This is a genomic window from Streptomyces sp. NPDC057697 (assembly GCF_042799335.1).
GTDB lineage: Bacteria > Actinomycetota > Actinomycetes > Streptomycetales > Streptomycetaceae > Streptomyces.
Genome location: NZ_JBHVJA010000015.1, coordinates 1 through 56,541, shown reverse-complemented (window position 1 = coordinate 56,541; position 56,541 = coordinate 1). Strand labels below are relative to the sequence as shown.

Here is a 56,541-nt window from a genome sequence, read left to right as displayed (position 1 = left end):
CCCGCCGAGGCGTCGCAGACGTCGGAGCTGGACGGACTCACCCCCAGGGAGCGGCAGATCCTCGATCTCATCGGCGAGGGCCTCACCAACCGCGAGATCGCGGAGCGCCTCTTCCTGGCCGAGAAGACCGTGAAGAACCGCATCTCCTCGATCCTCGCCAAACTGGGCGTGGGCCGCCGGATCCAGGCCGCGATGCTCGTCGGCCGGATCAAGGACCGTCAGGGGTGGCCCCCCGCCCCGCGCGGCTGACGGACGCGCGGGCGTCAGTCGTGGAGCGGCGCCCGCCAGACGATCCGGGTGCCGCCGTCCGCCGGCCGTTCGACGGCCAGGGTGCCGCCGCACAGCTCGGCCCGGGTCCGCATGTTGGCCAGCCCCCCGGGGCGACCGGCCACCGGGTCACCGGGATCGGCCGCCCCGTTCCCGGGCGCGGCACCGTCCGGGATCCCGATGCCGTTGTCGGTGACGGTCAGGGTCACCGCGTCGTCCGCCGACAGCACGATGCCGATCCGCGTGGCACGGGCATGGCGGGAGGCGTTGGAGACCGCCTCGGCGGCGACCGCCACCACGTGTTCGGCCAGCTCGTCCGGGACCGTGGTGTCCACCGGCCCGTCGATCCGCAGGGAGGGCCGGAAGCCCAGGGCGTGCGCCGCCGAGCGGGCGGTCTCCCCCATCCGCTGCCGCAGCCCGCCGCGGCCCGGGGCGTCCGCCGTCCGCAGATCGAAGATGGTGGACCGGATGATCCGGATCGTGGTGTCCAGATCGTCCACCGCCCGGCTGACCCGCTCGGCCGCGTCCGGCCGGTCCGCGATGGCCCGGGTGGTGCTCTGGAGCGTCATCCCGGTCGCGAAGAGACGCTGGATCGCCAGATCGTGCAGATCGCGGGCGATCCGGTCCCGGTCGTGCATCACGGCGAGCTCCTCGGACTCGGCCCGCCTGCGGGCCAGTTCCAGGGCGATGGCCGCCTGGTCGGCGAAGCCCGAGACGAGCGCGACCTCGGTGTCGTCGAACGGAGGACGGCCCACCGGCCGCCCCAGCCGCAGGGCGCCCCGGGTCTCCGCGTCGACCCGCAGCGGCACCGTCACCACCGGACCGAGTCCGTCCTCGGCACCGTCGCCGAACGGGTGGGCCCGGGGATCGGTACGCACATCGGCGCAGTGCACCGGGGTCCCCGTACGGGCGGCGAGCCCGGCCAGCGAGCCCCGCGCGGGCACGGACAGCCCGGTCACCCGCTCGGCGTCCCTGCCATGGGCGACGACGACCGTCAGACGCGCCTCGGCGGCGGGCGTCTCCGCGGCCCTGGAGACGGGCGCGGGAGGCGTGGGCAGCAGAATCGCGGCCCGGTCGGCGCCCGCCACCTCCATCGCCCGCTCGGCGATCAGATGCAGCACCTCGTCGGCGTCGGTCCCGGAGAGCAGCGTGCGGGTGATCTCGCCCAGCGCCTCCAGCCGACGCTCCCGGCGACGGCTCTCGTCGTACATACGGGCGTTGTCGATGGCGACCCCGGCCGCGATCGACAGGGTCGTCAGCACCGCCTCGTCGTCGGCGTCGAAGCTCGCCCCGCCCCGCTTCTCCGTGAGGTAGAGATTGCCGAACACCTCGTCCCGGACCCGCACCGGCACCCCCAGGAAGGTGCGCATCGGGGGATGGTGGGGCGGGAAGCCGAAGCTGCGCGGATGGCTGCTGAGATCGGTCAGCCGCAGCGGCTCCGGGTGGTGGATCAGCTCACCGAGGATGCCGCGCCCGCACGGCGTCCGCCCGATCACGGCGGCGAGCTGCTCCGATATGCCGACCGGAAGGAACTCCAGCAGCGTCTGCCCGTCCCCGACGATGCCGAGCGCTCCGTACTCCGCGTCGGTCAGGCTCACCGCGGCCTCCACGATCCCGCGCAGCACCTCGGGCAGTTCCAGACCCCGCCCCAGACTCATCACGGCGTCGAGCAGGCTGCGCATCCGGTCAGGCCCGCCGGGCTCGGGCCAGGCCACCGGGCCGGCGCAGGGGGAGCCGGGCAGGGCCCCGGGTGCTGTCTCTGTCATCGGGCGCCGCTCTCAGGGTCCGTGTGCCGTAGGCCGGGAAGTCGCTCACCGGATCACCGCAGGGCTGGGACCGGTCCACGGCCGGTCAGCCTACGGCAGCCTCCGGGCGGGCCGGGCCGTGCGTCCGCCGGTCCGAGGGGCCGGACGGCTCCCCGACGCCCCGGAGACAGGGCCGGTCGGCCCGGCGGAACGTACCCCGTCGGTCCCTGGAGGGCGGCCGCGGGCGCGGCCAGCATGGTGCGGCCGGGAAGGTCCGGTCCCGTCCCCTCGTGATCCACCGGACCTTTCCGACCGCTCCCCTCCGCCGCCCGTGCGGCCGGGGAGCGCTCGAAGAACCGCAAGAGCTGGAGGACACGGTCCGGTGGACGCAATGGAAACGCAGGGCAATCGAGCCGCCCCCGCACAGGGGCCCAGGCCCCCCGGCCCCGGAGCCGCCACCGCCGACCCGCGCCCCGCCGGGAAGGGCCGTCCGTCGCGCGGGCGGATCGTCGTCTCGTGGCTCACCACGACCGACCACAAGCAGATCGGAACGCTCTACCTCGTCACCGCGTTCGTCTTCTTCCTCATCGGCGGCGCGATGGCACTCGTCATGCGTGCCGAACTCGCCCGTCCCGGAACGCAGATCATCTCCAACGAGCAGTTCAACCAGGCATTCACCATGCACGGTTCGGTGATGCTGCTGCTCTTCGCGATGCCGCTGTTCACGGGGTTCGCCAACTGGCTCATGCCGCTTCAGATAGGCGCCCCCGACGTGGCGTTCCCCCGGCTGAACATGCTGGCGTACTGGCTGTTCCTCTTCGGCTCGCTCATCGCCGCCGCGGGATTCCTCACTCCGCAGGGCGCGGCCGACTTCGGATGGTTCGCCTATGCCCCGTTGTCCGACGCCACGCATTCACCGGGGATCGGCGCCGACATGTGGATCATGGGCGTGGCGCTCTCCGGATTCGGGTCCATTCTCGGAGCGGTGAACTTCATCACCACCATCATCTGCATGCGGGCCCCGGGAATGACCATGTTCCGGATGTCGATCTTCACCTGGAACGTCCTGCTGACCGCCGTACTCATCCTCCTGGTCTTCCCGGTCCTGGCCGCGGCGCTGCTCGCACTGGAAATGGACCGGAAGTTCGGCTCGCACATCTTCGATCCCGCCAACGGTGGCGCCCTGCTGTGGCAGCACCTCTTCTGGTTCTTCGGTCACCCCGAGGTCTACGTACTCGCCCTGCCGTTCTTCGGAATCGTCTCCGAGATCGTCCCGGTCTTCTCCCGCAAACCGATGTTCGGCTACATCGGTCTCGTCGCCGCCACGATCGCCATCGCCGGACTGTCCGTCACGGTCTGGGCCCACCACATGTATGTGACCGGCGGTGTCCTGCTGCCGTTCTTCTCCTTCATGACCTTCCTCATCGCCGTACCGACCGGGGTGAAGTTCTTCAACTGGATCGGCACGATGTGGAAGGGATCGCTGTCCTTCGAGACACCGATGCTGTGGACCACCGGATTCCTGGTCACCTTCGTCTTCGGTGGACTGACCGGCGTCATCCTGGCCTCACCGCCACTGGATTTCCACGTCTCCGACTCGTACTTCGTCGTCGCCCACTTCCACTACACGCTCTTCGGCACGGTCGTGTACGCGATGTTCGCCGGATTCCATTTCTGGTGGCCGAAATTCACCGGGAAGATGCTCGACGAACGCCTGGGGAAGATCACTTTCTGGGTACTGACGGTCGGTTTCCACCTCACGTTCCTCGTACAGCACTGGCTCGGGGCCCAGGGAATGCCGCGCCGGTACGCGGACTATCTCGCCGCCGACGGATTCACCGCCCTCAACACCCTGTCCACCATCGGTTCGTTCCTCCTCGGGCTGTCCTTCCTGCCCTTCTTCTACAACGTCTGGAAGACCAGCCAGTACGGCAGGAAGGTGACCGTCGACGACCCCTGGGGATACGGCCGTTCCCTGGAATGGGCCACGAGCTGCCCTCCGCCCCGGCACAACTTCGCTTCCCTGCCCCGGATCCGCAGCGAGTCCCCGGCCCTGGACCTGCACCACCCGGAGATCGCCGCACTGGAACTCGAACCCGCCGCACCGCACTGACCCTTCCGGCGATCCCCTTCCCCGCGACTCCCCGTCCCCGCAAGCCCCGTCCTCAGGAGAGTGCTGCAGATGTCCCACGGTGTTCTGGCGGTCGGTGCCGCGGCGTTCCTCGCCTCCGGCAACGTCTGGTACCTGCCCGCCTACGTCGATCTGCGGGCGGGCCAGGACCGCCCGGGTTCCCGGCGGCCCGCCGCGGCCGCCGTGCTGACCGCGTGGGCGACGGCGGCCCTCACGATGGTCCTGCTGCTCCTCCCGGTCGCACCGGTCGTGGCCGTGCCGCCGGCGCTCGCGGGCACCGCCGCCGTGGCGTCCCTGACCGTCCGGGCCCGGCTGCGCCGGGGCCAGGAGCGGCGCGAGGCGGAAGCACGCTGGTCCACCCTCTTCCCGGTACGGACCGGAGACCCGGCCGGGGCCGCCGACGACGAGCGATGAGGCGGGCCGCCCCCGCCGGCACCTGACCCGCGGGCGAGAGGTGTCGGCGGATGTGGAGGATCTTCGTCCGCCGGCACACGCATGCGGAGGTCCCGCGAGGGCCCGACCCCCTCTCCCGCCGGAAAATGTGCGATATGGGAGCGTGGGCGGGTGAGTGAGACGACTACTGAAACCCTGCAGTACCGCTTCGACGGGCCAAAGGACGCGCCGATCCTGGTCCTGGGCCCCTCCCTCGGCACGTCGTGGCACATGTGGGACCGGCAGATACCGGAGCTCACCCCGCACTGGCGGGTCTTCCGCTACGACCTCCCGGGCCACGGCGGCGCCCCCGCCCGCCCCGCCACCGCCATCGGCGATCTCGCCGACCGGCTGCTCGCCACCCTCGACGGGCTCGGCGTCCAGCGCTTCGGGTACGCGGGCTGCTCCATCGGCGGGGCGATCGGCGCCGACCTGGCGCTGCGCCACCCGCACCGGGTCGCCTCGCTGGCCCTGGTCGCCGCCTCGCCCCGGTTCGGCAGCGCAGACGAGTTCCGCCAGCGCGGGGTGGTCGTCCGCACCAACGGGCTGGAGCCGATGGCGCGCACCGCGCCCGAGCGCTGGTTCACCCCCGGGTTCGCCGCCGCCCAGCCGGCCATCGTCGACTGGGCCGTCCAGATGGTCCGCACCACCGACCCCGGCTGCTACATCGCCGCCTGCGAGGCGCTCGCCGCCTTCGACGTCCGCGGCGAACTCGGCCGCATCACCGCCCCGACCCTCGTCCTGGTCGGCGCCGAGGACCGGGTCACCGGTCCGGGCGACGCCCGCACCCTGGTCGCGGGCATACCGGACGCCCGGCTCGCCCTCGTACCCGGCGCCTCCCACCTCGCCCCGGTCGAGCAGCCGGGAGCCGTCACCGATCTGCTGCTCACCCACTTCTCCACGGCCTGGCAGGACACCCTCGCCGCCATCCCCGTCCCGCCGTCCACCCCGCAGCTCTCCGCGCCCGTGCTGCCCGTCGCGGAGATCACCGCCGCCACGCCCCAGCCCGAGGCCGGGACCACCGGACGCGCCGACCCGTACGGGCCCGGCCTGAAGATCCGCCGCGAGGTGCTGGGCGACGCCCATGTGGACGGGGCCCTCGCCGCCTCCGACGAGTTCACCGAGGACTTCCAGGAGCTGGTCACCCGGTACGCGTGGGGCGAGGTGTGGAGCCGGGAGGGCCTGGACCGCCGCACCCGCAGCTGTGTCACGCTCACCGCGCTGGTCGCCTCCGGCCACCTGGAGAGCCTGGCCGCCCACGTCAGGGCCGCGCTGCGCAACGGCCTCACCCCGGCGGAGATCAAGGAGGTGCTGATGCAGACGGCCGTGTACTGCGGGGTGCCCGCGGCCGGTGCCGCCTTCGCCGTGGCCCGGACCGTGATCCAGGAGGAAACGAGGCCCCGTCCGTAGCAGGATGGGACCCATGGACGCCGTGAACCCCGTACGCCTCACACTGACCAAGAAGACGCACTCCTGCATCCGGCTGGAGAAGGACGGGCGGGCGCTCGTCATCGACCCGGGCGGTTTCTCCGAGCAGGACGCGGCCCTCGGCGCACAAGCGCTGCTGGTGACGCACGAGCATCCCGACCACTTCGACGAGGGACGGCTGCGCGCGGCCATGGAGGCCGACCCGGCCGCCGAGATCTGGACCCTGCGCAGCGTCGCCGACCGGCTCTCCGCGGCCTTCCCCGGCCGTGTCCACACCGTCGGCCACGGCGACACCTTCACCGCAGCGGGCCTCGACGTACAGGTGCACGGAGAACTGCACGCCGTCATCCACCCGGACATCCCCAGAATCACCAACATCGGCTTCCTGGTGGACGGCTCGGTCTTCCACCCCGGCGACGCGCTCACCGTCCCCGACCGTCCGGTCGACACCCTGATGCTGCCGGTGATGGCCCCCTGGAACAAGATCTCCGAGGTCATCGACTACGTGCGCGAGGTCCGGCCGCGCCGCGCCATCGACATCCACGACGCGCTGCTCACCGACCTCGCCCGACCGATCTACGACGGCCAGATCGGAAGCCTCGGCGGAGCCGAACACGGACGGCTGGCCCCGGGGGACTCGACCGGGCTCTGACCGCCACCGGTCCGGCGGCTGTCAGTGCCAGCCGCTAGGTTTACGTCCATGCGCATCGCCACCTGGAACGTCAATTCGATCACCGCCCGGCTCCCGAGGCTGCTGGCCTGGCTGGAGAGCACCGGCACGGATGTGCTGTGCATCCAGGAGACCAAGTGCACCGCCGAACAGTTCCCGGCGGACGCGCTCCGCGAGCTGGGCTACGAGTCCGCGGTCAACGCCACCGGCCGGTGGAACGGCGTGGCGCTGGTCTCCCGGGCCGGTCTGTCGGACGTTGTCGAGGGCCTGCCGGACGGCCCGGACTACGACGGGGCGCAGGAGCCGCGGGCGATCTCCGCGACCTGCGGCCCGGTCCGGGTCTGGTCGGTCTACGTGCCCAACGGCCGCGAGATCGAGCACCCGCACTACGCGTACAAGCTGCGCTGGTTCGAGGCGCTGCGGAAGGCCGTCGCCGCGGATGCCGCGGGCCCCCGGCCGTTCGCGGTCCTGGGCGACTTCAACGTGGCCCCGACCGACGAGGACGTCTGGGACCCGGCACTGTTCGAGGGCGCCACCCATGTCACCCCCGCCGAGCGCGCCGCGCTGGCCGCGCTGCGCGAGGAGGGGCTGTCGGACGTCATGCCGCGCCCGCTGAAGTACGACCGCCCGTACACCTTCTGGGACTACCGGGAGCTGCGCTTCCCGAAGAACAAGGGCATGCGGATCGACCTGGTATACGGCAACGCGCCCTTCGTCGCGGCGGTCGGCGACAGCTATGTGGACCGCGAGGAGCGCAAGGGCAAGGGCGCGTCCGACCACGCCCCGGTGGTCGTGGACCTCGACGTCTGAGGTCCGTCGCCGGGCCGTCGGCGCGGCTCCCGGCCACGGCCCGCCGTGCGGCCGCCCCGGCCGGGGTCGCCCCGCCCGGCCGGGGCCGGCCGGGGTTTCCCGCGCCGCGGTCCGTCAGACCGCGGGGACGCCCTCCCGGCCGTGCCCGGTGGCGCGCCGCATCCCCAGCGAGGCCCCGGCGGAGCCCAGCGCGAGGACCATCAGCAGGGCGCTCACCCACAGCGGCGAGCGGAAGCCGAGGCCCGCGCCGATCGCCAGGCCGCCGAACCAGGGGCCGAGCGCGGCACCCACGTTGAACGCGGCCGTGGCGAAGGAGCCGGACAGGGTCGGTGCGTCGCCCGCCAGCCGGAACACCCAGGAGATCAGCGCCGTCCCGGTGCCGAACGCCAGCATCCCCTGGACGAGGACGAGCGTCACCATCGCGAACGGGCTGCCCGCGGTGAGCGCCAGCCCGGCCCATCCGGCCACCAGTGCCACCAGACCGGCCGCGGTGAGGGCGACGGGCCTGGCGTCGACGAGCCGGCCCGCGAGGGTGACACCGATGAACGAGCCCAGTCCGAAGAGCGCCAGCAGACCGGGCACCCAGACCGGGGCGAGCCCGGTGACGCGTGTGGCGAGCGGTTCCAGATAGGAGAACGCGCAGAACGTCGCCCCCTGGACCAGGGCGCTCGTCAGCAGGGTCAACAGCAGTCGCGGGCGGGCCAGCGCCCGCAGCTCCACACCGGCGGGAGCGGGAGCGGACTCCGGCCGCCCCGCCGGAACGGTCCTGGCGATCACCAGGACGGCCGGTACGGAGACCAGGGCCACGGCCCAGAACGCCGACCGCCACCCCCAGTGCCCGCCCAGCGCCGCACCGGCGGGCACCCCGGCCACGCAGGCGACGGTGACACCCCCGACCACCACGGACGTGGCGCGTGCCCGTGCCTCCGGCCCGGCCAGGGAGACCGCGGTCACCAGGGCCACCGCCCAGAAGCCCGCGTTGGCCAGCGCCCCGACGACCCGTGTCGCGAGGAGCAGCCCGTAGCCGGGCGTGAGCGCGCCGACGACATGGGCGGCGGCGAAGACGCAGAGGAAGAAGACGAGGGCGCGGCGGCGCGGCCAGTTCCGGCTGAAGAGCGCCGTCAACGGCGCCCCGACGATCATTCCCACCGCGAAGGCCGAGGTCAGCAGCCCAGCGGCGGGGATGGACACGTGCAGGTCGGCGGCGATGTCCGAGAGCAGACCGGACAGCATGAATTCGGAGGTGCCCTGGGCGAAGACGGCGAGCCCGAGCGCGTAGACGGCGAATGGCATGAAGAACCCCATGGACGGCTGATGGATGGACCGGGCAGGGGTGTGGGCCCGCACCCGCCCGTGGCGACGGGCGGCAACGCGGAAGACGTCCGGGGAGTTCATGGACGTGACACGGCGACGGAAGGCGCCGGAGCCGGAAAGCCCATGCACACGCGCACCGCGCGGTGCACGAGCACGGACAGGAGGAGCGCGGCCCACACGGAGGCGGTCCTGCGCGGCGGCGGCCGGTGGGAATCGGCTCCCGGCCGACGTACGGCGCGAGGGGAGCGATGCGACGGCGGATCAGCCACCGGCGGACCGGTGGCTAGCCTCTGTCGGACTCGGGGCTGGACATGATCGGCAAGGTACCAGCCCGGACCGCCCCGCCTCCACCCCCTTGCGTGGTCCCGCCCCGACACCCTTCCTCGCGGGGCGGGGGGTGCGCGGCGCGTGCGGCGGAGCACACGCGGGTGTACGCAGCGGGTCCAGCACTCGAACGACAGACCGCGCGCCCTGTGGTGCTGCGCACAGCGGGGATGCGACCCTGAGTGGTATGAACATCCCTTTCTTGGACAACTGGCGTAAGCGTCACGACGGAGTGCGGGGTGCGGGGCTCGCCGCCGCCGTCGCGGCCGACCCCGACGGCGTGGCCGAGCTCCTCGCCGAGTGCGAGCTGCTGCGTGTCCGAGTGGGACAGCGTGGGCTCGAACTCGACGACAGCCCGGCCTCGTTGGCCGCACTCGACCAGTTGCCGCCGCGCTGGCGCGACGACCCCGAGGAGCTGCCCTGGCTGGGCAACGACGCGGGGCTGTACCTCGGGACGGTCCTGGTGCGCAACGTCCCCGGCGCCGCCTGGAGCATCTGGCCCAGCGGGCGGCCCGTGGTGCGGCTCGCCTCCGGACGGGAGATCGACGTGGTCGAGGCAGGGCTGGACTGGGCGATGTCGGGCAGTCCCGAGCTCTCCCAGGTGTACTCGGAGTCGGCCGAGGGATAGTGATTGCACTACAACCGCATAAGAAGCCTTATGCACCATTTGTGCGTGTCGGGGACGAAGTCCCTTTTCGGGCTGGATAGTTTGCGCTGACCTCGGCACAGCGAACAGTGGGTAGGGCAGCGTATGGCAGTCGATCCGTTGATCGAGCTGCGGGACGTCAACAAGTACTACGGACAGTTGCACGTACTGCGGGACATCAATCTCACCGTCGGCCGCGGGGAGGTGGTGGTGATCATCGGCCCCTCCGGCTCCGGCAAATCGACCCTGTGCCGGACCATCAACCGGCTGGAGACGATCGAGTCCGGTCATATCTCGATCGACGGCAGACCCCTTCCGGAGGAGGGCAAGGGGCTGGCCCAGCTCCGGGCCGAAGTCGGCATGGTCTTCCAGTCGTTCAACCTGTTCGCGCACCGGACCGTGCTGGCCAATGTCTCGCTCGCCCAGCTCAAGGTCCGCAGACGGAAGAAGGACGAGGCGGACCGGCGCTCGCGTGAACTGCTGGAACGGGTCGGACTGGCCGCGCAGGCGGACAAGCTCCCCGCCCAGCTCTCCGGCGGCCAGCAGCAGCGCGTGGCCATCGCCCGCGCCCTGGCCATGGACCCCAAGGCGCTGCTCTTCGACGAGCCCACCTCGGCGCTCGACCCGGAGATGATCAACGAGGTGCTGGAGGTCATGCAGCAGCTCGCCCGGGACGGCATGACCATGGTGGTCGTCACCCACGAGATGGGCTTCGCCCGCTCCGCCGCCAACCGCGTGGTCTTCATGGCCGACGGCCGGATCGTCGAGGACCGCACCCCGGACGCCTTCTTCACCGCTCCGGAGAGCGACCGCGCCAAGGACTTCCTGTCCAAGATCCTCAAGCACTGACGGGGGGCTCCGCGTTGCGTACGAGAAGAGTTCTGACCGCCTGTGCCGGCCTCCTGCTGGCCGTGCTCGCCGCCGCCTGCGGCAGGGAGGGCAGCCCGCCGGTCAAGGGCCCGAAACCCGACCAGCTGCCGGTGTACGAGGTCGACACCGCCTTCCGGCTGCCCGCCTCGCCGACCTGGACGAAGGCGAGGAAGCGCGGCTACCTCCGGGTCGGCGCCAAGGAGGACCAGCCCTACCTGGGCGAGAAGGACCCGGCCACCGGCGTCTACTCCGGCTTCGACATCGAGATCGCCAAGATGATGTCCGCCTCGCTCGGCTTCGACCCGAAGACGATCCGGTTCAAGACCATCGCCTCCGCCAACCGCGAGACGGCGCTCCAGAACGGACAGATCGACTACTACGTCGGCACCTACACCATCAACGCCATGCGCAAGAAGCTCGTCGGATTCGCCGGCCCTTACTACATGGCCGGACAGGGCCTCCTCGTCCGCACCGACGAGCACGACATCCACGGGCCGCAGGACCTGGCCGGCAAGACGGTCTGCTCGGCCGCCGGGTCGACCCCGTACCAGCGCATCGCCACCGACTACCCGAAGGCGATCCTGGTCGCCTACGACACGTACTCGATCTGCGTCGACAACCTGCTGACCTACCAGGTCGACGCCGTCACCACCGACGACGCCATCCTGCTGGGCTTCGCGGCCAAGGCGCCCGAGGAGATGAAGGTCGTGGGCAAGCCGTTCTCCCAGGAGCCGTACGGCATCGGCGTCCCGCGCAGCGACAACGCCCTGCGGTTCGCGCTGAACGACGCCCTGGAGGCCAACGAGAAGAACGGCAACTGGAAGAAGGCGTTCGAGGCGACCCTCGGCCTCTCCGGGGTGCCCGCGCCGAAGCCCCCGCCCATCGACCGCTACCCGGCCACCTGAGAGGGCGGGCATCGACCATGGACGTACTCACCGACAATTTCTCGCTCTACGGCAAGGGCTTCCTGGGCACGGTCGAACTGACCGTCTACTCCTCGATCCTGGCCCTGCTCCTCGGCTTCCTCGTGGCCTCCTGCCGGGTGGCCCCCGTCGGCTCGCTGCGGGTGCTCGGCACGGTCTGGGTGACCGTGCTGCGCAACACCCCGCTGACCCTGCTCTTCTTCGCGGTCCTGCTCGGACTGCCCCGTTTCGGCCTGGTCCTTCCCTTCAAGGTCTTCGCGGTCCTGGCGCTCGGCTGCTACACCTCCGCGTTCATCTGCGAGGTGCTGCGCTCGGGCATCAACACCGTGCCGACGGGTCAGGGCGAGGCGGCCCGCAGCCTCGGCATGACGTTCGGCCAGACCCTGAACACCGTGGTGCTGCCCCAGGCGTTCCGGTCGGTCATCCCGCCGGTCGGCTCCACGCTCATCGCCCTCGCCAAGAACTCGGCGATCGCCGGGGCGTTCAGCGTCACGGAGCTGCTCGGCACCTACAAGACCCTCAACGAGCTGGGCTACAGCATCATCTGGACCTTCGTCTGGATCGCCGTCGGCTACCTGATCATCACCCTGTCCATCAGCGCGCTCTTCCATGTGCTGGAGAAGCGTTGGGGAGTCGCCCGATGACCACCCGCACCGCGGCCTCCGCCACCGCGCTCTACGACATCCCGGGCCCGGCGGCCCGCAGACGCCACCTCCTGTACGGGATCGTCTCGACGGTCCTGATCCTCGCCCTGCTCGGCTGGGTGGTCCATCTGCTCTTCGACACCGGCCAGTTCACCAGCGCCAAGTGGACCCCCTTCACCTACAAGGGCATCCAGGAACTGCTGCTGCGCGGACTGGGCAACACCCTCAAGGCGTTCGCGTACGCCGCGGTGCTCTCGCTCCTGCTCGGTGCCGTGCTCGCGGTCGGCCGGCTCTCCGACCACCGGGCCGTGCGCTGGACCGCGACCGTGCTGGTGGAGTTCTTCCGCGCCATGCCCGTACTGGTGATGATCTTCTTCGTCTTCGTGGCGCTGAAGGTGCAGCCGCTGCCCGCCCTGGTCACCGGACTGACCCTCTACAACGGCTCGGTGCTCGCCGAGGTGTTCCGCAGCGGGATCATCTCGGTGGAGCGCGGCCAGTCCGAGGCCGCGTACGCCCTGGGGCTGCGCAAGACGCAGGTCACCACCTTCGTGCTGGCGCCCCAGGCGGTGCGCGCCATGCTGCCCACGATCATCAGCCAGCTGGTCGTGGCGCTGAAGGACACCTCGCTCGGCTTTCTGATCACCTACGAGGAATTCCTGCACGCGGGCAAGCTCATCGCGTCCAACCTCGACTACGATCTTCCCTTCATCCCCGTGGTGATGGTGATCTCGCCGATCTACATCGGGATGTGCATGCTGCTCTCCTGGTTCGCGACCTGGGTGGCCAAGCGGGAACGGCGCAATCCGAAGATGAAGGCCGTGGAGATCGCACCGGCCGAACCAGGAACGCTGCTGCCGGGAGTGCAGTAGCCGGGGCCGCCGTGAGGCGTTCCCAGCGGAGCGGTGCCCGTCCGGCAGCAGCCGGTGATCACTCCTCGCGCAACGGCACGGACCCGCACGACGGGCCCGTGGCGGGTGAGGAGAAGGTCAGCTGCGAACCGGTCGGGTCGTGCTCGACGTACAACGGATCGACGGTGTCGATCACCAGGGTGAGGCGGTGGCCGGCCGGCACGTCGTAGGCGGTGGAGTACGACTCCGGGTCTGCGGGGAACGACCGACCGGCGTCCGCCCGTGAAGGTATAGGGGGCGTTGCTGATCAGCTTGCCCAGGCCGAGCGGCCCTTCGTCGTGGAGATGCGCGACGAAGGTGCCGCTCTTTCTCGTTCCCGGTGGCCGTGGCGCGGAGCCGCGCGGTGCCCGGACGGCAGCGGGCCGCGGCGTCCGGCGGGTGGGCGGTGCCGCCGTCGCCACCCGGGCCGATGTGCGCGGGGCTCCTTCGCGACGGGCCGTTACAGCGCGCTCTTCGCCTGCCAGTCGGACCACGACACGTTCCACGCCCCGTACCCGTTGCCCTCGGCCACCGTGCCCTTGGCGTCCGCGCCGGTGATCTCGAACGGGTCGCCCACCCGCACCTGCTCGTACAGGGAGGCGGCGTCGGAGTCGCTCATCCCGACACAGCCGGAGCTGTGGTTGGCCACCCCGAAGTAGGCCGCGTTCCACGGCGCCGCGTGGGCGTACATCCCCGACCAGGTCAGCCGCATCGAGGAGTCGACCATCTTGTCGTAGGCGTTGCCGAGGCCGACCGTCTCGGAGCGCATGTTGATCGTGCCCTCCTTGGCCATCAGCACGGCGGTGCCGCGCCAGGACGCCTTCTCGCCGCCGGGGGTACCGGCCGACATGGGCACGTCCATGACGGTCTTCCCGTCCCGCTTCAGCGCCAGCCGGTGGCGGTCGAGGTCGACCCCGACCCGCTGGTCGGCGCCGATGGTGAAGGCGGTCCGGTAGTCGCGTACGAACCAGCCGCCGGACGGGCCCGAGTCGATCCCGTCGAGATCGGCGTCGAGCGTGACCTTCGTACCGGACTTCCAGTACTCCTTGGGCCGCCAGTCGACGCGGTCCTTGCCGGAGTAGTCCCGCAGCCAGCCCCAGGAGCCCTCGGTGTGGTTCGAGGTGGAGACCTTCAGGGCCTTCTCGACCGCCGCCCTGTCCTTGACCGGGTTGTCGAAGACGATCGACAGCGGCTGGGCGACGCCGACCGTGGTGTTCTTGCCGGGGGCCAGCGTCAGCTTGTTGACCTTCTCGGCGGCGACGGTGGTGAAACCGGCCTTCGCGCTGCCGCCCTCGGTGTTCTTCGCCTCGACGCCGTACGTGGTGCCCGGCGCGGCCGGGCGGTCCGAGGTCCACGTCCTGCCGTCGGAGGATATCCGTCCGCCCAGCGCCCCGCCCCCCTTCGCGCTCACCGTGACCGACGCCAGCCTGCCGCTGTCGAGCGTCACCTCGACCGGCTTGCCCGCGGCGGCCCGTTCCCCCCTGAGGTTCACCGAGATCCGGGCGGCGGAGGCCGACGCGGCCGCGCCGCCCTTGCCCGCGTCCTTGCCGTCCGAGGCGGCGGCGCCGGAGCAGGCGGTGAGCAGGGAGCCGAGCACCGCGGTCCCGGCGATCAGGGTGAGCCGGACCGGGCGGCCGAGTGGAGCGGAGCGGCGTACGGACCGGCGTGCAGTGGTCAACGGAAAAACCTCCAAGGCATTGCTTCTCGTCGATGGAGAGGCGTTCATCCGACGATAGGTTCCACAAATCACCCGAAAACCGGGAAATGCCTTGTGTGACATGGACCGCAGCGCAACGGTCATCATTCGGTCATACAAACCGCTCGGATCTGTCGTGGAGCGCTGCGCGCATGCGCGCGGGGTATCCTCCGACCTCGACCCGACGACCGCCCTTCCGGGCGGCTCCACCGCAAGTCCGGAACCGGAGCCAGGTCGTCGGGAGACTCGGGGAGCGGGAGACATCGGTGGGCGAAGCCGCGGACATCGCGCCGCACCAGGAATCCGAGCCGTACCGGGTTCGCCCGTGACGGCCGCCGAAGCGGCCCCGACGACGGTCGCCGAGGACAAGCCCCGCTCCGTGCTGCGCAACGGCGCCGTCATGGCGGCCGGTTCGATCGTCTCCCGGGCGACCGGATTCCTGCGCTCGGCGGTCGTCGTCGCCGCACTCGGCACCGGGCTGCGGGCGGACGGGTACAACGTCGCCAACACCGTGCCCAACATCCTCTACATCCTGCTCATCGGAGGCGCGCTCAACGCCGTCTTCGTCCCCGAGCTGGTGCGGGCGGCGAAGAACCACGCCGACGGCGGAGCCGCGTACACCGACCGCCTCCTCACCGTCTGCGCCCTCGGCCTGCTCGCCCTCACCGGTGTCGCGGTCCTCGCCGCCCCCTGGATCGTCTCGGTCTACGCCCCCGGCTACGACGGGGCACAGGCGGAGATGACGGTGGCCCTGGCCCGCTACTGCCTGCCGCAGATCCTCTTCTACGGACTGTTCACCGTCCTCGGGCAAGTGCTGAACGCCCGGGGCCGGTTCGGCGCGATGATGTGGGCCCCGGTCCTCAACAACGTGGTGATCATCGCCGTGTTCGGGATCTACCTGGGCATCGCGGTGACCTCCGACGGCACCCTCACCCCGGCACAGGCCCAGTGGCTGGGCTGGGGCACGACGGCCGGGATCGTGGTCCAGACGCTTGCCCTGGCGCCCGCGCTGCGCGCCGCGGCGTTCCGCTGGCGGCCCCGCTTCGACTGGCGGGGCAGCGGCCTCACCCGGCCGCTGCGCGCCGCGGGCTGGCTGGTCGCCCTCGTGCTGACCAACCAGATCGCCTACTGGGTGGTGACCCGGCTCTCCACCACCATCGGCCAACGCGCCGAGGACCTGGGCTCGGCGGGCGGCGCGGGCTACACCGCGTACAGCTACGCCTATCAGCTGTGGGTGGTGCCGCACGGCATCGTGACCGTCTCGCTCGTCACCGCCCTGATGCCCCGGATGAGCCGGGCGGCGGCCGACGACGACCTGCCGGGCCTGCGGCGCGACGTCTCGTACGCCCTGCGCACCTCGGCCGCCGCCGTGGTGCCCGCGGTGGCCCTGCTGTTCGCGCTGGCCCCCTGGGTGATGGGAGCGGTGTACGGGTACGGACGCACCGACGACGCGGACATCGCCGTGATGGCGGGCATGACGATGGCCTTCGCGCCCGGACTCGTCGCCTACTCGGGACAGTACGTGCTGTCCCGGGCCTTCTACGCGATGGGCGACACCCGTACGCCGTTCCTCCTCAACCTGATGATCGCGGCGCTCAACGCCGGGCTCTCGGTCGCCGCGTACCTCCTGCTGCCGGTCCGCTGGGCCGTGACGGGGATGGCCGGCGCCTACACCGTCGCGTTGTTCGCCGGTTTCGTGGCCACCGGGCACGTGCTGCACCGCAGGCTGGGGCGCGGGGAGGCGGCCGGGACCGCCCGGACCCCGCTGCTGCGCTCGCGCGCGCTGTGGGCGCAGCTCCGGCTGATCGCGGCCGCCGTGCCCGCCGGGCTGTCGGCGTACCTGGCCGCCCGTGCCTGCGCCGGGTCCGGGGACTTCGCGGCGGTGGGCGCGGGCACCCTCGTGCTGCTGCTCGTCGTGGCGCTGCTGGCACGGCCGCTGGGGCTGCGGGAGATCGACGCCGCGATCGCGGCGTGCCGCGGACGGCTGCGGCGGGCATGACCCGCCGGGCACTTCCGCTTCGCCCACCGGTTCGAATCCGCGTCGTGCGCGCTGGGATACTGCTGCCATGCCTCGCGTGCTCCTGATCGAAGACGACCCCTCCGTGCGCCAGGGGGTCGAACTGGGGCTGCGCCGGCGCGGCCACGAACTGCGCGCCGTGGGGAGCGGCGAGGCGGGGCTGGCCGCGCTGGGGGAGTTCCGGCCCGATCTGGTCCTGCTCGACCTGATGCTCCCGGAGATGAACGGCGTCCAGGTGTGCCGCCGGATACGGGAGTCCAGCCAGCTGCCGATCATCATGCTCACGGCCCGCGGCGACGACTTCGACGTGGTCGTCGGGCTGGAGGCGGGCGCCGACGACTACATCGTCAAGCCGGCCCGTACCGAAGTGATCGAGGCCCGGATCCGGGCCGTACTGCGCAGGCTCTCCGGCCCCGCCGGGCGCGGCGGCACCGAAATCCACGGCGAACTGGCCGTCGACCGCGCCGGGCTCTCGGTCGCCAAGGCCGGGCGGCGCGTCCCGCTGGCCCCCTCCGAGCTGAAGCTCCTGCTCCACCTGTCGGCCGCGCCCGAGCAGGTCTTCAGCAGACAGCACCTCCTCGAACACGTCTGGGAGCACAGCTACCACGGGGACGCGCGGCTGGTCGACGCGTGCGTGCGGCGGCTGAGGCAGAAGATCGAGGACGTGGCGGGCAGCCCGCGGTACATCCAGACCGTGCGCGGCTTCGGATACCGCTTCGGACCGCTCGGATGAGAACCCCCGCCGTCCGCTTCGGACTGCGCACCCGCCTCGTCGGCGCCTTCCTCCTGGTCGCGGCGATCAGCGCCGCCACCACCGCTGCCCTCACCTACCGCGAGGCCCGCTCCGCCATCCTCAAGCAGGCCCAGGACACGGCCGTCGACCAGTTCCGCGACCGGATCGGCGCACAGGCCGTGACCCTGCCGATGGACGAGGAACAGCTGCGGCGCGTCTGCCGGGGCCTGGCCAGGGAGGGCAAACCGCACCCCTGGACCGTCTTCGCCGAGTACGGCACGGTCCGGGTCTCCTCCTCGGACCGGCCCGCCCCCGGGATCATCACCCCCGGACTGCGGGCCGCGGCCCGGGGCGGTGCCCACGGCGCCTTCCAGCGGGTCGTCGAGGACGGCACGCCCTGGCTGACCGTCGGCATGCCCGCCCATGTCGACCGGGGCGACGGGGGACAGCCCACCGGGCTCGTCCTCTACGCCGCGATGCCGCTCTCCACCGAGGAGGCCAATGTCGAGGCCATGGTGACCGCCGCCCGCGACGGCGCCCTGCCCGCCCTCCTGATCGCGCTGGTGCCCGCGCTGCTCGCGGCCCGCAGCGTCCTGCGCCCGGTGCGCGACCTCCGCCGGGCCGCCACGGGCATCGGCCGGGGCGAACTCGACACCAGGATCGAGGTCCGGGGCTCCGACGAACTCGCCGGACTCGCCCGGACGTTCAACGAGTCGTCGACCAAACTCCAGGAGTCCGTGGCGGAACTCAGACGCGCGGAGACCCGGGCCAGGCGCTTCGCCTCCGACGTCTCGCACGAACTGCGCACCCCGCTCGCCGGAATGCTCGCCGTCACCGAGGTGCTCGACGAGGACGCGGCCCGGCTGCCCGCCGACACCGCGGCCGCCGTCCGGCTGATCAGCACCGAGACGGACCGGCTCGCCGCGCTGGTCGAGGACCTGATGGAGATCTCCCGCTTCGACGCGAAGGCCGCGGACCTCCACCTCGACGAGGTCGACGTCGCCGAAGCCGTCCGCAAGACCCTGGAGAACCGGCACTGGCAGGACCGGATCCGTATGGAACTCACCGACGGCATAAGGGCGCTGCTCGATCCCCGCCGCTTCGACGTCATCGTCGCCAACCTCGTCGGAAACGCCCTGCGGCACGGCGCCGAGCCCGTCACGGTACGACTGCGCGCCGAGCGCGGGGGTACGGCGGACCGGCCGGTTGGCCGAGGTCGCGGACAGCGGTCCGGGCATCGACCCCGCCGTGCTGCCCCATGTCTTCGACCGGTTCTACAAGGCCGACGCGGCCCGCACCCGTTCGGCCGGCAGCGGACTCGGGCTGGCGATCACCCAGGAGAACGTACGGCTGCACGGCGGCACCGTGCGCGCCGCGAACGGCCCCGGGGGCGGCGCCCTCTTCACGGTGGAGATCCCACTGCTGCCGCCGTCGGGACCGGCGCGGGAACAGCCGTCGGCGGGGTCATGAGGGCCGGACGCGTCCTCGGCGCCCTGCTGCCCCTCGCGCTGCTGGCGACCGGGTGCGGGATCCGGGCCACGGACGTCGTCGAGGTCGGTGACCCGGCGTTCGTCGACGTGGCACCGGGACGCGAGCAGAGCACACTGCTCTACTTCGTCTCCTCGTCCTCCGCGAACCGGCTGATGCCCGTGGTACGGCCCAACGAGGTGCCGTGGGAGGGTGGTTCGCGACTGGCGCCACCGGAATCCGGCCAGGCGCTCGTCCTGCTCTTCGAGGGGCCGAACAAGAACGAGGTGGCGACCGGGCTGCGAACCGAACTCCCCTACGTCCGGGCGAAGGTGCACATCGAGCTGGGCCCGACCGGCGTCCGGGTCCGGGTGAACGCACCGGTCACCGGGCTCTCCGGAACCGCCCGTCGGCAGCTGATCTGCACCGCGGCCCAGGCCCGCACCGCGGACCGGGGCGAGGCGGTGACGGTGACCGGCACCGACGGTGTCATCGGGCCCGCCCGCTGCTCCGTGTGATCCGCGCGCAGACCGGGCCCGTCCCTCGGGCGGACCCGGGCCGGGGTGAGCCGGTCGGGCAGCGGGGTTCTCCCAGGGCCGGCGGAGGTCGGCGGCCGTCGTCCGGGCGAGCCGCAGCCGGGTGTGGGCGACGATCACCGGTCCTGGAGGACCATGGCCACACGGGCGGCGCATCCCGGTCCTTCGACGGGTGTTCCACCTTCCATCGCGTCAGCGTGCCCTCGACCAGGGGTAGTTCACCATCGTGGTCGAGCCGGAAGGATCGGGGGGTGAGCCTTGGACGGACCCGGCCCCACGCCCGGGTCTCGGCCTTGCCCTGGTCGGTGACCGTGGTGATCGCGGGCCCAGGCCAGGTCTCCGGCCTGGTGAACCGGAACTCTGGTCCGTCGGAACGCCTGTGCTTCGGGCTCCGACCCGGTCCTCAGGTACCGGCCCCGGATCCGGGCCTTGCGATAGGGGCCGTTCCCGTCGCTGTCGTACTGCGGAGTGTCGAAGGTGACCCAGTACAGCAGCTCGCCATCGAGCGCCTGGGCATGTTCGTCGGGTTCGGGTGCACCCATGGCATCGACCGTTCCGGCGAACTCGGCCTGCCAGGGACCATCCCAGTCCAGGGCACGAACAACCACGACCCGGCTACCCGGTCCCAGCGCACCCGTCGGCCATGTCTGGTTCAACGAACGACCGAGGATGTGCTCTACCGCCTGACGGTCGTCTACGTCCACAGGAACAGGGCCGGAACTGTCTCTCATACCGCCCACTCTGCCCGCACCACTTCAGGAGCGCCAGACGATAGAGAACAAGCCGAGGGCTGTTCCGACAACGCGGCGAGGTGCCGTAGCCGTCGTCGCGCGCCCGCCAGGAATCACGGAGAGCCCTCAGGCGCCCGGAGCCGGTACGGGGGTCTGCGCGGCGCGGGTCACATCGGCGACGAGCTCCACCACATCGGGCCCGTACGCCTGCGAGTTGACCACCTTCAGCAGCAGGCAGAAGGTGTCGTTGCCGTGCTTGCGGGCCAGTTTCTCGTGGTTGCGGGCCAGATAGCGGGAGGCCGCCTGATTGGTGATCGCCTGCTGCCCGCAGAACAGGAAGACCGGCCGGGCCTCCTGACCCGCCGTCACCCGGGCCAGTACCACGTACTCCGCGACGCCCTTCTCGACCCGGTAGCGCTCCGCACCGATCTGGAAGGCGTTGCGCTCCGGACCGGGTTCGGGGTCGGTGTTGATCCTCACCCCGGGCAGCAGCGATTGCAGATGGGCGGCCATCCGCCGATTGGAGACCGGCCCGCCCACACAGAACTCGGTGCGTTCGCCGAAGCCCTGCCGCACCATGTCGTGGGAGAGGATCTGCGCGTGGGCCGAACAGTCCTTGACGAGCGCGGAGAGCTCCAGCAGGGCGAAGACGTCGTGGCGGTGGACCGAACCGTCGCCGCCCGCGTCGCGGTTGACGACGAGCAGGCACTCCGCGTTGTCCGGCAGACCGAAGAACGCCTGCTTGCGCCGGAGCCTGCGGCGCCAGAGATGGGTACGGGCGATCCAGCCCAGCGAGGCGCTGACGCCGGCGGCTATCACGCCCAGCACGATGTTGCGTACGTCGTCCGTCATGGGCGGGGATGCTAGCGGGCGTACGCACCCGGCCGCACGGCGGTCCTGACGGAGTGGGCGGCTCGGCGCTACCCTGCGCGGACGATCCTGCACTTGGAGGTGCGCATGAGACGTTCCGTCGCGCGGAGTGTGTCGTTGTCGGCCGTTCTCGCCGCTGTCGTCACGATCGGGGCGGCCGCCCCGTCCTCGTCCGCGCCACCGTCCGCGGAGCCACCCAAGTCGCCCGTCGCGGTGGGGTACGGAGGGGTGGTGTCCAGTGTCGACGCGGATGCCTCGGCCGCCGGTATCGAGGTGCTCCGCAAGGGCGGCAACGCGGTGGACGCGGCCGTGGCGACCGCGGCCGCCCTCGGGGTGACCGAGCCCTACTCCGCGGGCCTCGGCGGAGGCGGCTACTTCGTCTACTACGACGCCCGGCGGCACACCGTGGAGACCATCGACGGCCGGGAGACGGCGCCGCGCGGAGCGGACTCCTCACTGTTCCTGGAGAACGGCAAACCGCTCGCCTTCGACGACGCCGTGACCAGCGGACTGGCCGTGGGCACCCCGGGCACCCCGGCCACCTGGGACACCGCACTCGACACCTGGGGCAGCAAGTCGCTGCGGCAGGTGCTGAAACCGGCCGAGCGCCTGGCCGCCGACGGATTCGTCGTCGACAGCACGTTCCGTTCGCAGACCGAGGGCAATCAGGCCAGGTTCGCCGACTTCCCGGCGACCAGGAAGATCTTCCTGCCCGGCGGCCGGCTGCCGGTGGTCGGATCGGTGTTCAAGAACCCCGACCTGGCGCGTACCTACGAGGAGGTGGGCCGCAAGGGCGTCCGTGAGCTGTACCGGGGCAAGCTGGCCGACGACATCGTACGGACCGTCCGCAACCCGCCCGTCGACCCGAAGTCCACCCGGGTGGTGCGGCCCGGGAGCCTCACCACGAAGGACCTGCGGTCGTACCGGGCACTGCGGCAGGCGCCGACGAGGACCGGCTACCGAGGTCTCGACGTGTACGGCATGGCACCCTCCTCGTCCGGCGGCACCAGCGTCGGCGAGGCGCTCAACATCCTGGAGTCCACGGACCTCTCGAAGGCGAGCGAGGCACGGTATCTGCACCGCTACATCGAGGCGAGCCGGATCGCGTTCGCGGACCGCGGGCGCTGGGTGGGCGACCCGGCGTTCGAGGACGTGCCGACGCGGCAGCTGCTCAGTCAGCGGTTCGCCGACGCGCGGGCGTGCCTGATCAAGGACGACGCGGTGCTGACCAGCCCGCTCGCACCGGGCGACCCGAGGCACCCGGAGAAGTGCGGGGCCGGCGGGAAGGCCGCCCCGACCACGTACGAGGGGGAGAACACCACCCATCTCACCGTGGCCGACAAGTGGGGCAATGTCGTCGCCTACACCCTGACGATCGAGCAGACCGGCGGCAGCGGCATCACCGTGCCGGGGCGCGGCTTCCTGCTCAACAACGAGCTCACGGACTTCTCGTTCGCGCCCGCCGATCCGGCGGTCCACGACCCGAACCTGCCCGGTCCGGGCAAGCGTCCGCGCTCGTCGATCTCGCCGACGATCGTGCTGAAGCACGGAGAGCCGGTGCTGGCCCTGGGGTCGCCCGGTGGCGCCACGATCATCACCACGGTGCTCCAGTCGCTCATCGGCGCGGTCGACCGGGGGCTCCCCCTGGTCGACGCCATCGCCGCGCCGCGCGCCAGCCAGCGCAACGCGGCGACGACGGAGCTCGAACCGGCGCTGTGGAACAGCCCGCTGCGGTCGCAACTGGAGTCCCTGGGGCATGCCTTCAAGCTGAACCCCGAGATCGGGGCGGCCACGGGTGTGCAGCGCCTGCCGGACGGGCGGTGGCTGGCGGCAGCGGAGAAGGTGCGCCGGGGCGGCGGATCGGCCATGGTCGTGAGGCCGAGCGGACGCCCGTGACGGCGGTCGGCCGTACGGCGGACCTGAGTTGACAGAACATCAATTCCGTTCACCACGGGGCCGGTTGCTTGCCGCATCGGGCAAGCGGTCGGCCCCGTGGTCTTGACGGGGGAGGCTGCCGGGGGACATGTTGTGCGCGTCGGTAAGGAAAGTTTCCTAATGGAAGGGCACCCCCACTGTGCGTACTCGAACGCTCGCCCTCGCTGCCGCCTCCGGCGCCGCCCTGCTCGCCGCCGCCACCCTGACCCCGGCGGCCCACGCCGACCCGGCCCGGGGTGCGGACCGGACCGGATCGGAGCTCAGGGAGGGTTCCGTCAGCGCGGCCGACCTGCTGGCCAAGGTCACCTCGTGCTCCCAGATCTCGAACGGCAAGTACCGTACGGACGAGGAGACTTCGGCGACCGTCCCGGTCTGCGGCAAGAACGGCGCCGTGTTCTGGAAGGCCGACATGGACATCGACTGCGACGGAGAGATCACCGCCGCCTGCAACGAGGACACCGACCCGTGGTTCCAGAACGACACGGCGTTCCCCACCTCGGCCGGAAAGCCGCTCAACGCGGAGAAGCTGCCGTACGTCGTCGTGCCCAGCGCCAGCAGCATCTGGAACTACGCCGATGCCGGTATCAAGGGCGGCGGTGTGGTCGCCGTCATCTACAACAACAAGGTCGAGTACGCGGTCGTCGGTGACACCGGCCCCAACAAGATCATCGGTGAGGCCTCGTACGCCACCGCCAAGGCCCTCGGCATCGACCCGGACCCGGAGACCGGTGGCGCGGACTCCGGCGTCACCTACATCCTGTTCAAGAACTCCAAGGTGTCACCGATCGAGAGCCACAGCGCCGCCGTCACCGCGGGCGACGCCCTCGCCAAGCAGTTCATCCAGAACAACTAGAGCGAGGTCGGCGGATCGGACGGGCCCGGGGCGTCACAGCGCGGTGAGGATGCGCGGGCCGTCGTCGGTGATCGCCACCGTGTGCTCGGCGTGCGCGGCGCGACTGCCGTCGGACGTGCGCAGCGTCCAGCCGTCCCGGTCCGGGTGGAAGGCGTCCGCGCCGCTGCCGATCAGCATCGGCTCGATCGCCAGCACCATGCCGTGCCGCAACGACATGCCGCGACCCGGTCGTCCCTCGTTGGGGACGGCCGGGTCCTCGTGCATCGACCGGCCGATGCCATGGCCGCCGAACCCCTCCGGGATGCCGTACCCCGCGCCGCGGCAGACCGAGCCGATGGCATGGGCGATGTCGCCGATCCGGTTGCCGACGACCGCCGCCGCGATGCCCGCCTCCAGTGCCTCGAAGGCCGTCTCGACGAGCCGGGTGTCGGCGGGCCGGGCCCGGCCGACGATGAAGCTGATCGCCGAGTCACCGGCCCAGCCGCCCAGCGTCGCGCCCGCGTCGATGCTCACCAGATCGCCGTCGCGCAGCCGCTGGGCGGTCGGGATGCCGTGCACGATGGCGTCGTTGACCGATGCGCAGATCACGGCGGGGAAGGGGGTGGGCGCGAAATGCGGCCGGTAGTTCAGGAACGGCGAGCCGGCGCCCGCCTCCCGCAGGACCCCGCGGGCCACTTCGTCCAGTTCGAGCAGGGAGACGCCGACCGCCGCCGCTTCCCGTACGGCGGTCAGCAGCTGCGCCACGACCCGGCCGGTCTCGCGCATGGCTTCGATGGATGTGTCTGTCTTGAGTTGCACCATGCCAATTACTATACCGGTCCGAGCGGTATTAGAATGACGGCATGGTACGAACGCCCCTGACCCCGGAAGAGCGCCGTCGCGGCGAACGCCTCGGAGTGCTGCTGCGCGAGGCGCGCGGCGGGCGCAGCATGGTCGAGATCGCGGCGAGCGCCGGAATCTCCGCCGAGACGCTGCGCAAGATCGAGACGGGCCGCGCCCCCACCCCCGCCTTCTTCACCGTCGCGGCACTGGCCGGGGCGCTCGGACTCTCGATGGACGAGATCCTCGCCCGCTGTGCCCCGGAGCCGGACGTGGTGCCGCTGGCCGGGTAGGTGGTGCGGTGCGGTGCGGTGGCACGCCGCTTTCCGGTCGCGGTATGTGGGGGAGTCGCTGTTCCAGGACCTGGCGGCCGTGTCCGGTGCGGCGTCCGCGCGGCGCCGACGGTGGCGGCCGGCGCCGGTGCGCCGTGAGGTGTGACGTGGTGGCGCATGGCGTGGGGGAGGCGTGAACGTGGTGGCGCGTGACATGGGGGGAGGTGTGACGTGGTGATCGGAGGCTTTCGGTGGGGCCGTGGCGTCCGTGCCCCGTGCCGACCGACCCCGTACCTTGCGCCGGCCGCGAGCGGTGCCCCGGGGGCGGGCCACGAGCACCGCCCGACGAGCAGCGGAGCGGACCGGGGCCCGCTCGCTCATGGCGACCCGCGCCCCGTACCCCCGGTACCCCCGTGCCCCCCTGTACCCCCGCCCCCCGGCCGACCCGCTGCCGCCGCAGGGCCCGGGATGCACGCACGGAGTGAACGGCCCGGGGGCCTACCGGGCTTCGGCGCCCTCCGTCCGCTCGACGAGGTCGAGGAGCATCGGGCGGCCCTGTCCCGGTGGCACCGGGTAGAACCGACGGGCCCAGCGCCGGAACGGTCCGATCGGGCCGTCGCCCTGGGCGAGCCGCGGCGGCTGCTGGTACTGCTTGTGGTGCCAGATCGGGAAGTCCGCGGCGGTGAACTCGCAACTGGACCGGAAGACGGCACGGTCCAGCAGCCGGGCCGCGGTGCGGCTCACCGTACGGGCGAGCGGGGCCGGAAGCCGGGACGGTTCGTCGAAGGCGATGCGGTTGAGCTGGCGGAACTGCATCCGGTTGGGCGCGATCGCCGTCGGCATCACCATGGTGCACATCCGCAGCCCCAGCCGCGGCGTGTACACATCGGCGTGCAGACAGCCGAGCCCGTAGCCGTCCACCTCCACTTCGACGACGAAGTCGCCCAGGAGCGGCGCCGACTCATGGGCCCGCATGGACACATGGAACGTGGCGTCGTCGTAGACCACCGGCCCGCCGATCTCGGCCCGGTTCCAGCCGTGCAGGGTGGCGAAATGACCGAGGTCCACCGAGTTCTCGATGACTTCCTGGACATTGCCGGCCAGCTCCCAGGCCGCGCTGCGCGCCGGGCGGTGACCGATGACGTGCCAGTCGGGAATGGTCCAGTCCGGCTCACGGCCGTCGTGGTGGCGCCAGACGAACACGGCGCCATTGACCTCCAGCACCGGCAGCTGCGACAGCGGCGACCTCGGGGGCGCCGTGTCGTATCCCGTACGCACACAGGTGCCGTCCGGGCCGAACGCGAAGAAGTGGAAGGGGCAGACGAGGTCGTCGCCGTCGACCTCGGCCAGGCCGAGATGGGCGCCCAGATGAGGGCAGTACGGGCGGACGGCGCGGATCGCTCCCGAGCCGAGCCGGTACAGCACCACGTCCTGACCGGCCAGCGGCCGGGTGAGCACGGTGCCCGGCCGCAGCTCGTCGGAGAACGCCAGCGCGGCCCAGCCGCTCGGATAGGGCAAGGCGGGCGCGCCCGCAGCATCGGCCGGTGTCGGCCCCTCGCTGATGACGCGCCCGTACTCGCGTGACTCTCCCACCACATCCCCTTCCGGATTCGATCGCCTGGAGCCTGCCCAGACCGAACCCGGATCCTCCCGAAACACCGCACATCACCCGGACGGGGAGATCGGGAAAGAGGGTTGACGGAGGGGTCAGCGCGACCGCTGCTCGTACCCCACCAGCCGGACGCAGACGGCGAGCCCCGCGATCGCCTGCTCCAGCTCCCCGAGACCCGGGTAGCTGGGCGCGATCCGGATGACCGCGTCGCGCGGGTCGTCGCCGTACGGGTGCGTGGCACCGGCCGGGGTCAGCACGATGCCCGCCTCGGCGGCACGGCGCACGACCTCCTTGGCGCAGCCGTCCGGCACCTCCAGGGTGACGAAGTACCCGCCCTTGGGCGAGGTCCAGGACGCGAGCCCGGTGGAGCCGAGCTCGGCCTCCAGGATCCGCGCGACCACCTCGAACTTGGGCTGGAGCAGGGCGCGCTGGCGCTCCATGTGGCCGCGCACCCCGTCGGCGTCCCGGAGGAACAGGACGTGCCGCAGCTGGTTCACCTTGTCCGGGCCGATCGAACGCTTGGCGTTGTTGCCGAGCAGCCACTGGACGTTCGCGGGCGACGAGCCGAAGAACGCGACGCCGGCGCCCGCCGCGGTGATCTTCGAGGTGGAACCGAACACGAACGCCCGGTCCGGGTTCCCGGCCCCGGTGCAGGCGGCGAGCAGATCGGCGATCTCGACCGGCTCGTCGGTGAGGTGGTGGGCGGCGTAGGCGTTGTCCCAGAAGATCCGGAAGTCGGGGGCCGCGGTGTCCATCGAGGCGAGCCGGGCCACGGTCGCGTCGCTGTAGCAGACACCGTCCGGGTTGCTGTACTTCGGCACGCACCAGATGCCCTTGACCGCCGGGTCCTCGGCGACCAGCCGCTCCACGACGTCCATGTCCGGGCCCTCGGCGGTCATCGGCACCGGGATCATGTCGATCCCGAAGCGCTCGCAGAGCGCGAAGTGGCGGTCGTATCCGGGCACCGGGCACAGGAACGCGATCCGCTCCTGGTCCACCCAGCGCGACTCGGCGCCCGGCAGCACACTCAGCAGCGCGTGCACCAGGCAGTCGTGCATCAGCTCAAGGCTGGAGTTCCCGGCCGCGAGCAGCTGACCGGCGGGCACCTGGAGCACCCCGGCGAATATCTCCCGGAGCTCGGGCAGTCCCTGGAGCCCTCCGTAGTTGCGTACGTCCGTGCCGTCGGCGGAGGTGTGCCGCCCGCCGGGCAGGCTCAGCAGGTCCTCGGAGAGGTCGAGCTGCTCGGGGGCGGGCTTGCCCCGGGTGAGGTCGAGCGAGAGCCCGAGTCCCGCCAGGTCCTGGTAGTCCCGACGGGCCCGGTCGAGGAGCCCGGACAGGGCGTCGGGGCTCAGCTCGGTGGTCATGGTGTTTCCTCTCGCAGGGTGCCGCTCGGACAGGGGACTGTGCCGAGAATACAAACCGGCGCCGGGCGCCCGCGGCCCGGGAGCCCGGAGCGGGGACGTGTGGACCGCACGGGTGTGAAACATGATCGACTCCGCCGGTTCACGGCGATGGTCTTGCCCCGCTGTGTGACGGGGCCTACGTTCTCCCCTACGCACGTGTCTACGGGCGTAGAAATGCGTTGAGGCTCTCTGACGCCGCGTCGAAGGAGCAGCTCATGTCCCCAGTCGTTCGCGCCGCACTCGTCCAGGCGACCTGGACCGGCGACACCGAATCGATGATCGCCAAGCATGAGGAGCATGCGCGCGAGGCCGCCCGTCGGGGCGCGAAGATCATCGGCTTCCAGGAGGTGTTCAACGCCCCCTACTTCTGTCAGGTGCAGGAACCCGAGCACTACCGCTGGGCCGAGGCGGTCCCGGACGGGCCGACCGTCCGCCGGATGCGGGATCTCGCCCGCGAGACCGGCATGGTGATCGTCGTGCCGGTCTTCGAGGTCGAGCAGTCCGGCTTCTACTACAACACCGCGGCCGTGATCGACGCCGACGGCTCCTACCTCGGCAAGTACCGCAAGCACCACATCCCCCAGGTCAAGGGATTCTGGGAGAAGTACTACTTCAAGCCCGGGAACGTCGGCTGGCCGGTCTTCGACACCGCCGTCGGCAGGGTCGGCGTCTATATCTGCTACGACCGGCACTTCCCCGAGGGCTGGCGGCAACTCGGCCTCAACGGAGCCCAGTTGGTGTACAACCCGTCCGCCACCTCGCGCGGCCTCTCCGGCTACCTCTGGCAGCTGGAGCAGCCCGCGTCCGCCGTCGCCAACGAGTACTTCGTCGCCGCGATCAACCGCGTCGGCCAGGAGGAGTACGGCGACAACGACTTCTACGGGACGAGTTACTTCGTCGACCCGCGCGGCCAGTTCGTCGGCGAGGTCGCCAGCGACAAGGAGGAGGAACTCCTCGTCCGCGACCTCGACTTCGGCCTCATCGACGAGGTCAGGCAGCAGTGGGCGTTCTACCGGGACCGCCGCCCCGACGCGTACGAAGGACTGGTGGAGCCGTGAGCAGTCTGCATCAGCGCCATCTCGCCGTCAGCCCCGACTGGCTGGCGCTCTATTACAAGCACCCCCTGGAGATCACCCACGGCGAGGGCCGCCACGTCGTGGACGCCGACGGCCGGCGCTACCTCGACTTCTTCGGCGGCATCCTCACCACGATGACCGCCCACGCGCTGCCCGAGGTGACCAAGGCGGTCGCCGAGCAGGCCGGCCGGATCATCCACACCTCCACGCTCTACCTCAACCGGCCGATGATCGAGCTGGCCGAACGCGTCGCCACGCTCTCGGGCATCCCCGACGCCCGGGTCTTCTTCACCACCTCCGGCACCGAGGCCAACGACACGGCGCTGCTGCTCGCCACGGCGTACCGCAGGTCGAACCAGATCCTCGCGATGCGCAACAGCTACCACGGCAGATCGTTCTCCGCGGTCTCCATCACCGGCAACAGCGCCTGGTCTCCGACGAGCCTGTCGCCGTTGCAGACGCTGTACGTGCACGGCGGCGTCCGCACCCGGGGGCCATACGCGCACCTCGGCGACGCGGAGTTCATCGCGGCCTGCGTCGCCGATCTGGAGGACCTGCTCGGGCACACCCGCGCACCGGCCGCCCTGATCGCCGAACCCATCCAGGGTGTCGGGGGCTTCACCTCACCGCCCGACGGCCTGTACGCGGCGTTCCGCCGGGTCCTGGACCGGCACGGCGTCCTGTGGATCTCCGACGAGGTGCAGACCGGCTGGGGCCGCTCCGGCGAACACTTCTGGGGCTGGCAGGCGCACGGGGAGAACGGGCCGCCCGACATCCTCACCTTCGCCAAGGGGATCGGCAACGGGATGTCGATCGGCGGTGTCGTGGCCCGCGCCGAGGTCATGAACTGCCTGGACGCCAACTCGATTTCGACGTTCGGCGGCTCCCCGGTCACCATGGCGGCCGGTCTCGCCAACCTCGCGTATCTCCTCGAACACGATCTGCAGGGCAACGCCCGGCGCGTCGGAGGGCTGCTGATCGAGCGGCTGCGGGCGGTCGGCGCGGGTTCGGAGTGGGTGCGCGAAGTACGCGGCCGGGGCCTGATGATCGGCATCGAGCTGGTGAGGCCCGGCACCGACGAGGCGGCCCCGGAGGCGGCCGCGGCCGTGCTGGAAGCGGCCCGCGAGGGCGGGCTGCTCATCGGCAAGGGCGGCGGTCACGACACCAGCGTGCTGCGGATCGCGCCACCGCTCTCGCTGACCATCCCGGAGGCGGAGGAGGGCGCGGGGATCCTGGCCCAGGCGCTCCGGTCGCTGGGCTGAGACCAGGAGCGGGAGCGGCCGGGCCCCGGCGGGTGGTGCCGGGGCCCGGCCGTTCGGTCAGCCCCGGTGTCCGGTGGGGCGGGTGAGGTCCAGGGAGTGGACCGGGTCGAGCTCGCCGTAGTACGCGAGGTGCTGGTAGCGCACCTCGGTGACCTTCAGCGTGGCCGAGGCGACGCCCCGGGGCACCGTCGCGCCGAAGCGCACCGAGCCGTCCTTCCTGGTCGTGCCGGTCAGCTCGTGCACCCTGGCGCCGGCCGTCAGCTCGGCCGTGACCTTCGCGCCCTTCACCGGCCTGCCCTGCGCGGTCCTGATCACGCCGTTGGCGGTGACCTTCCAGGCCGCGTCGGAGCCGGGCCGCCCGTGGAGCTTCGTGTCGGCGCTCAGCGAGGCGACCGCGAGCTGGGACGGCGGATGCGGCTGGCCGAAGACGACCTGGTCGACGGTCCAGAAGGCGCTGTTGGTGCCGGTGTAGCGGAAGCTCAGCCGGGCCGACTTCGCGCCCGCCGGAACGGCGAGCTCAAGACGCTCGACCGTGTTGCTGTCGGCCCGGTAGGACTTCACGAGCTGCGGGGCGCCGCCGTCGTACGAGACGTACACATCGCCGGTCTGCGGACCGTCGACCCGGTAGTTCGTCGCGTAGGAGACGGTCGCCCGCGCGGCGCCGTTCAGCCGGTACGCGGGGCTGACCAGGGTGGAGTCGAACTGCCCGGCGCCGTGCGCCTTGTCGTCCCACTCGTCGGAGTCCGCGACCGCGAACACGTCGCGGGCGCGGACGTTCGTCTCGCGGCCCTGGCCGCGCTCGGCGTTGGTCCAGAACTCGTCCGTGGCGAAGGCCCAGCCGCGCCACTCGGTGACGCCGCCCGCGGGCATCTTCGCGTTGTCGATGGACCAGCCCTCGGGCGCGGTGTTCGTCCACCCCTTCACGCCGGCCGGGAGCTTGGTCTCGTCGACGGGCGCGCGGAGCGAGGGGCGCAGCGCGTCGAAGGCGTCCGGCTCCAGCTCGGCGAGCGAGCTGCCGTCGAGGTCCCAGGCCGGGTCGGTGGCGACGCCCTCGTGGCGCAGGACGGTGGGCGCGATGTCGGTGATCTTGACGTCGTCACGCACCGAACCGGGCCGGATGCCCTTGCCCTGGGCGATCACGAACGTACCGCGCTCCAAGGGGGTGTTGCCGCCGTGGCCGCCGGTGGGGGTGTGGCCGTGGTCGGCGGTGACGACGACGAGCCAGTCCTCCTTCGCGTACGTCGGCCGCGAGGTCACCGCGTCGAGCAGCCGTCCGACCTGGGTGTCGGCGGTGTTCAGGGCCCCCAGGTAGGCGTCGCTCGCCGAGCCGCTGCTGTGGCCGGCGCCGTCGACCTCGTCGAGGTGGACGAAGGTGGAGTCGGGGTTGCCGTGCGCCAGGTAGTCGGCGGCCTTGGCGGTGGTGCCCTCGTCGTTGCCGCCCGCGATCCGCAGATCGGTCTTCGCGCCGAAGACGGTCTGCGGGATCGGGCTCCAGGTGCCGACGACCAGGGTGGAGGTGGCCGGGTCGGCGGTCTCCAGCCGGGTCGCGTAGTCCGGGTACCGGTCGTAGGCGGGGGCCGTGAAGTTGTTGTCCTTCACGTTGTGCTTGTCGGGCCAGACGCCGGTGGCGATGGACGACCAGCCCGCGCCGGAGACGGTCGGCGCCATCGGGTCGGCGTACAGATTGCTCCGGGCGGTCAGGCCCTTGGCCATCAGCTGCTTCAGGCGCGGCATCTCGGCGCGCGAGAACGCGTCGAAGGTGGCGCCGTCGATGCCGATGACCAGGGTCTTGGCCTGCTTGGTGCCGGAGGGCAGACCGGCGTACGGGGCGGCGGCCGGGGCCTTGGAGCCCTGGGCCCGAGCGGCGGTGGTGGCGAGCGGCAGTGCGACGGCGGCGACGGTGGCGGCGGCCAGCACCGTACGCGCGGAGCGCGACAGGGACACGTGATCCTCCGGGATCGGGTCGGTGGGCACCGGACATCGGGGGCGTCCGGTGCTGGGTCCGAGGCTCGCCGCCGGTGGTGATCGGACCACCCCGCGCAGGGGGCGGGCGCATGAACCGCATTCGACATTTGGACCAGACCCGTCATCATTTCGTGATGACCGGTGGGATGTTGGCGGTGACGGCGGCTCGCGCGGGTGGGCCGGTGGAGTGCCGGGCCGAGGAAACAGAAACGTCTTCAGCGATTGGCGGCAGCGGTATTGCCACAGTGGGTAGCCCACTTCTACGTTCTTCGACACGCGCCATGTCTACGGGCGTAGACCCGCCGGACGGGCAGGAACGGTTCAGGAGCGAACGCGGTTGATCCGACGCGAATGGAGCAGATGCCATGGCACGCACCCTCATCACCGGCGGACTGGTGATCACGGCCTCCGACGAGTTGTACGCCGATGTGCTCGTCGACGGTGGCCGCGTCGTGGGCCTGGCCACCCATGACGGCCACGCGTGGACGGCCGACCACGTCATCGACGCCACCGGGAAGTACGTGATCCCGGGCGGGGTCGACGGTCACACGCACATGGAGATGCCGTTCGGCGGCACATACGCCTCCGACACCTTCGAGACCGGCACCCGCGCGGCGGCCTGGGGCGGCACGACGACCATCGTCGACTTCGCCATCCAGCCCAGGGGAGGTTCCCTGGGCGAAGGGCTCGACGCCTGGCACGAGAAGGCGGACGGCCGGTGCGCGATCGACTACGCCTTCCACATGATCATGTCCGATGTCAACGAGTCCTCGCTCCGGGAGATGGACGGGCTCGTCTCGGCCGGTGTCACCTCGTTCAAGCTCTTCACCGCGTACCCCGGGGTCTTCCTCTCCGACGACGGCCAGATCCTCCGGGCCATGCAGCGCGCCGGCTCCAACGGCGGGCTGATCATGGCGCACGCGGAGAACGGCCTCGCGATCGACGTCCTCGTGGAACAGGCGCTGGCACGCGGGGAGAGGGACCCGCGCCACCACGGCGAGGTCCGCAAGGCGCTCCTCGAAGCGGAGGCCACACACCGGGTGATCAAACTGAGCCAGGTCGCGGGCTCGCCCCTCTACGTGGTCCACGTATCGGCCCGGGAAGCCCTCGCGGAGCTGGCGAGGGCCCGGGACGAAGGGCTCCCCGTGTTCGGCGAGACCTGTCCGCAGTACCTCTTCCTGTCCACCGACAACCTCGCCGAGCCCGACTTCGAAGGCGCGAAGTACGTCTGCTCCACCCCGCTGCGCCCGAAGGAGCACCAGGAAGCCCTGTGGCGCGGGCTGCGGACGAACGATCTCCAGGTGGTGTCCACCGACCACTGCCCCTTCTGCTTCAAGGGACAGAAGGAGATGGGGCTCGGGGACTTCTCGAAGATCCCGAACGGCATGCCGGGCGTCGAGAACCGCATGGACCTGCTGCACCAGGCCGTCGTGGACGGGCACATCACCCGGCGCCGCTGGATCGAGATCGCCTGCGCCGCGCCCGCCCGCATGTTCGGCCTGTATCCGAAGAAGGGCACGATCGCGCCGGGAGCCGACGCCGACATCGTCGTCTACGACCCGGCCGCCCAGCAGACCATCTCCGCCGAGACGCACCACATGAACGTCGACTACTCGGCCTACGAGGGCAAGCGGGTGACCGGACGGGTCGAGACCGTGCTGTCGCGGGGGGTCCCGGTGATCGCCGGCCGCGCGTACGTGGGCAGGGCCGGGCACGGGGCCTACGTGCCGCGGGGCCTGGGCCAGTACACGAACTGAGACCGGGCGGGCCGGTGGGCGACCGCCGGTCCGCCGCCCGCCCCCGGACGTGTCCGCTGCCTGCCGGACGGCGCCCGGTCCCCCCGGGCGCCCGCCGGTCCTACCCCCGCCGCGCGTACGCCCGCAGCCGCTCCTCGCGGTCCGTCAGACAGCAGCTCGCACAGCGCACCGCCTCGGCGCTCGTGTAGTACAGGCAGCAGGTGTCGCGCAGATAGACCAGCCGCTCCGGGCCGTCCGGCGCGCGCCGGACCCGTGCGACCTCGCCCAGCCCCGCGAGCCCGCCGGGCGCCGTGTCCGCGAACTCCCGCCAGCGGTCGGCCAGCAGGTCCACCTCCGCGCCGTACGCGCACAGCGCCGTGGCGCAGCCGTGGGCGATCCCGCCGCGCAACTGCCTGAGCCCGGCGCGGGTACGGCGGTGCAGCGCCTCGGCGACCGGCAGCAGATGCCCGTCCAGCACGGTGCGGTGCAGCAGCCGTACCGGGTCCTCCCCGGCCCGGGGCGCCAGCAGCCGGGGAACACGCACCCGGACCCCGCCGATCCCGTGCGCGGCGGGGCGCACCAGCACATTGCCGGACCGCAGGTCCGGGACCTCGTCGTACAGCGCCCAGTGGAGCACGGCGGCGGCGGTGACCCGGCCCGCGTACACCGCCATCAGGGTCAGCGCGGTCGCGTGGCCGGTGCGGTGGCCGCTGCCGGTGCGCTCGCTCTCCAGCAGCCCGGACAGTTCGCCGCTCGCCGGGTCGGCCAGCCGGTCGGCCGCCAGCCACCGCTCCGCCTCGCCCGGGGGCGGCCCGCCCTCGCCGACCTGCCAGCGCGGCCCGTGCGGCAGGGGCGTCCAGACGGCGGACGTGCCGTCGCTCATGAGAGCGGGAGGTAGACGACGTTGGGGGAGCCGGTGACCGGATGGGCGCCGATCCGGGACCGCACCCCGTAGACCTCGGCCAGCAGTTCCTCCGTCAGCACCTCCCGCGGGGACCCGGACGCCACCACCCGTCCGGCGGCCAGGACGAACAGCCGGTCGCAGTAGGAGGCGGCCAGGTTGAGATCGTGCAGCACCAGCAGATTGGTGGTGCCCAGCGTCCTCACCAGGGCCAGGATCTCCAGCTGGTAGCGGATGTCCAGATGGTTGGTCGGCTCGTCGAGCGCCAGCAGTCCCGGTTCCTGGACCAGGGCGCGGGCGATCAGGGCCCGTTGCCGTTCCCCGCCGGACAGCTCGTCGAACCGCCGCCCGGCCAGCGCCGCCGCGCCGACCCGCCGCAGCGCCCCGTCGATGCGGCGGGCGTCGTCGGCGTCGTCCTGCTCCCAGAACCGCTTGTGCGGGCTGCGGCCCATCGCCACGATCTCGCGCACGGTCATGCCGAAGGCGCCGGGGCTGTCCTGCGGGACGACGGCGACGCGCCGGGCCCGTTCCTTCACCCCGAGGCCCGCCGCGTCCGTACCGTCCAGCAGGACCCGGCCGGCCGCGGGGCGCAGGGCGCCGTACACACAGCGCAGGAAGGTGGTCTTGCCACTGCCGTTCGGCCCGACCAGGCCGACCGTCTCGCCGGGAGCGGCGTCCAGCACGACTCCGTCGAGCAGGGTGCGGCCCGCCACCTCGTAACTGATCCCGTCGGCGACGAGCGCCGTCGGGGACGGTGCCGGGCTCATCCGGTGATCCCTTCGGTACGGCTGGAGCGGCGCAGCAGCCAGAGGAAGAACGGGCCGCCCACCAGGGCGGTGACCACTCCGGCGGGGATCTCCCGGGGGGCCGCCACCGTCCGCGCCAGCAGATCGGCCAGCAGCAGGAAGACCGCCCCGCCGAGCGCGGTCACCGGCAGCAGCCTGCGGTGGGACGCGCCGACGACCAGCCGGGCGGCGTGCGGGACCATCAGGCCGACGAACCCGATCGCGCCGCTGTAGGCGACCAGCACCCCGATGACCAGCGACACCAGCACGAAGACCCCGGCCCGGAAGCGGCCGGGGTCCAGGCCGAGGCTGCGCGCCCCTTCCTCCCCGGTCAGCAGCAGGTCCAGTGGACGGGCCAGGCTGATCAGCAGTACGGCGCCGAGCGCCAGGACCACGGTGGGCAGGGCCAGTTGGTCCCAGCGGGCTCCGCCCAGCCCGCCCAGGGTCCAGAACATGATCTCGCGCACGTGCTCGGCCCGGGAGGACAGCACCAGGATCAGGCTGGTGAACGCGGACAGCACGTACTGGATCGCCACCCCGGCCAGGATCAGCCGGCCCGTCGTCATGGTGCCGCCCCGCCGGGCCATCGCGTAGACGGCGACCAGCGCGGCCATGGACCCGGTGAACGCGGCAACGGGCAGCGCCACATCGGTGGCCGCACCGGCGCCGAGCCCCAGCACGACGACCGAGGCGGCGCCCGCCGAGGCACCGGAGGAGGCGCCCAGCAGAAACGGATCGGCCAGCGGGTTGCGCACCAGCGCCTGGAGCACCGCGCCCGACAGCGCCAGCCCGGCGCCGACGACGGCCCCGAGCAGCACCCTGGGCAGCCGCACCTCCCACACGATCGTCGGGAACGCCCCCGTGCGTTCACCGCCCAGCACCGTGCGCAGTACCACGTCCGGCGGAATCCGCACCGGACCGAGCGCCAGACCGGCCACCGCGGCCGCCAGCAGCAGCACCGTGAGGACCCCGATCACGAAGGGGGTCGACCGGAGCACGGCCTTCGGGCGGGGGAGGGGCTTCGGACGGGGGGCGGCGGACCCGGTGCTCACCGGTCGCCGGGGTGCAGCTGACCGGCCAGGTCCCGCACGGCGTCGGCGACCCGGACGCCGAGCACGGCCGAGGACAGCGGGAGCACCGCGAACCTCTTGTTCTTGATCGCCGGTACGTCCGCGAGCGCCGGATCGTTCAGCAGCCGCTTCTTCTTGGCCGCGACCGGGGTGCCGCCGTAGTCGTAGATCACGACCACCTCGGGCCTGCGCTTGATGACCTGCTCCCAGGACACGTCGCCGAAGGTGGCGTCGAGGTCCGCGAAGACGTTCTCGCCGCCGGCGAGCCGGACGATCTCGTTGCCGATGCCGTTGCCGCCCGCCGTGAACGCGGAGCTGTCGCCGGAGTCGTACACGAACACCGAGGGGTGCGAGGCGCCCTTGAGATCCTTCTCGACCGCCGCGAGCTTGCGCCGCTCCTCGGCGATCAGCTTCCGGCCGCGCTCCGGCACGCCGAAGGTCCTGGCGACCTGCGTGATCTCGGTGGCGAGCTGCTCGACCCCGACCTTGGGCTTGGTGCAGTTCTCGACGTTCAGCCGGGTGTTGATGCCGCTCTTCTGGAGCGTGGCCCGGTCCTGGCCCTTGGCCTTGTCGAAGGCGCTGGCGTAGCCGCCGTAGACGAAGTCGGGATCGGCGCCGAGCAGCACCTCCTTGGAGGGGTACTCCTTCGCGAGCACCTTGGTCCCGGCGTACGCGGACCGGTACTTCGGCAGGATGCTGTCGTCCAGGTAGGCGGTCCCGGCCAGCCGGTCCTGGAGGCCGAGGGCCAGCATGATCTCGGTGGCGTGCTGGTTCATGGTGACGGCCCGCTCCGGCGGGGCGTCGAAGGTCGTCTTCACACCGCAGTTGGTGACGGTGTACGGGAAGCCGTCGGCGGCCGGTGCGGCCGCTTTGCCGCCGTCGCCGCCGGAGCCGGAGCCGCAGCCGGTGAGCGGCAGCAGAAGCAGGGGTATGAGCGCGAGGGGCGCACGACGGATCCGGGGCATGGCCGAGCCTTTCCGGGGGATGTCCTCGTCCCCTGGGTCGTTCGAGAAGGCGGCGCGGCCAGTATCTGGCTTCCGGGCTGCTGCCCGGTCACAGTGGCGGGACCGTACCGGATTCACACCGGTTTCCTGACGCGCGTCGCCCGAGATTGCTGCGCCCATTGTGTCAGACCCCGTATTCCGGCAGGTCCCGGCCTCGCGCCGGGGCGTGCGCGCCGGTACCGCGGCACCGCGCACGCCGCGCGGCCGGCCATCCGCGGCCCGTCGGGAGGGCCTCTTCCCAAAGCCCCGGAAGCGGTCCAGAATCGTCGCCCACACGTCGCGTCCGTGGCGGCGTCGTACAGGGTTCGCCGTGGTCCGATATGGAAGGATCTGCCGCAGTACGTCACTCAAGGACACCGCCACCGCATCCGCGACCACCCCGCCCCCGGACGCCGGCCGCCCGGCACACGGGGGCAGCGGATCACCGGCCGGGTCGCGACCGTCCTCGCGCCGTGAAGTCGTCGTCGACGCAAGGGAGTTCACCGGCCGGGCCGGACACGGCAGCCACCCCCGCGCCACCTCTCCGTACCCCGACCAGGGAGCACCCGCCATGGACTTCGGACTCGTCCTCCAGACCGACCCGCCCGCCTCGGCCGTCGTCGGCCTGATGCGCCGCGCCGAACGGAACGGCTTCCGCTACGGCTGGACCTTCGACTCGACGGTGCTCTGGCAGGAACCGTTCGTCATCTACAGCCAGATCCTCGAACACACCGAACACCTCGTGGTCGGCCCCATGGTCACCAACCCGGGCACCCGCACCTGGGAGGTCACCGCCTCCACCTTCGCCACCCTCAACGACATGTTCGGCAACCGCACCGTCTGCGGCATCGGACGGGGCGACTCGGCGATGCGGGTCGCCGGACGCAGGCCCAACACCCTGGCCCGTCTCGGCGAGGCCATCGACGTCATCCGCGACCTCGCCGAGGGACGCGAGGCGACCGTCGACGGACAGCCGGTCCGGATCCCCTGGGTGAAGGACGGCAGACTGCCCGTCTGGATGGGCGCGTACGGCCCGAAGGCGCTGGCCCTCGCCGGACAGAAGGCCGACGGATTCATCCTCCAGCTCGCCGACCCGTTCCTCACCGAGTGGATGGTCAAGGCGGTGCGGGACGCGGCGGAGCAGGCGGGCCGCGACCCCGGCTCCGTGACCATCTGCGTCGCCGCCCCCGCCTATGTGGGCGACGACCTCGACCACGCCCGGGAGCAGTGCCGGTGGTTCGGCGGCATGGTGGGCAACCACGTCGCGGACCTGGTCTCCCGGTACGGCGCGCACTCCGGGCTGGTCCCCGAGGCGCTGACCGCCTACATCGAGGGCCGGCGGGGCTACGACTACAGCCACCACGGCCGGACCGGGAACCCCGACACCGACTTCGTGCCGGACGAGATCGTCGACCGGTTCTGTCTGCTGGGCCCCGCCGAGGCGCACATCGAGAAGCTGCGCGCCCTGCGCGATCTGGGCGTGGACCAGTTCGCCGTGTACAACATGCACGACGCGCGCGAGGCGACCATCGACGCCTACGGCGCACGGATCATCCCCGCGCTGTCCGACTGACCCGTCCCCTCCCGCCCCACGGTCGTCCGCACCCCCCCGCACCCCGGCACCCCCGAGCCCTGCCCCTTGCCACCTCGCGGCCGTCCGCACCCCCCGCGCCCCGCCCCGCACGGCACCACTCCCGAGCGAAGGGTCCAGCCGCCATGACCTCGACCGTTCCCCCGGTTCCGCCGCAGGACCGGATACCCGCATCCGCCGGGCGCGTCGAACTCGCCCCCGGCGCCGTTCCCGCCGACAACCGGTTCGTCAACGAGGACCTGTTGCCCGTTCCGCTGGAACGGCGCCGCTGGACGACGTACAACTTCGCCGCGCTCTGGGTGGGCATGGCCCACAACATTCCCTCCTGGCTGCTCGCCTCCGGTCTGGTCGCCCTCGGCATGGACTGGAAACAGGCGGTGTTCACCATCGCGCTGGCCAATCTGATCGTGCTCGGACCCATGCTCCTCACCGGGCACGCCGGGCCCAAGTACGGCATCCCCTTCCCGGTGCTCGCGCGCGCCTCCTTCGGGCTGCGCGGTGCCAACCTGCCCGCGCTGATCCGGGCCGCGGTGGCATGCGCCTGGTTCGGCATCCAGACCTGGATCGGGGGCGTCGGCATCTTCACCCTGCTGGGGAAGACGTTCGGCGGCTGGGCGGAGGCGTCCGTGATCGGCGGGCAGCCATGGACGCTCTGGCTCTGCTTCGTCCTCTTCTGGGCGCTCGAACTCGCCATCATCCACCGGGGGATGGACGCGCTGCGGCGGTTCGAGAACTGGGCGGCGCCGTTCGTCATCGTCGGCGCGGTCGTGCTCCTCGTCTGGATCGCCGTCGAGGCGGGCGGCTTCGGTCCGCTGCTCGACCAGCCGTCGAAGCTCGGCTGGGGCAAGGAGTTCTGGCCGGTCTTCTTCCCCTCGCTGATGGGCATGATCGCGTTCTGGGCCACGCTCTCGCTGAACATCCCCGACTTCACCCGTTTCGGGGCCGGACAGCGCGCCCAGATCCGCGGCCAGGTGCTCGGCCTGCCGACCACGATGACGCTCTTCGCCCTGCTCTCGGTCCTGGTCACCTCCGGCTCGCAGGCCGTGTACGGCGAGGCGATCTGGGACCCGGTGCAGCTCGTGGCGCGGACCGACAACGTCTTCGGGCTGCTCTACGCCCTGGTCACGGTGCTGGTCGCGACCGTCTCCGTGAACATCGCGGCGAACGTGGTGTCACCCGCGTACGACCTGGCGAACCTCGCGCCCCGGCTCGTCGACTTCCGTACGGGCGCCCTGATCACCGGGATCGTCGGCGTCCTCATCATGCCGTGGAAGCTCACCGGGACCCCCGAGCTGTACATCTTCACCTGGCTCGGGCTGGTCGGCGGCCTGCTCGGCACGGTCGCGGGCATCCTGATCGCCGACTACTGGATCGTCCGCCGCACGGTGCTCGACCTCGCGGACCTCTACCGCCCCGGCGGCCGGTACTGGTACACGAACGGCTGGAACTGGCGGGCGGTCGCCGCGTTCGCCGTCGGCGGCGTCCTCGCGATCGGGGGCTCCCACTCCGCGCCCGGGACGGGCCCGTTCCCGGCCGACGGCCTGATCCCGTTCCTGGAGCCGCTCGCCGACTACGGCTGGGCGGTCGGGCTGGTCTCCTCGCTGCTGCTGTACGTGGTGCTCAGCGGGCGGTCCGGCGTCACACCGGCGCCGACGTCCGGCCCAGCAGGGCGCTGATGTCGTACGTCTGGTCCGGCGGCGGCGTGGTCGTGGGCACCGGCGTGCCGAACGCCGAGAGGTTCACCACCGCGTCCGCCCCGTCGCCCCGGAGCGTGATCCTCAGGGGGTAGGGCTTGCCGGTGGCGGCGACGTACGTCGTGGTCGTGCGGCCGTCCCTCATCCGGGTCAGCGGGACCACCGGGGTTCCGTCGAGCGTGGTCCTCCTGGCCTTGTTCAGCGTCCCGCGGTCGTTGTCCGCGTGGTCGCTGACGAGCTTCTGGAAGGTGTCCGGATCGCAGCCGGCCGCCAGGTCGCGCAGGCGCGGGTCGGAGGCGGAGCCCTTCATGTAGCGCCCGTTGAGGATCGCGGCGAAGGCCGAACCGCCGTCCGGCACCTGGCTCTTCCAGAACGCCGCGTCCGGTCTGACCCAGACCGTGTCGCCGCGCTTCACGATCCGGACCGAGCCCTGGCCGTGGCCGAGACCGACGGAACCCTCGCAGTTCCCGTCCCGGTCCAGGGTGAGCCGCAGCGTCGTCGGGGGGCTGCCGTCGCCGAGGTCGCCGCGCGCGGTGAGACGCAGGGAACGGGCGCTCAGCAGGGCGTCGCGCGAACGGTCGGCGATCTGCTGGGCGGAGAGCTTGTCGATGCCGTCGTCCGCCCGCGCCGCGCCGCCGCCCAGGACGCTGCCCCCGGTGAGCCCCAGCAGGACGGCCGCCGCCCAGGCGGCCCGGCGGGTGCCGTGGTGTCGACCGGTCACGTCGCCTCCCTCGTGGGACCCGTGGGGGAGTGTGCCGCCGCCGGGCCCGTCCAGGTGCCGTCCGATGCTGTCCGACGCCGTCCGTCCGGGCGCCGTCGGACTTCTTTTGAGCGTACGCCGGGGCCGGACCGGTCGCCCGGCGGAGCACACCGCCGGGGGGCGCGGCCGGTCACGCCGTCACGGCCGCGGGCCGCTCCGCTCCAGCAGGGGCGGCAGCGCGGCGGCCAGCCGCTCCCTGAGCCGGTCCGGGCCACCGTCCACCCAGGGATGCGCGGCGTGGAAGGCCGACCAGTCCACCAGCCAGTCCAGCACCGCGTCGGGCGTGAACCACGATCCGTGCGAACCCAGCACGGCGCGCAGCAGACGGGGCGGCAGCACGGTCCCGGCGTGCTCCGCGAGCAGCACCGCGTCGTACAGGTCCTTGGCCGCCGACCGGCCCTCCGCCTCCTGGTCCTCGGCCAGCCACAGCAGCTTCCAGGCGAGCGAGAGCCCCGGACTCGCGGTCCGGACCGGCGTCGGGGGCCCGCCGTCACCGCGCGGGCAGGCCGTCCACACCGGGGCCTCGGGCAGCCGTTCGTCCTGGGCGAAGTCCATCCGCAGCTCGCCCGGCGGCAGCCCGTCCGCCTGCCAGGGAACGACCACCCGCACACCGGGGGTCTCGTACTCCCGGTACATCCAGACCCCGTCCGAGGTCACCCGGAGCGGATCGACGCGTATCCCACCGGGCGGGGGCGGCCCGGCCGTCAGCGCGGCGACGACCTCCTCGGCGGGGGAGGGCGGCGGATCGATGTCGTCGGGGCCCTCGATCTCGACCCAGCGGAGCCCCTCGGGGGCGAGAACGGGCCGGGCACCGGCGGTCTCGTGGCTCTCCTCGTCCGTCCACAGCTCGGGAGCGGCCGCGCCGTGCGCCGCCTCCGGCCAGTGCTGGACCGCCTCGATCCCGGCGACGTACGGGTAGGGATCGAGGCGGTCGACGAATTCGTCCGCCGCCGGGACGGACACCATCCAGTCCAGATCGCCCGGCTCCCGTGCCGCCTCACCCACCCACGCCTGGAGGGGCAGGCTGCCGCGCAGGACCAGCTGGTCGCCCCACGGCGACCCGGCGATCACGCGCAGCAGATGGTCCTGGACCGCGCGCCGGGCGGCCCGCCAGCGCGGCGCGAGCGCCGGATCGTCGAACGCCGGCTCCCCGGGAACGGGGCGGTCGGCCGTGCTCACCGCGCCGCCCCGGCCCGCTCGTCGATCCAGCCCGCGTCCAGGGCCGGGTGGTCGTCGTGCACGACGAACTCCTCCTCGGTCTCCAGCACTTCGAGCCCCGCGTCGCCCAGCGCGCGCAGCAGCGCGTCGAGCCGGGCCCGCGCGCCGGGCCGGCCGATCGCACGACAGCGCTGGGTGACGAACCGCTCATGGCGCCCCCGGCCGTCGGTGCGGCGGGCGTTGCGCGACAGATGGGCGCCGTGCCGCTCGGCCGCGGCCCGCGCGGCGGCGAGCTGCGGTTCGCCGGAGAGCAGCAGCTTGACGTGGTGCTCGAAGTGACAGTCGGGGGAGAGCGCGGCGGCCTCCTCGGCCGTCCGGGGTATCCCCTCGTTCCACGGCGCGGCCTCGATCTTCACGCGGACGACGGGGAAGCCCGCCGCGCGCAGCGCGTCCGCCCGGAGCCCCGCCGCCGCCCGCTGCCCGGAGAGCGAACCGCGCCCCTGCTCGGTCAGCATGGGCTGGTCGGGCACGGCACCGCGGTCCAGGACGATGCGGGTGAGCTTCAGGCCGTGCCGCTCCGCCCAGCGCCCCAGCCGGGCGCCCTCCTCGGCCTCGTCGGCCCGGGGATCGAAGCGCACCGTCAGATGCGTCTCGAATTCGCCCTCGAACTCCGCCTCCACGTACCCCTCCAGCAGTGTTCCGGTCACCTGTTTCCACCGGTGAACGTAGCAAGCGGCACTGACACACCCCCGGGCCGATGCCCGGCCACATTCCACCGAACGGTTGAGCGGACCGCTCACCAATCGTTACCCTCCGGTAAGTTCGTTCGGGCGTACCGGCGCGCGCCGCGCACACGTCGTGCGTACGCGTCCGCCGGGACGAGGAAGGCGGTCCGCCCATGTCCTCACCACAAGCCGTGGACACCACCGAACCGGCCGGTCCGACGGGGCTGGCCGACAGCGCACGGGAGCTGGCCGAGGGCCGCACCACCTCGGTCGAACAGGTGTCGGCGGCCCTGCGCCGCATCGAGGCGAGCCAGGGCACCCTCAACGCCTTCCGGCAGCTGCGCGCCGAGGCGGCGCTCACCGAGGCCGCCGAGGCCGACCGCAGGCTCGCGGCGGGGGAGCGGCTGCCCCTGCTCGGCGTGCCGGTCGCCGTCAAGGACGACATGGACGTCGCCGGGATGCCGACCTACTTCGGGTGCGACGGCGACCTGCCCGCCGCGACCGCGGACAGCGAGGCCGTACGGCGGCTGAGAGCGGCCGGGGCCGTGATCGTCGGCAAGACGAACTCCTGCGAGCTGGGCCAGTGGCCGTTCACCGAGGGCCGCGCCTTCGGCGCCACCCGCAACCCGTGGCACACCGGCCACACCCCCGGCGGCTCCTCCGGTGGCTCCGCGGCGGCCGTCGCGGCCGGTCTCGTACCCGCCGCGCTCGGCTCGGACGGCGCCGGCTCCGTCCGCATCCCGGCGGCCTGGACCCATCTCGTCGGCATCAAGCCCCAGCGCGGCCGGATCTCCGGCCATCCGCACACCGACGCCTTCCAGGGGCTGACCGTCAACGGGCCGCTCGCCCGGACCGTCGCCGACGCCGCGCTGCTGCTCGACGCGGCCGCCGGATCCCACCCCGACGACCCGCACCGGCCGCCCCCCGTCGCCGCCGCGGCCGCCGCCCGCCGCGACCCCGGACGGCTGCGGATCGCCCTCGCCTGGCGCCCCCCGCTCACCCTCACCCGCTCCGCGCCCCACCCCGAGGTGCGCCGGGCCGTCCTCGCCCTGGCCGAGGACCTCGCCCGGCTGGGCCACGACGTCGAGGAGGCCCGGCCCCAGTACGGGCTGATCGGTCTCGGCTTCGTGCCCCGCGCGACCGCGGGGATCGCCGAACTCGCCGCCCGCCACCCCGACCCCGCCCTCCTCGACCCGCGCACCCGCAGCGCCCTGCGCACCGGAACCCGGCTCGGCGGCCGGGCGGTACGGGCGGCCAGGCAACGCGAGGTGCGCCAGCACCGCAGGATCGGCGCCTTCTTCCGCCCCTCCCGCGGCGGCGCCGGGTACGACGTGCTGCTCACCCCGACGACCGCGCTGCCGCCGCCCCCGATCGGCCGCTTCGACGGGCTGAGCGCCTGGCGCACCGATCTCGCGATGACCGAGGCGTGCCCGTACGCCTGGCCGTGGAACGTACTGGGCTGGCCGGGCATCAACGTGCCGGCCGGTTTCACCGCCGACGGGCTGCCCGTCGGGGCGCAGCTGCTCGGCCCCTCCCGCAGCGAGGGGCTGCTGATCTCCCTCGCCGCCCAGCTGGAGGCCGACCGGCGCTGGTACGAGCACCGGCCCCCGGCCCCGCCCACCCGCCACGGGCCGGACGGGGGACGCTGACCGCCCGCCGCCACCCGCCCGCACCCGGTCGTTCGCACACGGGCGCGGGAGGCGGGATCATGGACAAGGAGTGGATGGGTGGTGGCGAGTATGGCGTGTGCAGGTCCGCAGCCGGCGCCCGGCGCCGAGCCCCCGCAGCCCAGCACTCCCCGGCACTCCTACGACACCGCCAACGACGCGACCGCGGTGGTGGCCGGCACCGGAAAGGTCGTCGGCTGGACGCAGAGCGCGCAGGACCTGCTGGGGTACCGGGCCGCGGACGTGGTCGGGCGGTCCGGCGGGTTCCTGCTCGCCATGCCCGAGGACCCGGTCCGGGTGGCGGGGATCGCCGAGCGCTGCCGCGCGGGCGTGGGGTGGCGGGGCGTCGCCGAGGCACGGCGGCGCGACGGAAGCCGGATCGAGCTGGACCTCCGGGTCTCGGCCTCGTTTCACCTGGACGGCCGGGAGTGCTTCCTGGTGTCCGGACGCGAACGACGGCCGGAGTGGGCGGTCGGGCAGTCCGTGCTGGACGCCTTCCTGGCCGGTTCACCGATCGGCGTGGCGGTGATGAGCCCGGACCTGCGCTACATCTGGATGAACGACACCCTGGAACGCTTCAGCGGCGTACCGCGCGAGCACCGGATGGGCCGCCGGCTGAGCGAGGTGCTCCCGGGGCTGGAGACCGAGGCCCTGGAGACCCTGATGCGCGGTGTGCTGGACACCGGCGTCCCCGTCATCGACTACGAGTACCTGGGCTGGACCTGGGCCGATCCGCGCCGCAAGCGCGCCTACTCCACGTCGTACCTCCCGCTGACCGACAGCGACGGCACCGTCACGGGCCTGTGCTACATGGTGCTCGACGTCACCGACCGGTGGAACGCCCAGCAGCGCCTGGCCCTGGTCAACGACGCCGGGGCGAGCATCGGCTCCACCCTGGACGTGATGCGTACGGCGCAGGAACTGGCCGACTTCGCGGTGCCGCGGTTCGCCGACTTCGTCGTCGTCGACCTGCTGGAGCCCGTCGCCAGCCCCGACGACCCCGGCCCGTGGCCCCTGGGCGTGGGGCTGTCGGGTCCGGAGCTGTCCCGGTCCGGCGTCGTCACCGGTTCCGTCCGGCCGAGGATGCGGCGCGCCGGGATGAGTTCGGTGCGCGAGGGCTGCCCGGAGGCGGTCTGCCGGGTCGGGGATCCGGTGGACTTCCTGCCGCCGCCCCACGACCTCCGGTTCCTGGTCGACGGCGAACCCGTCCTCATCCCGGTCCTCGACCCCGACAGCCACGTGTGGGCGGCCGAACAGCCCGGCAGGGCGGCGAGCATCCGCGAACACGGGCTCCACTCCCTGATCTCCGTACCCATGCGGGCCCGCGACACGGTGCTCGGTCTGACCACCTTCGTCCGGTCGGTCAACCCCGCCCCCTTCGAACCCGACGACGTGCTGCCCGCCCGCGAGATGGTGGCCCGCGCCGCCGTCTGCGTGGACAACGCCCGCCGCTACACCCGCGAGCACGCCGCGGCGCTGACCCTTCAGCGCAGTCTGCTCCCGCACACCCTGCCCGGCGGAATGGCCCTGGACGTGGCCTCGTCCTACCTTCCCGCGGACGCCAAGGACGGCGTCGGCGGCGACTGGTTCGACGTGATCCCGCTCTCCGGCGCCCGGGTCGCCCTGGTCGTCGGCGATGTCGTCGGCCACGGCATCGGCGCCGCGGCCACCATGGGCCGGCTGCGCACCGCGGTCCACACCCTCGCCGACATGGAGCTGCCGCCCGACGAACTCCTCGCCCACCTCGACGACCTGGTGCTCCGGCTGAGCGACGAGGAATCCGAGGGGGAGGACGGCGGCGGCACCACGGTGCTCGGCGCCACCTGCCTGTACGCCGTGTACGACCCGGTCACCCAGTTCTGCACCATGGCGCGGGCCGGCCACCCGCCGCCCGTCGTCGTCACCACGGACGGCCGCGTCAGCTTCCCGGAACTGCCCGCCGGGCCCCCGCTGGGCCTGGGCGGCATGCCGTTCGAGACGGCGGAGATCTGCCTCCCGGAAGGCAGCCTGATCGGCCTCTACACCGACGGACTGATCGAGGGCCGGGACCGGGACGCCGACCTCGGCATGTCCCGGCTCGGCGGCGCCCTGGCCCAGCGCGGTCTCCCGCTCGACGCCCTCTGCGCGAGCGTCGTGGACCAGCTGGTCTCGCAGCCCCAGCCCGACGACGTCGCGCTGCTGCTCGCCCGCACCCATGAGCTGAGCGACGACCACGTCGCCTCGTGGGAGGTGCCCACCGACCCGGCGGCGGTCGCCGGGGTCCGGGCACGGACCGCCAAGGTGCTGCGCTCCTGGGGCCTGGAGGAGCTGGAGATGACGACCGAACTGATCGTCAGCGAACTCGTCACCAACGCGGTGCGCTACGCCACCGGCCCGATCCGGCTCCGGCTGCTGCGCCAGTCCGTCCTGATCTGCGAGGTCTCCGACACCAGCAGCACCTCGCCCCGGCTGCGGCACGCCCGCACCACCGACGAGGGCGGCCGCGGTCTCTTCCTCGTCGCCCAGCTCACCCGCCGCTGGGGCACCCGCTACACGGCCGACGGCAAGATCATCTGGACCGAGCAGGACCTCCCGACGACGGGCGCCTGACACACCTCTGCGAAAGGCCCCTCGCCCGGCCGCCCGTCACGGCACCCGCGCGGTCCACTCCGCCGTGCCGAACTTCGTCCGGACCAGCTCCTCGGCGCGCGCCATCTCCTCGTCCGTCACCCGGCCCCGGGCGAGGCCGTACCGGCCGCGGAAGGAGTCGATCATCCGCTCGATCACCGCCTCGCGCGCCAGCCCCGTCTGACGGCGCAACGGGTCGACGCGCTTCTTCGCGCTCCTGGTCCCCTTGTCGGAGAGCTTCTCCTTGCCGATCCGCAGCACCTCCAGCATCTTGTCCGCGTCGATGTCGTACGACATCGTCACGTGGTGCAGGACGGCACCGGGGCCGCCGTCGGTGCCGACGATCCGCTTCTGCGCGGCGCCGGCGATCTTCCCGGCGTCGGTGGCGATGTCGTTGAGCGGCTGGTACCAGGCCTTGATCCCCATGTCGCCGAGGGCGCCCAGCACCCAGTCGTCGAGATAGGCGTAGCTGTCGGCGAAGGTGAGGCCGGAGACCAGCGAGTCCGGTACGGACAGGGAGTACGTGATGGTGCTCAGGGGCTCCACGAACATGGCCCCGCCGCCGGAGACGCGGCGTACCACCGTCATCCCGTGCCGTGCCGCCCCTTCGGCGTCCACCTCGTTGCGCAGCGACTGGAAGCTGCCGATGACCACGGCGGGCGAGGCCCACTCCCAGACCCGCAGCGTGGGGGCCCGCCGCCCGGCGGCCACCTCGGCGGTCAGGACCTCGTCCAGCGCCATGTGCAGGGCCGGGGCCTGTGCCTCGGTGTGCACCAGCTGCCAGTCGTAGTCGCTCCACTCGGTCGCCTGGGCCAGTGCCCGCCGGACCGCGATGCCGACACCCTCCGCGGTCAGCCCGAACATGACGGTCGACTCGGGCAGCGCCGCCGTGATCCGGGCCGCGAGCCCCGCGGCGTCCGTCGAAGCGGGAGCGCCTTCCAGGGCCCCGTCGATCGCGAGGAGCGCCTCGTCGGGCTCCAGGAAGAAGTCCCCGGCGACGCGCACACGGCGCAGCACCCCCTCTTCGACGTCCAGATCCACGACGACGAGCTTGCCGTTGGGCACCTTGTACTCGCCATGCACGGCTTCGTTCCCTTCCCGGTGCGCGGCGTGGATCGTGAGCCCACTGCTCCGATCCGGGACGGACGCGCACATATCTCGCATCGCACTGTAACGCCCGCCCTCGGCGAGCTGCCATCCGCCGGTGGGGCCGTACCGGCGGACGTGCCGAAATCCGGATCGCGCGGGGCCGCCGTCGGCTGGCACGGTGTCTCCATGGAGCACACGGAAGTACTGCTTATCGGCGGGCGGGCCGGGGTCGGCAAGACGACGGTGGGGTGGGAGATCTCGGCACAGCTGCGTGCGGCCGCCGTTCCCCACGCGGTCATCGACGGCGACTTCATGGGGTCCGTCCACCCGGCACCGGAGGGGGACCCCGACCGTTCGGAGGTCACCGAATGCAATCTGAGGGACGTGTGGGCGAACTTCTCCCGCCGCGGCTACCGCCGCCTGATCTATACGAACACCGTGAGCGTGCTGCCCGAAGCGACGGGCATGTTCGAACGCGCCCTGGGCGACGGGGCGCGGATGGTACGGGTGCTGCTCACCGCCACCGACGCCACCGCCCGGGAACGGCTGCTGGGCCGGGAGCTCGGCTCGGAGCTGGAGTCGGAATTCCGGAGCAGCGTCCGCAAGGCACGTCTCCTGGAGGAACGGGTCCACGCGGACACGGTGCGCGTGGCGACGGACGGACGGCCGGTGGTGGACATCGCGCGGGAGACGGTGGCCGTCACCGGCTGGACCGGAAACCGCTCCATCGGCGGAGCGTGAGGCACGGGAGCCCCGGAAGGGCGCCGCCGCCCCCGCCCCGTCGCTCGTCATCGGGTCACTCCACGGGCGCGCGCCCGGCGGCGGCGTCCCATCCCTGTGCGGCACCCGGCAGCGACACCCGGACGGTGAGCCCGCCGCCCGGATCGGGGCTCAGGGACAGGTCCGCGTGGTGTGCCCGGACGATGCTGGCGACGATCGCCAGTCCGAGGCCGTGGCCGCGGCGGGTGGAATTCTTCTCGGCCAGGCGCCCGCTGCCGCGCAGGAACGGTTCGGTGAGGCGCTCGACCGTGCCGGACAGGGCTGGTCCGGTGTTGCTGACGGTCAGCAGGGCGCGGCCGGGGCGCGCCGGGTCGGGGCCGGTGGTCAGGGAGAGTGAGCCACCGGCGGGCAGGTTGTGCCGTACGGCGTTGTGGAGCAGGTTCAAAGTCAGCTGGCGCAGCAGTACGTCGTTGCCGGTGACCGGGGCCGGGCGGGGGTCGGTGACGAGGGTGACGTCGCGTGCCCTGGCCTCCTCGCGGACGGTCTCGACGGCGCCCCGGGCAGTGTCGGCGAGGTCGAGCGGCTCCATGGCGGGCGGGGTGTGGTCCAGGGCGGAGAGCTGGAGCAGGGCGTCGGTGATGTCGATACCGCGCTGGTTGGTCTCGCGGAGCCGGGAGACGAGCCGGTGGTAGTCCTGGCCGTCGGGGTCGGCGACGGCCACGTCGAGCATGGTGCGGCTGACGGCGAGCGGTGTGCGCAGCTCGTGCGAGGCGTTGGCGGCGAAGCGCCGCTGGGCGTCGAAGGACCGTTGCAGGCGGGCGAGCATGTCGTCGAAGGTGTCGGAAAGTTCGGTGAACTCGTCGCGCGGGCCGGTGAGCCCGATGCGGTGGTCCAGGGAGCCGTGGGCGGCCCGGCGGGCGGCCCGGGTGATGTCCTGGAGGGGACGCAGCACCCGGCCCGCGATGAGCCAGCCCGCGCCGAGCCCGATCAGGGCCAGGAGCAGCAGCGTGACGCCGGAGGCCTTGGCGAGGTCCCGGAGGATGTCCGGCCGGGTCGCGATGGCGGCCGCCTGCGGGTTCACGTCGGCCAGCGGGTAGTAGGGCACGAACCGCATCGCCAGGTAGACCACGACCAGGCTGAACGCCCCGGCGACGACGACGAACAGGGCGTAGGTGAGGGTGAGCTTCATCCGGGCGGTCAGCCGGCGCGGCCGCCCGGAAGGCACCGGGCCTCCGGCCGGGGACGCGAGGGCGCGGCGGCGGTTCACCGGCCGTGCCCCGTCGGCCCGTGGTGCCCGGCCGGCTCGTCGAGGCGGTATCCGACGCCCGGCACGGTGAGGATCGCCGACGGCTCGCCGAGCCGTTTGCGGAGCGTGGAGATGGTGATGCGGACCGCGTTGGTGAACGGATCGGCGTTCTCGTCCCAGGCCCGCTCCAGCAGCGTCTCCGCGCTGACGACGCCGCCGCGCGCGGTCATCAGGACTTCCAGGACGGCGAACTGCTTCCTGGTGAGCGCCACGTATCTGCCGTTCCTGAAGACCTCGCGCCGGAACGGGTCCAGCCGGATCGCGGCGTACTCCAGGACGGGGGGCGTGCTGTCCTTGGGCCGGCGGGCCAGCGAGCGGAGCCGTACGACGAGCTCCTTCAGGTCGAACGGCTTCGTCAGGTAGTCGTCGGCGCCGATCTCGAACCCGGTGACCTTCTGGTCCAGGAGTCCCGCCGCGGTCAGCATGAGCACCCGGCAGCCGAGGCGCCGTTCCACGATGATCCGGCACACGTCGTCCCCGTGCGTGCCGGGGATGTCGCGGTCGAGCACGACGACGTCGTACTCGTTCACATCGAGGCGTTCCAGGGCGGTGTCGCCGTCCCCTGCGATGTCGGAGGCGATGGCTTCGAGTCTGAGGCCCGCCTGCACCGCCTCGGCGAGATACAGCTCGTCCTCGACAATCAGCACCCGCATACGGTCTCTCCTGCTCCTTGCCTCGCCCGGCCGGTCGTCGGCCCTTCCGGCCCTCCCCATGGGAACAGTCCGGGCATATCGAAAACGTATCGGGAAATCGAAACGGCCCGACAACACGGCCCGCCGTTCACTCGTTCCGTCAGCCCGCGGCATCCGCACTCGCCGCGCCGTACGAGATGCCCGGAGGCCACCATGCACGACCACCCCACCGCGGAGCGCCCCAGGGCGGCGACGCGCCGATTCCCCGGCCGGGCGGCGGCAGGAGCCGGTGCGGTCGTGGTGGTGGCGCTGGCGGCGGCCTGGGCCGCGACATCCGGGAGCGGACCGGCCACACGGACCGCCGCACCGGCCACACGGACCGCCGCACCGGCCGGCCACGGGCCGAGCGGCGGAGAACCGGCCGTGCGGAGCACGGCGGAGGCCGGGGGCCGGGACACCGGGGGCGGTGACCTGCCGGAGGGCCGGGAGCTCACCCCGTTCGACACCCGCTACCCGGCCGTCGGGCGACTGGACGAGCGGCTGCTGAAGGCGGTGCAGAAGGCGGCCCGGGACGCCCGCGCCCACGGCATCGAACTGCGGATCACCTCGGGATGGCGCAGCAGGGAGCACCAGCAGCGCCTGCTGGACGAGGGGATCGAGAAGTACGGGAGCGAGGAGAAGGCGAGACAGTTCGTGAACACCCCGCAGAAGTCGACCCATGTGTCCGGCAAGGCGGTCGACATCGGCCCCACCGATGCCGACGACTGGCTCATCCGCAACGGCTCCGACTACGGCCTGTGCCAGGTCTACGCCAACGAGATGTGGCATTTCGAGCTGCTGACCCGTCCCGGCGGCGACTGCCCGTCCCCGCTGCGCGACGCGGCCGGCTGACGGCCGATGCGTTCAGCCCCTCAGCCCGTGCCACCCCCTGCCGAAGGACATGTCATGGCCGATCTGCGCGAAGACCCCTATCCGGACGTGTACGTCGGAGGCGGATTCTCCGATCCCGCCGACGCACCGCTCCCCGGGACACCGACCGGCGGAACACCGCCCACCGATCCCCGTCCCTGGTACCGCCCGAGGTGGCACGCGGGCCGGATCCCGGGCGCCGTCGCGGTGATGACGGGCCTCGCACTGGTCTGCCACTCGTTCGTGCCCAACACACCGGGCAACCTGGGCAGCCTGCTCGAAACCCTGCTGCCGTGGACCGGTCTGGCCGTACCGGCGCTCCTTCTGGCCGCCCTCGTCCGCAGGTCCGTGCCGACGGTCATCGCCGCACTCCTGCTCGGCGCCGTCTGGTTCGTCGTGTTCGCGCCCCTGCTCCTCGGCGGCCGCGGCGACGGCGAGCCGAACCTGACCGTGGTCACCCACAACGTCAACGCCGCCAACCCCGACCCCGCCGGGACCGCCCGGACGCTGCTCGCCGCCGACCCCGACCTGGTGGCGCTGGAGGAAGTCACCGACGAGGCCCTGCCCGCCTACCGGAAGGTGCTGGACCACCGCCTCACCCACTCCGTGCACATCGGCACCGTCGCCCTGTGGAGCCGCCACCCCATCACCGAATCCCGGCGCCTGACCATCGACCCCGGCTGGAGCCGCTCCCTGCGCGCCGTGGTGCGGGGGCCGAACGGGCCCCTCGCCGTCTACGTGGTCCACCTGCCCTCGGTACGCGTCGGCGCGTCCGGCTTCACCGTCGCCCGGCGCGACCACGCCCTCACCGCCCTCGACCGGTTCCTGGACCGCGAACAGCAGAAGAGGGTCGTCCTCCTGGGCGACCTCAACGGCACCACCACCGACCGCGGGCTCGCCCCGCTGACGTCCCGGCTGACACCGGTCGAGGACCTGGCCGGCAGCGGCTTCGGCTTCAGCTGGCCCGCGGCCTTCCCGGTCGCCCGTATCGACCACATCCTCACCCGCGGCGTCACCCCCACCGACGCCTGGACCCTCCCGGCCACCGGCAGCGACCACCGGCCGGTCGCCGCCGGACTCAGGGCCTGAGCGCCGTCCCGCACCGGACCTGTGACGCATGCGCCGTCCCGCCCGTGCTCGCGGCGGCGGCACGGTCCCGCGACCCGGCACCGCCCTGCGACAACGGGCCGCCGGATTCCCGCGGACGGCCCCGTCCCGGTGATCACCGACGGCCGGTGCGGCGCGCCGCGGGTACGCCCCCGAGCGCGCCCGCCCGGTTCCGGAGGGCGTCCGCCCCGCGCGGACCGGCCCTCCGGATGCGCCGAGCGGCGGGGCCGCGTACGGCAGGCCCGCTTCGAGCCCGCGGCCGCCCGCCGGGTCGGCGCCGACCCCCGACATGCCGTCCTGTCCCGCCCCTACCTCCGGGGTAATCGACGCCCCGTCGGCGTCCGGGCAGGCTGCGACGCATGACAACCACCACCGCGGACGCCACCCGCGCCACCGTCCAGAAGTTCCTCGCCCTCCGCCTCGCCGGGGACATCGCGGGGCTCACCGCGCTCTTCGCCGACGACGTCGACTGGCTGCTCGCGGAGAACCCCGCGGTCCCCTGGATCCGGCCCCGCTCCACCGCCGCCGAATGCGCCGCCCAGCTGACGGAGCTGACCGAGCACACGGTGGCCGAGGACGCCGTCGCGTCCATCGATGCCGTCCTCGTCGACGGCGCCGACGCCGTGCTGACGGGGCACGTCTCGGGGACCGTCCGCGCGACCGGCAGGTCCTTCGAGGGCCCCTTCGCCCTGCGCCTCACCGTCGAGAACGGCCGGATCACCCGCCACCACCTGTACGAGAACAGCCTGTCGATCGCGCAGGCGTGCACGCCCTGACGGGGTGCGCGCCCCCGGACGGTGTGTGTTGCCACGGACGGCATGGGCGCCCGACGGTGTGGGTGGCCGACGGGCCGGGTGGCTCAGGCGCGGTCCCGGGGCTGCTGCCCCCCGTCCCGCCCCGGGGCCCCGGCGTCGGGCCCGGGGACGGTCTCGCCCCGGATGACACGAGGCGTCCCCGCCTCCCCCTCGGCGCCCTGCTGCTCCTTCATCGCCTTCGCCTCGGCCTTGAGGATGCGCGCCGACTTGCCCGCCGAACGGGCCAGTTCGGGAAGCTTCTTGGCACCCAGGACCAGGACGACCACGATCAGGACGACCGCGAGCTCACTGATACCGAACATCAGTCGTCCTCGCCCTCGTCGTCGCTGTCGTCCTCGAAGAAGTCCCCCACCTCGTCGACGACTTCGGCGGCGACCAGCCCTCCGACGACACCGACCGCGAGCCCGGCCGCGCCCACCGCGACAGCCGTTCCGAGGCCGGGGCCCGAGCGGTGCCCGCCGTCGTGGTGGTGGGCACTCTCGTGGCCGTGGTGCCCGGCGTACGGATCGCCGTGTCCGTACGCGGAGCCCTCGGCGTACGCCGACCGGTGCTCGATCAGCTGCCGGAGCCAGCCCTCGACGAGCGCGCGCCAGTCCTGGTGGTGGATGCCGTCGTGCCCGACCGTGAACCGGGTGAGCGCGTCGTGGCCGCCGGAGAGGAGTCCGCCGCGCCTGTCGGCCTCCAGGACCACCTCCATGCCGCCCGCGGTGGCGAGGAAGGTCACCTCGATCTCGTTGACCGCGTGCGCGTACTGCGGCGGCGGGGTCAGCTCGATCTCCTGGTAGAAGGGGAGCTGCTGGCCGGTGCCGCCGATGCGGCCGTACTCCAGATCCGCGGACGCGAAGCCGAATCCGAGCTGTCCGAACGCTTCGAGGATCACTTCCTGCACCGGCAGCGGACCCACCGCGAGCCGGTCGAGGTCGCCCTTGTCCCGGGCCCCGGCGACCGACAGCTCGGTGCGTACGCCGAGCACGATGCCCAGGCTCTGGCCGTACAGCTCGGTGACCGGTGTCTCCCAGGGCAGCGCGACCGTGAACGGCACGCTGAGCTGCTCACCCTCGGCCAGCCGGAAGCCGCCGCCCACGGTGAAGCGTTCGAAGGCCACGACGTGTTCCTCCTCCCCCTCCTCGTGCTCGGCCTCCACGCGTGCGACGAGCTCCAGCGTGAGGTGGTCGATGTCGAAGTCGGAACTGCCGCCCTTGAGGTGGACCTGGCCGGACAGCGGGCCGCCGGGAGCGGCCGCCCCGGTGGTGAGGACGGTGTCGACGGTGGGGCCGCCCACGCCGAGCGAGCCGAGCAGTCGTTTGAACACCATTGCGGCGTCCACTCCCTTATGTGCGTACGAGGGGTGCGGGGAGTCCGGGAACGCCGCAGGCGGCTCCCGTTCTCTACAGACGTGTAGAGCATAGGGCCGGTGGCGGGGCTTCCGGGGCCGTGACGGCTCGGCGGACACGAAAGTCCGAAAAGGATCGCTCGGGAGGTCCTGGCACCCGCTTGACGTGCGCGTTTTGCCGTGCTTTTACGATGCGGGGCGAGGGTCGGAAAAGGGTGCGGGGCCGTGTGGTGCGGGTGCACCACACGGCCCCGGGCCATGGTTCGTGTCCTGCGGTCGTGGAGCGGGTCAGCCCTTGCGGGCGTTGATCTCGTCGGTGAGCTGGGGCACGACCTGGAAGAGGTCTCCGACGACGCCGTAGTCGACGAGGTCGAAGATCGGGGCCTCGGCGTCCTTGTTGATCGCGACGATCGTCTTCGAGGTCTGCATGCCCGCCCGGTGCTGGATCGCGCCCGAGATGCCCGAGGCGATGTACAGCTGCGGCGAGACCGACTTGCCCGTCTGCCCGACCTGGCTGGAGTGCGGATACCAGCCCGCGTCCACCGCGGCCCGCGACGCACCGACCGCCGCACCCAGCGAATCGGCCAGCGACTCGATCACATGGAAGTTCTCCGC

Annotated in this window: 49 protein-coding genes, 3 pseudogenes and 1 riboswitch (1 of these 53 only partly in view); of the genes and pseudogenes, 29 read left to right on the top strand and 23 right to left on the bottom strand. The window is 72.3% G+C overall.

Features of this window, described 5'->3' with window-relative positions:
- A protein-coding gene (locus ACFVFH_RS30540) for a response regulator (protein ID WP_383774521.1) crosses the window boundary here: on the top strand, positions 1–249 show its 3' portion. It extends 501 nt beyond the left edge of the window; 249 of the gene's 750 nt are visible here — the last part of the coding sequence; its start codon lies beyond the left edge, outside the window; it ends in the stop codon at positions 247–249.
- A gap of 14 nt (positions 250–263) precedes the next feature.
- Here the strand turns inward: ACFVFH_RS30540 and ACFVFH_RS30535 are convergent, their stop codons facing one another.
- The gene (locus ACFVFH_RS30535) at positions 264–1,949 is read right to left on the bottom strand and encodes a GAF domain-containing protein (protein ID WP_383774814.1); all 1,686 of its coding nucleotides are present in this window, start codon (positions 1,947–1,949) and stop codon (positions 264–266) included.
- A gap of 454 nt (positions 1,950–2,403) precedes the next feature.
- Here ACFVFH_RS30535 and ctaD point away from each other — a divergent pair, with 454 nt between their 5' ends.
- The 5 genes from ctaD (at position 2,404) to ACFVFH_RS30510 (ending at position 7,483) form a co-directional block, all read left to right on the top strand.
- A complete protein-coding gene (gene ctaD, locus ACFVFH_RS30530; RefSeq protein ID WP_383774812.1) occupies positions 2,404–4,125 on the top strand; it encodes a cytochrome c oxidase subunit I in 1,722 nt (573 codons plus the stop codon).
- 69 nt (positions 4,126–4,194) lie between these two features.
- Positions 4,195–4,557, top strand: coding sequence for a hypothetical protein (locus ACFVFH_RS30525; protein ID WP_383774519.1), 363 nt, complete (start codon positions 4,195–4,197; stop codon positions 4,555–4,557).
- Between the two features lie 81 nt (positions 4,558–4,638).
- Complete coding sequence (locus ACFVFH_RS30520) at positions 4,639–5,985, top strand: alpha/beta fold hydrolase (RefSeq protein ID WP_383774517.1); 1,347 nt, start codon at positions 4,639–4,641, stop codon at positions 5,983–5,985.
- A 13-nt stretch (positions 5,986–5,998) separates the two neighbouring features.
- Complete coding sequence (locus ACFVFH_RS30515; protein ID WP_383774515.1) at positions 5,999–6,655, top strand: MBL fold metallo-hydrolase; 657 nt, start codon at positions 5,999–6,001, stop codon at positions 6,653–6,655.
- A 48-nt stretch (positions 6,656–6,703) separates the two neighbouring features.
- Positions 6,704–7,483: an exodeoxyribonuclease III gene (locus tag ACFVFH_RS30510; protein WP_383774513.1), complete on the top strand. Its 780-nt coding sequence runs from the start codon at positions 6,704–6,706 to the stop codon at positions 7,481–7,483.
- Positions 7,484–7,597: 114 nt separating this feature from the next.
- Here ACFVFH_RS30510 and ACFVFH_RS30505 read toward each other — a convergent pair whose 3' ends face one another.
- Complete coding sequence (locus ACFVFH_RS30505; protein ID WP_383774511.1) at positions 7,598–8,776, bottom strand: Cmx/CmrA family chloramphenicol efflux MFS transporter; 1,179 nt, start codon at positions 8,774–8,776, stop codon at positions 7,598–7,600.
- Positions 8,777–9,308: 532 nt separating this feature from the next.
- On the opposite strand from ACFVFH_RS30505, the gene ACFVFH_RS30500 reads away from it, so the two are divergent.
- The 5 genes from ACFVFH_RS30500 (at position 9,309) to ACFVFH_RS30480 (ending at position 13,073) form a co-directional block, all read left to right on the top strand.
- Entirely contained in the window at positions 9,309–9,749 is a 441-nt protein-coding gene (locus tag ACFVFH_RS30500) for a DUF6278 family protein (protein ID WP_383774509.1), read from the top strand.
- Between the two features lie 123 nt (positions 9,750–9,872).
- Complete coding sequence (locus ACFVFH_RS30495; RefSeq protein ID WP_383774507.1) at positions 9,873–10,616, top strand: amino acid ABC transporter ATP-binding protein; 744 nt, start codon at positions 9,873–9,875, stop codon at positions 10,614–10,616.
- Positions 10,617–10,630: 14 nt separating this feature from the next.
- Positions 10,631–11,542, top strand: a complete 912-nt coding sequence (locus ACFVFH_RS30490; RefSeq protein WP_383774505.1) for a glutamate ABC transporter substrate-binding protein — start codon at positions 10,631–10,633, stop codon at positions 11,540–11,542.
- A 17-nt stretch (positions 11,543–11,559) separates the two neighbouring features.
- Positions 11,560–12,204: an amino acid ABC transporter permease gene (locus tag ACFVFH_RS30485; protein WP_383774503.1), complete on the top strand. Its 645-nt coding sequence runs from the start codon at positions 11,560–11,562 to the stop codon at positions 12,202–12,204.
- Complete coding sequence (locus tag ACFVFH_RS30480) at positions 12,201–13,073, top strand: amino acid ABC transporter permease (protein WP_383774501.1); 873 nt, start codon at positions 12,201–12,203, stop codon at positions 13,071–13,073. The genes ACFVFH_RS30485 and ACFVFH_RS30480 overlap by 4 nt, the downstream gene beginning before the upstream one ends.
- A gap of 58 nt (positions 13,074–13,131) precedes the next feature.
- Here ACFVFH_RS30480 and ACFVFH_RS30475 read toward each other — a convergent pair.
- Together ACFVFH_RS30475 and ACFVFH_RS30470 are read right to left on the bottom strand one after the other, a co-directional pair.
- A pseudogene (locus tag ACFVFH_RS30475) lies at positions 13,132–13,460 on the bottom strand (CocE/NonD family hydrolase C-terminal non-catalytic domain-containing protein); the annotation flags it as partial.
- Positions 13,461–13,551: 91 nt separating this feature from the next.
- Positions 13,552–14,769, bottom strand: a complete 1,218-nt coding sequence (locus tag ACFVFH_RS30470; protein WP_383774499.1) for an Ig-like domain-containing protein — start codon at positions 14,767–14,769, stop codon at positions 13,552–13,554.
- Positions 14,770–15,112: 343 nt separating this feature from the next.
- On the opposite strand from ACFVFH_RS30470, the gene murJ reads away from it, so the two are divergent.
- From murJ to ACFVFH_RS30450, 4 genes and pseudogenes are all read left to right on the top strand, one after another.
- The gene (murJ, locus tag ACFVFH_RS30465) at positions 15,113–16,786 is read left to right on the top strand and encodes a murein biosynthesis integral membrane protein MurJ (RefSeq protein WP_383774497.1); all 1,674 of its coding nucleotides are present in this window, start codon (positions 15,113–15,115) and stop codon (positions 16,784–16,786) included.
- A gap of 67 nt (positions 16,787–16,853) precedes the next feature.
- Positions 16,854–17,537 carry a response regulator gene (locus tag ACFVFH_RS30460; protein ID WP_383774495.1) on the top strand — a complete coding sequence of 228 codons (684 nt, stop codon included), beginning with the start codon at positions 16,854–16,856 and terminating at the stop codon, positions 17,535–17,537.
- Positions 17,534–19,007: pseudogene (locus tag ACFVFH_RS30455) on the top strand (sensor histidine kinase). The gene ACFVFH_RS30460 and the pseudogene ACFVFH_RS30455 overlap by 4 nt, the downstream one beginning before the upstream one ends.
- Complete coding sequence (locus ACFVFH_RS30450; protein ID WP_383774493.1) at positions 19,004–19,522, top strand: hypothetical protein; 519 nt, start codon at positions 19,004–19,006, stop codon at positions 19,520–19,522. The pseudogene ACFVFH_RS30455 and the gene ACFVFH_RS30450 overlap by 4 nt, the downstream one beginning before the upstream one ends.
- A gap of 29 nt (positions 19,523–19,551) precedes the next feature.
- Here the strand turns inward: ACFVFH_RS30450 and ACFVFH_RS30445 are convergent.
- Both ACFVFH_RS30445 and ACFVFH_RS30440 read right to left on the bottom strand, forming a co-directional pair.
- Positions 19,552–19,937: pseudogene (locus ACFVFH_RS30445) on the bottom strand (transposase); the annotation flags it as partial.
- A gap of 460 nt (positions 19,938–20,397) precedes the next feature.
- A complete protein-coding gene (locus ACFVFH_RS30440; RefSeq protein ID WP_383774491.1) occupies positions 20,398–21,123 on the bottom strand; it encodes a hypothetical protein in 726 nt (241 codons plus the stop codon).
- Positions 21,124–21,228: 105 nt separating this feature from the next.
- Here ACFVFH_RS30440 and ggt point away from each other — a divergent pair, with 105 nt between their 5' ends.
- On the top strand, positions 21,229–23,037 hold the full coding sequence (gene ggt, locus ACFVFH_RS30435) for a gamma-glutamyltransferase (protein WP_383774489.1): 1,809 nt from the start codon (positions 21,229–21,231) through the stop codon (positions 23,035–23,037).
- Positions 23,038–23,215: 178 nt separating this feature from the next.
- Positions 23,216–23,929: a glycoside hydrolase family 75 protein gene (locus tag ACFVFH_RS30430; protein ID WP_383774487.1), complete on the top strand. Its 714-nt coding sequence runs from the start codon at positions 23,216–23,218 to the stop codon at positions 23,927–23,929.
- 33 nt (positions 23,930–23,962) lie between these two features.
- Here the strand turns inward: ACFVFH_RS30430 and map are convergent, their stop codons facing one another.
- Positions 23,963–24,730 (bottom strand): type I methionyl aminopeptidase, encoded by a 768-nt coding sequence (gene map, locus ACFVFH_RS30425; protein WP_383774485.1) that lies wholly within the window; start codon positions 24,728–24,730, stop codon positions 23,963–23,965.
- 41 nt (positions 24,731–24,771) lie between these two features.
- Between map and ACFVFH_RS30420 the strand changes: the two genes are divergently transcribed.
- Positions 24,772–25,041 carry a helix-turn-helix domain-containing protein gene (locus ACFVFH_RS30420; protein WP_266429042.1) on the top strand — a complete coding sequence of 90 codons (270 nt, stop codon included), beginning with the start codon at positions 24,772–24,774 and terminating at the stop codon, positions 25,039–25,041.
- A gap of 477 nt (positions 25,042–25,518) precedes the next feature.
- Here the strand turns inward: ACFVFH_RS30420 and ACFVFH_RS30415 are convergent, their stop codons facing one another.
- Positions 25,519–26,613, bottom strand: a complete 1,095-nt coding sequence (locus tag ACFVFH_RS30415; RefSeq protein ID WP_383774483.1) for a Rieske 2Fe-2S domain-containing protein — start codon at positions 26,611–26,613, stop codon at positions 25,519–25,521.
- Between the two features lie 114 nt (positions 26,614–26,727).
- Positions 26,728–27,996 (bottom strand): aminotransferase class I/II-fold pyridoxal phosphate-dependent enzyme, encoded by a 1,269-nt coding sequence (locus ACFVFH_RS30410; protein ID WP_383774481.1) that lies wholly within the window; start codon positions 27,994–27,996, stop codon positions 26,728–26,730.
- A gap of 254 nt (positions 27,997–28,250) precedes the next feature.
- Between ACFVFH_RS30410 and ACFVFH_RS30405 the strand changes: the two genes are divergently transcribed.
- Positions 28,251–29,093 carry a nitrilase-related carbon-nitrogen hydrolase gene (locus tag ACFVFH_RS30405; protein WP_383774479.1) on the top strand — a complete coding sequence of 281 codons (843 nt, stop codon included), beginning with the start codon at positions 28,251–28,253 and terminating at the stop codon, positions 29,091–29,093.
- Positions 29,090–30,373 (top strand): aspartate aminotransferase family protein, encoded by a 1,284-nt coding sequence (locus ACFVFH_RS30400; protein WP_383774477.1) that lies wholly within the window; start codon positions 29,090–29,092, stop codon positions 30,371–30,373. Before ACFVFH_RS30405 ends, ACFVFH_RS30400 begins: the two co-directional genes overlap by 4 nt.
- 57 nt (positions 30,374–30,430) lie before the next feature.
- Here ACFVFH_RS30400 and ACFVFH_RS30395 read toward each other — a convergent pair whose 3' ends face one another.
- Positions 30,431–32,317, bottom strand: coding sequence for an alkaline phosphatase family protein (locus ACFVFH_RS30395; RefSeq protein ID WP_383774475.1), 1,887 nt, complete (start codon positions 32,315–32,317; stop codon positions 30,431–30,433).
- A 386-nt stretch (positions 32,318–32,703) separates the two neighbouring features.
- Here ACFVFH_RS30395 and hydA point away from each other — a divergent pair, with 386 nt between their 5' ends.
- Positions 32,704–34,095: a dihydropyrimidinase gene (hydA, locus tag ACFVFH_RS30390; protein ID WP_383774472.1), complete on the top strand. Its 1,392-nt coding sequence runs from the start codon at positions 32,704–32,706 to the stop codon at positions 34,093–34,095.
- Between the two features lie 100 nt (positions 34,096–34,195).
- Here the strand turns inward: hydA and ACFVFH_RS30385 are convergent, their stop codons facing one another.
- The 4 genes from ACFVFH_RS30385 to ACFVFH_RS30370 are packed head-to-tail and all read right to left on the bottom strand — an operon-like array spanning position 34,196 to position 37,795.
- Positions 34,196–34,957 (bottom strand): hypothetical protein, encoded by a 762-nt coding sequence (locus ACFVFH_RS30385; protein WP_383774470.1) that lies wholly within the window; start codon positions 34,955–34,957, stop codon positions 34,196–34,198.
- A complete protein-coding gene (locus ACFVFH_RS30380) occupies positions 34,954–35,742 on the bottom strand; it encodes an ABC transporter ATP-binding protein (protein WP_383774468.1) in 789 nt (262 codons plus the stop codon). The genes ACFVFH_RS30385 and ACFVFH_RS30380 overlap by 4 nt, the downstream gene beginning before the upstream one ends.
- Positions 35,739–36,812 (bottom strand): FecCD family ABC transporter permease, encoded by a 1,074-nt coding sequence (locus ACFVFH_RS30375; protein ID WP_383774466.1) that lies wholly within the window; start codon positions 36,810–36,812, stop codon positions 35,739–35,741. Before ACFVFH_RS30375 ends, ACFVFH_RS30380 begins: the two co-directional genes overlap by 4 nt.
- The gene (locus tag ACFVFH_RS30370; RefSeq protein WP_383774464.1) at positions 36,809–37,795 is read right to left on the bottom strand and encodes an ABC transporter substrate-binding protein; all 987 of its coding nucleotides are present in this window, start codon (positions 37,793–37,795) and stop codon (positions 36,809–36,811) included. Before ACFVFH_RS30370 ends, ACFVFH_RS30375 begins: the two co-directional genes overlap by 4 nt.
- Positions 37,796–37,833: 38 nt before the next feature.
- A riboswitch (cobalamin riboswitch) is annotated at positions 37,834–37,964 on the bottom strand.
- A gap of 420 nt (positions 37,965–38,384) precedes the next feature.
- Between ACFVFH_RS30370 and ACFVFH_RS30365 the strand changes: the two genes are divergently transcribed.
- On the top strand, positions 38,385–39,386 hold the full coding sequence (locus tag ACFVFH_RS30365; protein WP_383774462.1) for a TIGR03842 family LLM class F420-dependent oxidoreductase: 1,002 nt from the start codon (positions 38,385–38,387) through the stop codon (positions 39,384–39,386).
- Positions 39,387–39,529: 143 nt separating this feature from the next.
- The gene (locus ACFVFH_RS30360; RefSeq protein ID WP_383774460.1) at positions 39,530–41,080 is read left to right on the top strand and encodes an NCS1 family nucleobase:cation symporter-1; all 1,551 of its coding nucleotides are present in this window, start codon (positions 39,530–39,532) and stop codon (positions 41,078–41,080) included.
- Here the strand turns inward: ACFVFH_RS30360 and ACFVFH_RS30355 are convergent.
- The 3 genes from ACFVFH_RS30355 to ACFVFH_RS30345 all read right to left on the bottom strand — a co-directional run bounded on the left by ACFVFH_RS30355 (position 41,043) and on the right by ACFVFH_RS30345 (position 43,723).
- A complete protein-coding gene (locus ACFVFH_RS30355) occupies positions 41,043–41,819 on the bottom strand; it encodes a hypothetical protein (RefSeq protein WP_383774458.1) in 777 nt (258 codons plus the stop codon). The genes ACFVFH_RS30360 and ACFVFH_RS30355 overlap by 38 nt on opposite strands.
- A 177-nt stretch (positions 41,820–41,996) precedes the next feature.
- Positions 41,997–43,037: a nucleotidyl transferase AbiEii/AbiGii toxin family protein gene (locus ACFVFH_RS30350; protein WP_383774456.1), complete on the bottom strand. Its 1,041-nt coding sequence runs from the start codon at positions 43,035–43,037 to the stop codon at positions 41,997–41,999.
- Positions 43,034–43,723: a hypothetical protein gene (locus tag ACFVFH_RS30345; protein WP_383774454.1), complete on the bottom strand. Its 690-nt coding sequence runs from the start codon at positions 43,721–43,723 to the stop codon at positions 43,034–43,036. The genes ACFVFH_RS30350 and ACFVFH_RS30345 overlap by 4 nt, the downstream gene beginning before the upstream one ends.
- Positions 43,724–43,914: 191 nt before the next feature.
- On the opposite strand from ACFVFH_RS30345, the gene ACFVFH_RS30340 reads away from it, so the two are divergent.
- Together ACFVFH_RS30340 and ACFVFH_RS30335 are read left to right on the top strand one after the other, a co-directional pair.
- Positions 43,915–45,390, top strand: a complete 1,476-nt coding sequence (locus ACFVFH_RS30340) for an amidase (protein WP_383774452.1) — start codon at positions 43,915–43,917, stop codon at positions 45,388–45,390.
- 90 nt (positions 45,391–45,480) lie between these two features.
- Entirely contained in the window at positions 45,481–47,997 is a 2,517-nt protein-coding gene (locus tag ACFVFH_RS30335; RefSeq protein WP_383774450.1) for a SpoIIE family protein phosphatase, read from the top strand.
- Positions 47,998–48,033: 36 nt separating this feature from the next.
- Here ACFVFH_RS30335 and ACFVFH_RS30330 read toward each other — a convergent pair whose 3' ends face one another.
- Positions 48,034–49,098, bottom strand: a complete 1,065-nt coding sequence (locus tag ACFVFH_RS30330; protein WP_383774448.1) for a biotin/lipoate A/B protein ligase family protein — start codon at positions 49,096–49,098, stop codon at positions 48,034–48,036.
- 192 nt (positions 49,099–49,290) lie between these two features.
- Here ACFVFH_RS30330 and ACFVFH_RS30325 point away from each other — a divergent pair, with 192 nt between their 5' ends.
- A complete protein-coding gene (locus tag ACFVFH_RS30325; protein ID WP_383774446.1) occupies positions 49,291–49,845 on the top strand; it encodes a hypothetical protein in 555 nt (184 codons plus the stop codon).
- Positions 49,846–49,900: 55 nt separating this feature from the next.
- Here the strand turns inward: ACFVFH_RS30325 and ACFVFH_RS30320 are convergent, their stop codons facing one another.
- Both ACFVFH_RS30320 and ACFVFH_RS30315 read right to left on the bottom strand, forming a co-directional pair.
- A complete protein-coding gene (locus ACFVFH_RS30320; RefSeq protein WP_383774444.1) occupies positions 49,901–51,049 on the bottom strand; it encodes a sensor histidine kinase in 1,149 nt (382 codons plus the stop codon).
- Between the two features lie 38 nt (positions 51,050–51,087).
- Positions 51,088–51,783, bottom strand: a complete 696-nt coding sequence (locus tag ACFVFH_RS30315; RefSeq protein WP_383774442.1) for a response regulator transcription factor — start codon at positions 51,781–51,783, stop codon at positions 51,088–51,090.
- A 192-nt stretch (positions 51,784–51,975) separates the two neighbouring features.
- Between ACFVFH_RS30315 and ACFVFH_RS30310 the strand changes: the two genes are divergently transcribed.
- The 3 genes from ACFVFH_RS30310 (at position 51,976) to ACFVFH_RS30300 (ending at position 54,554) form a co-directional block, all read left to right on the top strand.
- Positions 51,976–52,653 (top strand): M15 family metallopeptidase, encoded by a 678-nt coding sequence (locus tag ACFVFH_RS30310; protein ID WP_383774440.1) that lies wholly within the window; start codon positions 51,976–51,978, stop codon positions 52,651–52,653.
- 54 nt (positions 52,654–52,707) lie between these two features.
- Positions 52,708–53,760 (top strand): endonuclease/exonuclease/phosphatase family protein, encoded by a 1,053-nt coding sequence (locus tag ACFVFH_RS30305; protein ID WP_383774438.1) that lies wholly within the window; start codon positions 52,708–52,710, stop codon positions 53,758–53,760.
- Positions 53,761–54,137: 377 nt separating this feature from the next.
- Positions 54,138–54,554 (top strand): nuclear transport factor 2 family protein, encoded by a 417-nt coding sequence (locus tag ACFVFH_RS30300; RefSeq protein ID WP_383774436.1) that lies wholly within the window; start codon positions 54,138–54,140, stop codon positions 54,552–54,554.
- An 83-nt stretch (positions 54,555–54,637) separates the two neighbouring features.
- Here ACFVFH_RS30300 and ACFVFH_RS30295 read toward each other — a convergent pair whose 3' ends face one another.
- From ACFVFH_RS30295 to ACFVFH_RS30285, 3 genes are all read right to left on the bottom strand, one after another.
- Entirely contained in the window at positions 54,638–54,895 is a 258-nt protein-coding gene (locus ACFVFH_RS30295; protein WP_383774434.1) for a twin-arginine translocase TatA/TatE family subunit, read from the bottom strand.
- The gene (locus ACFVFH_RS30290; protein ID WP_383774432.1) at positions 54,895–55,908 is read right to left on the bottom strand and encodes a sporulation protein; all 1,014 of its coding nucleotides are present in this window, start codon (positions 55,906–55,908) and stop codon (positions 54,895–54,897) included. Before ACFVFH_RS30290 ends, ACFVFH_RS30295 begins: the two co-directional genes overlap by 1 nt.
- A gap of 306 nt (positions 55,909–56,214) precedes the next feature.
- Positions 56,215–56,541: electron transfer flavoprotein subunit alpha/FixB family protein (locus tag ACFVFH_RS30285; RefSeq protein ID WP_383774430.1), on the bottom strand; the 327-nt coding region annotated here is incomplete at its 5' end.

Bases quoted from the DNA above. Each gene is read 5' to 3' on its own strand.
- ACFVFH_RS30535 (WP_383774814.1), bottom strand. From the start codon at position 1,949: ATGCGCAGCCTGCTCGACGCCGTGATGAGTCTGGGGCGGGGTCTGGAA.
- ctaD (WP_383774812.1), top strand. From the start codon at position 2,404: ATGGAAACGCAGGGCAATCGAGCCGCCCCCGCACAGGGGCCCAGGCCC.
- ACFVFH_RS30525 (WP_383774519.1), top strand. From the start codon at position 4,195: ATGTCCCACGGTGTTCTGGCGGTCGGTGCCGCGGCGTTCCTCGCCTCC.
- ACFVFH_RS30520 (WP_383774517.1), top strand. From the start codon at position 4,639: ATGCGGAGGTCCCGCGAGGGCCCGACCCCCTCTCCCGCCGGAAAATGT.
- ACFVFH_RS30515 (WP_383774515.1), top strand. From the start codon at position 5,999: ATGGACGCCGTGAACCCCGTACGCCTCACACTGACCAAGAAGACGCAC.
- ACFVFH_RS30510 (WP_383774513.1), top strand. From the start codon at position 6,704: ATGCGCATCGCCACCTGGAACGTCAATTCGATCACCGCCCGGCTCCCG.
- ACFVFH_RS30505 (WP_383774511.1), bottom strand. From the start codon at position 8,776: ATGCCATTCGCCGTCTACGCGCTCGGGCTCGCCGTCTTCGCCCAGGGC.
- ACFVFH_RS30500 (WP_383774509.1), top strand. From the start codon at position 9,309: ATGAACATCCCTTTCTTGGACAACTGGCGTAAGCGTCACGACGGAGTG.
- ACFVFH_RS30495 (WP_383774507.1), top strand. From the start codon at position 9,873: ATGGCAGTCGATCCGTTGATCGAGCTGCGGGACGTCAACAAGTACTAC.
- ACFVFH_RS30485 (WP_383774503.1), top strand. From the start codon at position 11,560: ATGGACGTACTCACCGACAATTTCTCGCTCTACGGCAAGGGCTTCCTG.
- ACFVFH_RS30480 (WP_383774501.1), top strand. From the start codon at position 12,201: ATGACCACCCGCACCGCGGCCTCCGCCACCGCGCTCTACGACATCCCG.
- ACFVFH_RS30460 (WP_383774495.1), top strand. From the start codon at position 16,854: ATGCCTCGCGTGCTCCTGATCGAAGACGACCCCTCCGTGCGCCAGGGG.
- ACFVFH_RS30450 (WP_383774493.1), top strand. From the start codon at position 19,004: ATGAGGGCCGGACGCGTCCTCGGCGCCCTGCTGCCCCTCGCGCTGCTG.
- ACFVFH_RS30440 (WP_383774491.1), bottom strand. From the start codon at position 21,123: ATGACGGACGACGTACGCAACATCGTGCTGGGCGTGATAGCCGCCGGC.
- ggt (WP_383774489.1), top strand. From the start codon at position 21,229: ATGAGACGTTCCGTCGCGCGGAGTGTGTCGTTGTCGGCCGTTCTCGCC.
- map (WP_383774485.1), bottom strand. From the start codon at position 24,730: ATGGTGCAACTCAAGACAGACACATCCATCGAAGCCATGCGCGAGACC.
- ACFVFH_RS30420 (WP_266429042.1), top strand. From the start codon at position 24,772: ATGGTACGAACGCCCCTGACCCCGGAAGAGCGCCGTCGCGGCGAACGC.
- ACFVFH_RS30410 (WP_383774481.1), bottom strand. From the start codon at position 27,996: ATGACCACCGAGCTGAGCCCCGACGCCCTGTCCGGGCTCCTCGACCGG.
- ACFVFH_RS30405 (WP_383774479.1), top strand. From the start codon at position 28,251: ATGTCCCCAGTCGTTCGCGCCGCACTCGTCCAGGCGACCTGGACCGGC.
- hydA (WP_383774472.1), top strand. From the start codon at position 32,704: ATGGCACGCACCCTCATCACCGGCGGACTGGTGATCACGGCCTCCGAC.
- ACFVFH_RS30385 (WP_383774470.1), bottom strand. From the start codon at position 34,957: ATGAGCGACGGCACGTCCGCCGTCTGGACGCCCCTGCCGCACGGGCCG.
- ACFVFH_RS30380 (WP_383774468.1), bottom strand. From the start codon at position 35,742: ATGAGCCCGGCACCGTCCCCGACGGCGCTCGTCGCCGACGGGATCAGT.
- ACFVFH_RS30370 (WP_383774464.1), bottom strand. From the start codon at position 37,795: ATGCCCCGGATCCGTCGTGCGCCCCTCGCGCTCATACCCCTGCTTCTG.
- ACFVFH_RS30365 (WP_383774462.1), top strand. From the start codon at position 38,385: ATGGACTTCGGACTCGTCCTCCAGACCGACCCGCCCGCCTCGGCCGTC.
- ACFVFH_RS30360 (WP_383774460.1), top strand. From the start codon at position 39,530: ATGACCTCGACCGTTCCCCCGGTTCCGCCGCAGGACCGGATACCCGCA.
- ACFVFH_RS30340 (WP_383774452.1), top strand. From the start codon at position 43,915: ATGTCCTCACCACAAGCCGTGGACACCACCGAACCGGCCGGTCCGACG.
- ACFVFH_RS30335 (WP_383774450.1), top strand. From the start codon at position 45,481: ATGGCGTGTGCAGGTCCGCAGCCGGCGCCCGGCGCCGAGCCCCCGCAG.
- ACFVFH_RS30325 (WP_383774446.1), top strand. From the start codon at position 49,291: ATGGAGCACACGGAAGTACTGCTTATCGGCGGGCGGGCCGGGGTCGGC.
- ACFVFH_RS30315 (WP_383774442.1), bottom strand. From the start codon at position 51,783: ATGCGGGTGCTGATTGTCGAGGACGAGCTGTATCTCGCCGAGGCGGTG.
- ACFVFH_RS30310 (WP_383774440.1), top strand. From the start codon at position 51,976: ATGCACGACCACCCCACCGCGGAGCGCCCCAGGGCGGCGACGCGCCGA.
- ACFVFH_RS30305 (WP_383774438.1), top strand. From the start codon at position 52,708: ATGGCCGATCTGCGCGAAGACCCCTATCCGGACGTGTACGTCGGAGGC.
- ACFVFH_RS30300 (WP_383774436.1), top strand. From the start codon at position 54,138: ATGACAACCACCACCGCGGACGCCACCCGCGCCACCGTCCAGAAGTTC.
- ACFVFH_RS30295 (WP_383774434.1), bottom strand. From the start codon at position 54,895: ATGTTCGGTATCAGTGAGCTCGCGGTCGTCCTGATCGTGGTCGTCCTG.
- ACFVFH_RS30290 (WP_383774432.1), bottom strand. From the start codon at position 55,908: ATGGTGTTCAAACGACTGCTCGGCTCGCTCGGCGTGGGCGGCCCCACC.